The organism is Frigoribacterium sp. Leaf8 (assembly GCF_001421165.1).
Taxonomy (GTDB): Bacteria; Actinomycetota; Actinomycetes; order Actinomycetales; family Microbacteriaceae; genus Frigoribacterium.
On record NZ_LMKB01000006.1, the window covers coordinates 385256 to 442926 of the forward strand.

A 57671-nucleotide genomic window follows, 5' to 3' on the forward strand; every position below is an offset into this window, starting at 1 on the left:
GACGACGTCGTCGCGCACCAGCACGGTGTCCGCCATGTCGACGCCGTACATCGGGTGGGTCGTGACGTACTGGCAGAGCGAGCCGCCGTACGCCTCGGAGCAGTCGTAGACCACGCCGTCGAGCCAGAAGACCGAGGTGGGTTCGCGTCCCTCGGCGAGCCAGGCGGGATACGCCGCGGCCGTCGCGGCGTCCACCGTGCTGACGTCGGCGAAGAGGCCCGTGACGTCGGCCCGCATGTCGGCCCAGCCACAGCGGAGCACCTGGGCGGACGCCACGACGTCCCTCAGGTCGGCGTCGGCGCCGGGTGCCGTGGGAGCGACCTGTCCCATCGGCTGACCGAAGTAGGCGGGGTCGTTGAGGGGGGCGTCGCCCATCGTGGCGGCGTAGGTCGCGGCGTCCACCAGGTCGGTGCAGTCCGTCGGGATCGACACGGGCCGCGTCGTCGGGGTCTGCGACGGAGTCCCCGTCGGGGTCTCCGACGGGGTCGCGGTGGCCTCGGGCGAGGCGGCGACGTCGGTCGCCGGGGCGGTCGGACCGGACGTCGACGCGCCCGCTCCACCCGTCGCCGGCGCGCAACCGGCCAGCAGTCCGGCCAGTGCAAGACCGACGAGGGCGGTGTTCACGGAACGCTTCATGGTCGTCTCCCCCTCGCCAGGCCGATGCCGGACCGGTCTGTCGGCTGATCTCTCCAGCCTAACGACAACGACACGAGGAAGCCTCGGCTCCGAGGACGACATCGGATCATCCTCCGGGATGGCCTCGCCCCGAGGACGCCGGTCGAGGGCAGGTCTAGGCTCGCGGCGTGGACGCGGGTGGCAGGGCATGACCGGGGACGCCGGGTTCGACGCCGTCCTGCTCGCCGGGGGTCGCGCCTCCCGGGTGCACGGTGCCGACAAGACCGGCTTCACGAGTGGCGACGCGACGCTCCTCGACCGGGCCGTCCAGGCGGCGGCCGGAGCCCGGACCCTCGTCGTGGTCGGCCTGCGCGACGGTCGGGTGCCGCCCGCCGGAGCCCTGCTCACCCGTGAGGAGCCTGCCTGGTCCGGGCCGGTGGCCGCCCTCGCGGCCGGTCTCGCCGTCGTCGGCGACCCGGCACCGTGGGCACTCGTGCTGGCCTGCGACCTGCCGCGGGCGCCTGAGGCCGTGGCGGCCCTTGTCGCCGGCGGCGCCGAGGACGACGAACACCGGGACGGTCGGCTCGCCGTCGACTCGGGCGGGCGACGTCAGCCACTGCTCGCTCTCTACCGGACCGACGCCCTGCGGACGCGACTCGGAGGACTGCGGGCCGACGGCCCCCTCGAGGGCCTGTCGCTCCGCCGTCTGCTCGACGGGCTCGACCTGCTCGAGGTCCCCGTGCCCGACGCGCTCTGCGCCGACGTCGACACCGTCGCCGACGCCGACCGCCTGGGTGTCGTCCGGCGCGAGGCCGACGCGACTGGTTGAGTGTCGACCATGACCGACACACCTGCCGAACTCGACGCCTGGGCCGCACGACTCGTCCGGGCCCTGGGCCTGCCCGACGACTTCGTGGTCGACGTCCCCGTGGTTCTCGACCTCGCCCGCGACGCGGCGCACGGCGTCGCCCGCCCGGCCGCCCCGCTGACGACGTTCCTCGTCGGCTACGCCGCGGGGCTCGCCGGCGGCTCGCAGGCCGAGCTGGACCGGGCGACCGCGACCGCCACCGCGCTGGCCACGGCCACGGCCGACCCGGCGTGACGGTCCGGCGGGCCGACTGGCGGGTGGCCCGCGCCGAGGCGTCCGACGCCGCCCGGGCACTGCCCCGCGACCTCGAGACCGTCGTGCTCGCCGACGCGGTCGGTCGCACGCTGGCCCGGGACGCCACGAGCCTCGCGCGCGTGCCCGGCTCCGACGTCTCGGCGATGGACGGCTGGGCGGTCGCCGGCGAGGGCCCCTGGCGACTCGGCCCGTCGATCGTCGCGGGCCGGGTCGCCGACGACGACGGCTCGCTGCCGACCGGGGTCGCGCGACCGGTCACCACGGGCGCCGTCGTCCCGGACGGGACGGACCGGGTGCTGCGCTCGGAGTCCGGGCACGTGGCCGACGGCGTCCTGACGGCCGACGACGACCCCCGCCGTCCGCCGCACGTCCGGCGAGCCGGAGAAGAGATCGACCGCGGCGACGCCCTGATCACCGCGGGCACGCTCCTCACCCCGCCCCGCGTCGCCGTGCTGGCCCTCGGCGGGCACGACGCCGTGCCCGTGGTGACCCGCCCGACGGTGGCCCTGGCCGTGCTCGGCGACGAGGTCGTGGCCGAGGGCGTGCCCGAGCGCGGCACGGTCCGCGACGTGTTCTCGGTGCCGGTGCCGCGCCTCCTCGGCTCCCTCGGCACGGCGTCCGCGACCACGACGCGGGTGGCCGACGACCTCGACACGACGATCGCCGCCCTCGACCGCCCGGACCGTCGCCTCGTGGTGACGACCGGCGGCACCGCGCACGGCCCGACCGACCACGTCCGCGCCGCCCTCGACCGGCTGGGCGCCGAGCTGGTGGTCGACGGTCTCGCGATGCGTCCGGGGCAGCCCCTGGTCGTCGCGCGCCGCGGCGACACGGTCTACCTGTGCCTGCCGGGCAACCCGATGGCCGCCTACGTGGGGCTCGTGGTCGTGGGGACCGCGGTGGTGGACGGCCTCCTCGGGAGGCGACCCGCGCCTCCCGGGTCCGTCACGCTCGCCGTCGACGTGGCCCACCCCCGACCCGGCGCGCTCGTGCAGGCGTACCGGGCGACCCCGGACGGAGCCGTGCCGACCGAGCGACAGTCGTCGGCGATGCTGCGCGGCCTGGCCGACGCCGACGGGCTGCTCGTCGTGCCCGAGGGCGGGGCGCGGGCGGGCGACGTCGTCCCCTCGCTCGGCCTCCCGTGGTGAGTCACGGGCCCCGCCGGCTTTCGATTCCGGGGTTCGAGGGGTAGACCTGACCCATGGCACGCATCACGTCCCGCAAACCGGTGACCCGCATCACGGTCGGCGACGACGGCAGCGCCGGCGTCCGCAAGACCATGGACACCCTCGCGGTCGAGGAACCCCTCGAGATCCGCGTCGGCGGCACGTCGCTCGCCATCACCATGCGCACGCCCGGTCACGACTTCGACCTGGCCGCGGGGTTCCTCGTGTCCGAGGCCGTCATCTCGACCGGTGACGAGTTCTTCGCCGCCCGCTACTGCGCCGGGGCCACCGCCGAGGGGCTCAACACGTACAACGTGCTCGACGTCACGCTCGCGCCCGGGGTGCCGGCGCCCGACCCGAGCCTCGAGCGGGCGTTCTACACGACCAGCTCGTGCGGGCTGTGCGGCAAGGCCTCGATCGACGCCGTCCGCACGACGTCGCAACACGACGTGCGGCACGACCCCCTCGTCGTCGACCCCGCCCTGCTCGCGACCTTCCCCGACCGCCTGCGCGAGGGCCAGGACGTGTTCGAGAAGACCGGCGGGCTCCACGCCGCGGCGCTCTTCGACGGCCGCACGGGCGAGCTGCTCGTCCTGCGCGAGGACGTCGGTCGGCACAACGCCGTCGACAAGGTCGTCGGCTGGGCCGTCAAGGAGGCGCGGCTGCCGTTGGGCGGGACCGTCCTGATGGTCTCGGGTCGCGCCTCGTTCGAGCTCACGCAGAAGGCGTCGATGGCCGGCATCCCGGTGCTCGCCGCCGTGTCGGCACCGTCGTCGCTCGCCGTCGACCTCGCGACCGAGCTGGGCGTCACGATCGTGGGGTTCCTCCGCGGTCGGTCGATGGTCGTCTACTCGCGACCGGACCGGCTCGGCGAGCCCGACGGGATCGAGCCGTCGGCCCGCTCGCGCGACGCCGGCGACGCGACCCGCGCCTCCTCATCCCGCGAATCCGCCGACGCCGATGACGCCGACGCCCTCGACTCCCCCGGCGGCGCGACGCGCGCCTCCTCGCCCGTCCCCCTGACGATCGGAACCAGACCGTGACCGAGAAACCCCCCGTCTCCGACGTGACCGACGCCGACATCGAGGTCGGCCCCCCGCGCGAGTGGGCCGCCGGCGTGCCCGGCGTGCTGCACTCGATGGACCCGGCCATCAAGCAGCTCGGGCTTGCCCGCACCGTCAAGCTCATGACGTCGCTGAACCAGAAGGACGGCTTCGACTGCATGAGCTGCGCCTGGCCCGACCCGAACCACCGCAAGGTCGCCGAGTTCTGCGAGAACGGCGCCAAGGCGGTCACCTGGGAGGCCAACCCGGTGCTCGTGCCCGACACGTTCTGGGCCGAGCACTCGGTGACCGACCTGCTCGACAAGACCGAGTACTGGCTCGGCATGCAGGGCCGCCTCACCAAGCCCGTGCACAAGCCCGCCGGCAGCGACCACTACCGCGAGGTGTCGTGGGACGAGGCGTTCCGCATCGTCGGCGACAAGCTGAGGTCTCTCGACAGCCCGGACGAGGCGTCGTTCTACACGTCCGGCCGCACCTCGAACGAGGCGGCCTTCGCGTACCAGCTGTTCGTGCGCGCCTTCGGCACGAACAACCTGCCCGACTGCTCGAACATGTGCCACGAGTCGACGAGCCTCGCCATGGCCGAGGTGGTCGGCATCGGCAAGTCGACCATCGCCTACGACGACTTCGAGCAGGCCGACCTGATCGTCATCCTCGGGCAGAACCCGGGCACCAACCACCCGCGCATGCTGACGGCCCTCGAGGACGCCAAGCTCAAGGGCGCGAAGATCGTGGCGGTCAACCCGCTGCCCGAGGCCGGCCTGCGTCGCTACAAGAACCCGCAGCTGCCGCGCGGCGTCGCGGGTCGCGGCACGGAGATCGCCGACCAGTTCCTGCAGATCCGGCTCGGTGGCGACATGGCGTTGCTGCAGGCCGTCGCCAAGCGCGTCCTCGAGGCCGAGGACGCCGCCCCCGGCACGGTGCTCGACCACGAGTTCCTGGCCGAGCACACCGTCGGGCTCGAGGCCTTCCGTGAGCACATCGCGCAGGTCGACGACGACGAGGTGCTGCTCGCGACCGGGCTCGACCGGGCCGAGATCGACGAGCTGGCCGACCGCTACCTGGCCTCGGACCGCGTGATCATCACCTGGGCGATGGGCATCACGCAGCACCGCAAGGCCGTCGACACCATCAAGGAGATCATCAACCTGCTGCTCCTGCGGGGCAACATCGGCAAGCCGGGTGCCGGCGCCTCGCCGATCCGCGGGCACAGCAACGTGCAGGGCGACCGCACGATGGGCATCTGGGAGCAGGTCTCGGACGAGTTCCTCGACGCCCTGCAGAAGGAGTTCCGCTTCGACCCGCCGCGCGAGCACGGCGTCGACGCCCTCAAGGGCATCAAGGCCATGCAGGAGGGGCGCATCAAGTTCTGGATGGGCATGGGCGGCAACCTCGTGGCCGCGATCTCGGACACCCAGCTCGCCGAAGCCGCGATGCGCGGGACCGACATGACCGTCCAGGTGTCGACGAAGCTGAACCGCTCGCACGCCGTGGTCGGCGCCGAGGCGCTCATCCTGCCGACGCTCGGCCGCACCGAGATCGACGTGCAGGAGGCCGGGCCGCAGTTCGTCTCGGTCGAGGACACCGTGTGCTCGGTGCACGGCAGCCACGGCCAGGTGCCGCCGGTCGCGCCCGACCTGCTCAGCGAGGTCGCCATCGTCAGTCGCCTGGCGCGGGCGACGCTCGGCGACCGGGCCGACCTCGAGATCGACTGGAAGGGCTTCGAGGACGACTACGACACGCTGCGCGACCACATCAGCCGGGTCGTGCCGGGCTTCGAGCGCTACAGCGAGCGGGTGCGCAGCCGTGACGGCTTCGTGCTGCCGAACGGGCCGCGCGACTCGCGGACCTTCGCGACGAAGGTCGGCAAGGCGATGATCACGGTCAACGACCTCGAGCACGTCGAACGACCCGAGGGGACGCTGCTGCTGCAGACCCTGCGCTCGCACGACCAGTACAACACCACGATCTACAGCCTCAACGACCGCTACCGCGGCATCAAGAAGGGTCGGCACGTGGTCTTCGTCAACCCGCTCGACCTCGACGACCTCGGGCTGACCGACGGCCAGAAGGTCGACGTGTCGACGGTCTGGACCGACGACGTCGAGCGGGTGCTCCGCGACTACCGCATCGTCGCCTACCCCACGGCCCGCGGGTGCGCCGCCGCGTACTTCCCCGAGGCGAACCTGCTCGTGCCGCTCGACAGCGCGTCGATCGGCAGCAACACCCCGGTGTCGAAGGCCGTGCTGGTGCGGGTGACGCCGGCGGCGGTGCCGGTCGGGGTCTGACCCCGGGTCGGCCCGTCGCCGGGCGGCGCCGTCCGAGCCGGCTCGGTCGGGTCAGCGGGCGGCGGCGCGGACGGCGGTGACGGCCGCGGCCACGCCACCGTCCCAGGGAGCGCCGTGGCCCGGCAGCACCCAGGTCGCACCGGTCCCGAGCAGGGCGTCGAGCGAGGCGAGGGCCTGCTCGGGCTCGTCGGTGAACGGAGCCGGGGCGGGCCCGACGTGCCCGGTCGTCACGTGGCGCGTGGTCAGGGCGTCGCCCACGAAGACGGCGTCGACGCTCGGGACGAAGACGGCGATGCTGCCCTCGGAGTGCCCGGGCATCGGGATGATCCGAGGCGCACCCGGCAGGTCGAGCGTCTCGCCCCCGTGCACCTCGACGACCTCGGTGAGCCACGCGGTCCTCGCCCCGCCCTTGCGCAGGCTGTAGCCGGCGAACCCCAGCAGGGGGCCGAGCTTCATGGGCGGCATGCCGTTCCCCGGCTTCGGGCCGCCCTTCGCCCGCGAGGCGTCGGCGGCGTGGACGTACACGGGCACCCCGTGTTCGCGACGCAGCCGCTCGGCGAAGCCGACGTGGTCGGAGTCACCGTGGGTGAGGACGACGCCCTTCACGTTGTCGGGGGTGCGTCCGACGGCGGCCAGCTCGGAGACGAGTTCGGACCAGAGGCCGGGCAGACCGGCGTCGATCACGGTCACGCCCTCGGGCGTGACGACGAGGTACGCGGCGACGATGTCGTTGCCGATGCGGTGGAGGGAGGGGGCGAGTTCCATGATGGCTACGGTAGTTAGCCATCATGGCTATTGTCAATAGCTATACTCGACGGATGCCCACACCCGACCGCACCTCACCCGACGCCATCCTGTTCGCCGCGCGCGAGTTGCTCGAGGCCGACGGCCCGTCCGGCCTCACGATGGCCGCGGTCGCGGCACGGGTCGGCGTGCGTGCGCCCTCGCTCTACAAGAGGGTCGAGAACCGGGAGGCGCTGCTGCGGTCGGTCGCGGAGGCCACCCTCACCGACCTGGCCGCGCGGCTCGACGGGGCGGGGTCCGCTCGCGAGGTGCTCGACGCCTTCCGCACGTTCGGGCACGAGCGCCCGGCCGCGTTCCAGCTGGTCATGACGCCCGGGCCCGGCGTCCCCACCGCGCGACGCGAGTTCGGCGCCGCGGCGAGCGCCGCCGCCCTCCGGGTCGGCGAGCAGCTCGTCGGGCCGGAGCGGGCCCTCGACGCCGCCCGCACGCTCACGGCGTGGGTGGCGGGCTTCGTCATCATGGAGCTCAACGGCGGCTTCCAGCTGGGCGGCGACGTCGACGGGGCGTGGGACTTCGGGGCCGAGCGCGTCCTCGCGGCCCTCGCCGCGCCTCCTGCGGTCTGATCCGTCCCCCGCGACCGCCCGGCCTGGCGCTCTGCTCAGTCGAGCGGTGCGTGCGGGTACGAGGAGGCGCGGTGCTGGAACTCGAGGATCGCCTCGTTCTCGACCCGCCCCTCCGCGATCTCGACGGCGCGGCGGATCGTGTCGGACGCCGCCCACGAGGTCGGCCCCTCCATGACGGTGCGGAGGAAGGGGAGGAGGGCTTCGCTGATCTCCCACGTCGTGGAATTCCAGAGGAGCGACGGGCTGTGGTCGACGGCGTAGTAGTTCGTGGTGGCGCCCACCGTGACGAGCGGTTCGGCGAACGTCGTGGCGCGGGCCCAGTCGAAGCCCATGCCTTCGTCCACCGAGACGTCGACGATGAGGCTGCCGGGGCGGAAGGCGTCGAGGTCGGTCTCGCGCAGGTAGGTGAGCGGGGCGTTCGGGTCCTGGAGGGTGCAGTTGACGACGATGTCGGCTGCGGCGAGGAACGGAGCGAGGGCGACCGGCCCGTCGGGGGTGTTCACGGTGCTGGCGCCGGGCGTCTCGGGGTCGTGTTCGAACTGGAAGATGTCGACCGACGGGATCGGCGACCCGACGGCGGCGATGTTGCGGTTCGTCAGGACGCGCACGTCGTGGATGCCGTGGGCGTTGAGGGCCGTGACGGCGCCGCGGGCGGTGGCGCCGAAGCCGATGACGACGGCGCTGAGGCGACGGCCGTAGTCGCCGGTCGAGCCGCAGAGCTGGAGGGCGTGCAGCACCGAGCAGTAGCCGGCGAGCTCGTTGTTCTTGTGGAAGACGTGCAGGCCGTAGCCGCCGTCGGACTGCCAGTGGTTCATGGCCTCCCACGCGATGAGGGTGAGCCGTTTGTCGATGGCGAGCTGGGTGATCTCGCGGTCCTGGACGCAGTGCGGCCAGCCCCAGAGGGTCTGACCGTCGCGCAGGCCCTCGAGGTCGGCGGCCTGGGGCTTGGGCAGCAGGACGACGTCGCTGTCCGCGACGATCTGCTCGCGGTCGGCCATCGCCACGAGGGGCTCGAGGTCGGCGTCGGGGATGCCGAAGCGCAGGCCGTAGCCGCGCTCAAGGGTCATGTTCGCCCGCAGGTCGGCGTCGATGCGGTCGAGGTGGGCGGGGTGGATCGGCAGGCGCCGCTCGTCGGGCTTGCGCGAGGTGGCCAGGACGCCGAGGCGCAGCAGTGCGGGGGCGCCGGAGGTGGTGCCGGTGGGCGGGGAATCCGTTTGGCTCATGCTTGAGAGTAGATGAGTGGCGCTCGCCCCCGAGCCGGAGGGTCAGTTGTTGAAGCGGAACTCCACCACGTCGCCGTCCTGCATGACGTATTCCTTGCCCTCGATGCGGGCCTTGCCGGCCGAGCGGGCCTCGGCGATGGAGCCGGTCTCGACCAGGTCGTCGAACGAGATGACCTCGGCCTTGATGAAGCCCTTCTCGAAGTCGGTGTGGATGACCCCGGCGGCCTGCGGGGCCTTCCAGCCCTTGCCGATCGTCCAGGCGCGGGTCTCTTTCGGGCCGGCCGTCAGGTAGGTCTGCAGCCCGAGCGTCTCGAAGCCGATGCGGGCGAGCTGGTCGAGACCGGACTCGTCCTGCCCGAGCGACGCGAGCAGCTCGGCGGCGTCCTCGTCGTCGAGGCCGATCAGCTCGGACTCGACCTGCGCGTCGAGGAAGATCGCCTCGGCCGGCGAGACCAGGGCCTGCAGTTCGGCCTTGCGCGCCTCGTCGGTGAGGACGGCCTCGTCGACGTTGAAGACGTAGATGAAGGGCTTCGCGGTGAGCAACCCGAGTTCGCGGATCGGCTCGAGGTCGATGCTCGTGGCCGAGAGCGCCTCGCCTCGCTCGAGCGCCTCCTTGGCGGCGACGGCCGTCTCGTGCACGATCGGCTCGACGCGCTTCAGCCGCAGCTCTTTCTCGTACCGGACGAGCGCCTTCTCGACCGTCTCGAGGTCTGCGAGGATCAGCTCGGTGTTGATCGTGCCCATGTCGCTCTCGGGGTCGACCTTGCCGTCGACGTGCACGACGTCGGGGTCGTCGAAGCCGCGCACGACCTCGGCGATGGCGTCGGCCTCGCGGATGTTCGCCAGGAACTTGTTGCCGAGCCCCTCGCCCTCGCTCGCCCCCTTGACGATGCCGGCGATGTCGACGAACGACACCGGCGCGGGCAGGATCTTCTCGCTGCCGAAGAGACCGGCCAACACCTGGAGGCGCGGGTCGGGCAGGTTGACGATGCCCACGTTGGGCTCGATGGTCGCGAACGGATAGTTCGCCGCCAGCACCTGGTTCTTGGTCAGGGCGTTGAACAGGGTGGACTTGCCGACGTTGGGCAGTCCGACGATCGCGATAGTGAGAGCCACGAGGGTCAAGCGTACCGGGCCTGCCGAGCCGTGCCGTCGGAACCGCGTCCGCTGTGGACGGAACGGTCCCCCACCGCGCCTGGGGAGGCGGTGTCGGAGGCGCGTGAGAGCATGAGTCAATGCCCATCGACTTCACCGCGATCGACTTCGAGACCGCTAACTCGAGCAGCGCCAGTGCCTGCTCCGTCGGCCTCGTCAAGGTCCGCGACGGCGTCGTCGTCGACAAGGTCGGCTGGTTGATCCAGCCACCCACCGGGCACGACGAGTTCTCCGAGTGGAACACCCGCATCCACGGCATCGTCGCGAACGACGTCGTCGGCGCCTTCGGCTGGGCCGAACAGTTCGAGCTGCTCGCCGACTTCGCCGGCGACGACGTCTTCGTCGCCCACAACGCCGGCTTCGACATGGGCGTCATCAAGGCCGCCTGCGCAGCGACCGGGCTCACCCCTCCCCCGTGGTCGTACCTCTGCAGCCTGCAGGTCGCCCGCAAGACCTACTCGCTCGACTCGTACCGACTGCCGGTCGCCGCGACGGCCGCCGGATTCGACGCCTTCTCCCACCACGACGCCCTCGCCGACGCCGAGGCCTGTGCGGCCATCGTCGCCCACGCCGCACTGTTCCACGGCGCCTCCGACCTGTCCGAACTCGCGACGATCGCGTCGGTCAAGGTGAAGGTGCTGCAGCCGGCCGGGGCGCCGACGGCGCCCGCCGTGCCCCGGGCCGACCGACGCCCGATGGCCTTCGGCTAGGCGCCTCCCTCACGCCAGTCCGACGCCCCCGGGGCGCGTCGGTCTCTCCCGACCCCACCGCGTCGACTCCCGACCGGTGTCGGTGGCCGCTGCCACACTTCCGCCATGCCCCTTCCGCTCGCGCTGTTCCTCGCCCTGCTGCTCGGTCTCGTCCTCGGCGTCGCCGTCGGAGCACTCGTCGCTCGTACCCGCGCCGCGGAGGCGACGGCACGCCTGTCGTCCGACCTCGCCGCAGCCCGCGCCGTGGCCGATGCCACTCGTGAGCGCCTCGACGGTCAGGACGACCAGTACCGTCGACAGATCGCGCAGCAAGAAGACCGCCTCCGCGAGTTCCAGGACCGCCTCCGCGACGTCCGCATCGCCGAGGCCGAGAGGGCACGCACCGACGGTCAGGTGCTCGTCGCGCTCAGCCCTGTGGCCGAGAGCCTGCAGGCCGTCCAGCAGAAGGTGGCCGAGCTCGAAGCCGAACGCACCCTCCAGTACGGCGCCCTCAGCGAGCAGCTCCGCACCGCCGCCGAATCGGGTGAACGGCTCCGCGGGACGGCCGAGTCGCTCGCCTCCGCGCTGAAGTCGAACAGCACCCGCGGCGTGTGGGGCGAGACCCAGTTGCGCAACGTCGTGCAGGCCGCGGGTCTCGTCGAGCGCGTCGACTTCGACGTGCAGACGTCGATCTCGTCGGACGCCGGCTCCGGTCGCCCCGACATGGTGGTGCACCTCCCCGGCGGCAAGAACATCGCGGTCGACGCCAAGGTGCCGTTCTCCGCCTACCTCGAGGCCAGCGCCATCCCCGCATCCGCCACGGGCGACGAGGGCGCACGACGCGACCAGCTGGTCCGGCAGCACGTCAAGGCGCTGCGGGCCCACGTCGACGCCCTGGCGGGCAAGACGTACTGGGCCGGACTCGAGTCCTCGCCCGAGCTGGTCATCGCGTTCATCCCGAGCGAGTCGCTCGTGTCGTCCGCCCTCGAGGCCGACCCGGCCCTGATGGACTACGCCTTCCAGAAGCGCGTCGCCCTCGCCTCGCCCGTGACCCTCTGGTCGGTGCTCAAGACCGTCGCCTTCAGCTGGCAACAGGACGTCGTCACCGCCGAGGCGAAAGAGCTCTTCGACCTCAGCCGCGAACTCTACGGTCGGCTGTCGACCATGGCCGGCCACGTCGACAAGCTCGGCCGGTCGCTACGCGCCGGCGTCACGGACTACAACCGGTTCGTCGGGTCGCTCGAGCGGACGGTCCTCCCGTCGGCCCGCCGGCTCAGCATGCTCGACGAGTCCAAGGTCCTCGCGACCCCGACGATCGTCGAGGAGTCTCCCCGAGAACTCACCGCCCCCGAGCTCGCGTCGGCCCTCGTCGAGGGCAGCACCGACCACGAGTGACCCCCCGACACGACGAACGCCCGGCCGAGGCCGGGCGTTCGTCGTGTCAGGTGGGTGTCGCGCCGATCAGGCCTTCTCGCCGTACCACTTCGAGACGAGGTGGTCGGCCTCGACCCGGCGGATGGTGCCCGAGTGCGAGCGCAGCACGATGCTCGACGTGCGGATCATGCCCTGCTTGCGCGTGACGCCCGCGACGAGTGCACCGTCGGTGACACCCGTGGCGACGAAGTACGCGTTGTCGCCCGTGACGAGGTCGTCCTGGTCGAGGACGCGGTCGAGGTCGTGACCGGCGTCGATCGCCTTCTGGCGCTCGGCGTCGTCCTTCGGGGCGAGGCGGGCGAGGATCAGGCCGTCGAGGGCCTTGACCGCGCAGGCCGTGATGATGCCCTCGGGCGTGCCACCGACACCGACGCACATGTCGATGCGGGAGTCGGGACGGGCGGCGTTGATGCCACCGGCGACGTCACCGTCGAGGAGCAGGCGGGTCGACGCGCCCACGGCCCGGATCTCGGCGATGAGGTCGGCGTGACGGGGACGGTCGAGGACGGCGATCTGCATGTCCTCGACGGCGATGCCCTTGGCGGCGGCCAGGGCGGTGATGTTCTCGCCGATGGGACGGTCGAGGTCGATGATGCCGCGGCCCTCGGGGCCCGTGACGATCTTGTCCATGTAGAAGACGGCGCTGGGGTCGTACATGCTGCCGCGGTCGCTGACGGCGATCACCGAGAGGGCGTTCATGCGTCCCGCCGCGGTGAGGCTCGTGCCGTCGATGGGGTCGACGGCGATGTCGCAGGCCGGGCCGAAGCCGTTGCCCACGTGCTCGCCGTTGAAGAGCATCGGGGCTTCGTCCTTCTCGCCCTCGCCGATCACGACCACGCCGTCGAACGCCACCGTGCCCAAGAACTTGCGCATGGCGTCGACCGCGGCCTTGTCGGCGGCGTTCTTGTCGCCCTTGCCGATGAACGGCGCCGAACGGATCGCGGCCGCCTCGGTGGCCCGGACCAGTTCCATGCCGAGGTTGCGGTCGGGGTGCGAGTAGAGGGTTCCGGAATCCGTGTCAGCCATGCTCCGGATCTTACCCGCGCCGCGCCTCCCGACCGGGCTCCGACGACCAGGACGAACAGACGTGCGCTGACTAGGGTGGATGAGCCACCAGCCGTGATCGAAGGAGATTCAATGCCCGTCGCAACCCCCGAGCAGTACGCCGAGATGCTCGACAAGGCGAAGAACAAGGGCTTCGCCTACCCCGCCGTCAACGTCTCGTCGTCGCAGACGATCAACTCCGTGCTGCAGGGCCTGACCGAGGCGGGCAGCGACGGCATCATCCAGGTCACCACCGGCGGCGCCGACTACTTCGCCGGCCACACCGTCAAGAACCGCGCCGCGGGCGCCATCGCCTTCGCCAAGTTCGCGACCGAGGTCGCGAAGAACTACCCGGTGACCGTCGCCCTCCACACCGACCACTGCCCGAAGGACGCCCTCGACGGCTTCGTGCTCCCGCTCATCGCCGCCTCCGAAGAAGAGGTCCGGGCCGGTCGCAACCCGCTGTTCCAGTCGCACATGTGGGACGGCTCGGCCGTCCCGCTCGACGAGAACATCTCGATCGCGCAGGACGTGCTGAAGCGCACCAAGGCCATCAACGCCATCCTCGAGGTCGAGATCGGCGTCGTCGGCGGCGAAGAAGACGGCGTGCAGCACGAAGGCACCAACGACGCGCTCTACACCACGGTGGGCGACGTCACCCGCGTGGTCGAGGCGCTCGGCCTCGGCGAACACGGCCGCTACATCGCCGCCCTCACCTTCGGCAACGTGCACGGCGTGTACAAGCCGGGCAACGTCAAGCTGCGTCCCGAACTGCTCGGCGAGATCCAGCAGGGCATCCAGGAGAAGTTCGGCACCGCCGCGAAGCCCCTCGAACTCGTCTTCCACGGTGGTTCGGGGTCGTCCGACGCCGAGATCGCCGAGGCCGTCTCGAACGGCGTCGTCAAGATGAACCTCGACACCGACACGCAGTACGCCTTCAGCCGGTCCATCGCCGACACCGTGTTGAAGAACTACGACGGGTTCCTCAAGGTCGACGGCGAGGTCGGCAACAAGAAGCAGTACGACCCCCGCGCCTGGGGCAAGGTCGCCGAGAGCGCCATGGCCGCCCGCGTCGTCGAGGCGACGAAGCAGCTCGGGTCGTACGGTCAGTCGGCGAGCTGACCCGCGCCTCCTGGTCGCACGACGAAGCCCCCGAGCGAGTGCTCGGGGGCTTCGTCGTGGGAGCGAGGGGTGGACGTCAGTTCGACCCCGAGAAGTAGTCGTTCGTGAAGCTCTGCATCGCCTCGGCGAAAGCCGGGTCACCCATCAGGATGGCTGCCGCCCCGAAGCCCTGCACGAGGCCGAAGACCACACCGGCGACGAGGGGCACCACGAAGCCGAGACGCCCGGCACGCAGCCGCCGGAGGGTCCACCAGGTCGAGACGGCGAACAGCGTCACGGCCAGCACGGCCATGACGACCCCGAAGGTCTGCAGCGCAGCGGACGAGCCGAACCCCGAGAGGTCGAGCCCGAACGTCTCGAACTGGGCGAGCTGCGTCGTCGCGTAACCGGGCACGCGGGCGACGGCCTGGATCGCCCCGAAGGCACCCAGCCCGATCAGGGCGAACGTCGCCACCCGGTCGATGCGCCGCCCGGTCGAGAGCGCAGGAGGCGCGGTGCGGGTCTCGTCACCGGGGCGGACGTCGGTCGAGACCGCGGGCCGGGCGCCCTGACCGGCGACCCGCGCCTCCTCGGCGGCGTCGGCCTCGGCCGCGGCGGGATTGACCCAGCCCTCGGGCGCGTACTCGCCGTAGCGCGGCTTCGGTCGGTCGTCGGTCATCGGGTGCGACCGCCGAGGCCGCGGGCGTCGACCTGGCCCGTCGCGTCTTTCCGCAGCTCTTTCGGCAGTGAGAACATCAGGTCTTCCTCAGCCGTGACGACCTCGTGGACGTCGACGTAGCCGGCGTCCGACAGGTCGGCCAGCACCTCGTCGACGAGCACCTCGGGAACCGACGCGCCGGAGGTGACCCCCACCGTCTCGACGCCGTCGAGCCACTCCTGCTTGATCTCGTTCGTGTAGTCGACGCGGTAGGCGGCCTTGGCGCCGTGCTCGAGAGCGACCTCGACGAGACGCACGCTGTTGGAGCTGTTCGCCGATCCGACGACGATGACGAGGTCGGCGCCCTGGGCGACCTTCTTGATGGCGACCTGGCGGTTCTGCGTGGCGTAGCAGATGTCGTCGCTCGGGGGGTTCTGGATGTTCGGGAACCGCTCACGCAGTCGACGCACGGTCTCCATCGTCTCGTCGACGCTGAGGGTGGTCTGCGACAGCCAGACGAGGTTGTCGGGGTCGGCGACGACGAGGTCGTCGACCTCGCCCGGGTTCTGCACCAGGGTGGTGCGATCCGCCGCGTGGCCCATCGTGCCCTCGACCTCTTCGTGCCCGGCGTGGCCGATCAGGATGATGTGCCGGCCCTGGTTGCCGAAGCGCACGGCCTCGCGGTGGACCTTCGTGACGAGGGGGCAGGTCGCGTCGATGGCCTGCAGCTCGCGATCCGCCGCACCCTTCACGACGGCCGGCGAGACGCCGTGCGCGCTGAACACGATGTGCGACCCCGGGGGCACCTCGTCGACCTCGTCGACGAAGATGGCCCCCTGGCTCTCGAGGGTCGCGACCACGTGCACGTTGTGGACGATCTGCTTGCGGACGTAGACGGGCGCGCCGTAGTGCTCGAGGGCTTTCTCGACCGCGATGACGGCGCGGTCGACGCCGGCGCAGTACCCGCGGGGTGCCGCGAGCAGCACCTGCTTGCGTCCGTTGACGGGGGTATCCTTTAGCCTGTTCCGCACCGCAGGAACACGCGGTGTCGGCAGGTCGATGGCGAGGGCGCCGTTGGAGATGTGGCTCACCCGACGAGTCTAGGTGTGCCGGACTGGTCGCGTACTGGGAGAGACCGCGCGACCGGTCGATCACCGGGGTCGCCGCTCGTCCTGCCGGTGTCGACCACCCCTCGAACGGAGCTCCATGACGATCGTTCCCCCTCCCCCCACCGCCGAGTCCCCGTGGCCCGTCGGCCTCCTCGCGAGCAAGGTGCGCGACTGGATCGACCGCCTGGGGACGGCCTGGGTCGAGGGCGAGATCACCCAGTGGAACGTCTCGGGCGGCAACGTCTACGGCAAGCTCCGCGACCTCGAACACGACGCGACCGTCTCGTTCTCGATCTGGTCCAGCGTGAAGTCACGCGTACCCGCCGACCTCAAGCAGGGCGACCGGGTCATCGCCGCCGTCAAGCCGAACTACTGGGTCAAGGGCGGCAGCCTCACGATGCAGGTCTTCGACATGCGCCACGTCGGGCTCGGCGACCTCCTCGAACGACTCGAGCGCCTCCGTCGCCAGCTCACGGCCGAGGGGCTCTTCTCCCCCGAGCGCAAGCGGGCCCTGCCGTTCCTGCCCGGCTGCATCGGCCTCGTCACCGGCAAGGACAGCGACGCCGAGAAAGACGTCCTGCGCAACGCCCAGCTGAGATGGCCCTCGGTCTCGTTCCGCGTCGTGCACTCGGCGGTGCAGGGCGACCGCATGGTCGGCGAGGTCACGGCGGCGATCCAGCGCCTCGACGCCGACGACGAGGTCGACGTCATCATCGTCGCGCGAGGCGGCGGCGATTTCCAGAACCTCCTCGGCTTCAGCGACGAAGGCCTCGTCCGCGCCGTCTCGGCGTGCACCACGCCGGTCGTCAGCGCCATCGGGCACGAGGCGGATCGGCCGCTCCTCGACGACGTCGCCGACCTGCGCGCGTCCACGCCCACCGACGCCGCGAAACGGGTCGTCCCCGACGTGACCGAAGAACTGTCGCGCGTGCAACAGGCGCGCACCCGCATCGGCGTGCGCCTGACCTCGCTGGTCGCCACCGAGATCGACCGGCTCGAACAGATCCGCAGCCGGCCGGTGCTGGCGTCGCCCCAGACCCTCGTCGACGTGCGGGCCGACGAGGTCGTCCGGGCGGTGGCCCGCGGCGAAGAACTCGTCGGCCGGGCCGTCGAGAGGGCGCACACCCGCGTCTCGGAGCTCACGGCCCAGCTGCGCGCCTTGTCGCCGCAGGGCACGCTGCGCCGCGGTTACGCGATCGTGCAGCTGCCGTCGGGCAGGGTGTTGCGGTCCCCCGCCGAGGCCCCCGCCGAGACGCGCCTGCTCGTGACGACCGACGGAGGCGCGGTGGGCGCCGTCAGCACCGGCGCCTCCTCCCCAGGCTCCGACGCTCCCGACGAGTCGTCACCCGTGGCGTCCGCCACGACCTCCGTCAGCACCCCTCGTTAGGATCGTCGCGTGGACACCACCCCGACCAGCACCCCGCCCGACGTCTCGTCGCTCAGCTACGAGCAGGCCCGCGACGAGCTCGTGTCCGTCGTGTCCGAACTCGAGCAGGGCGCCTCGACCCTCGAGCGCTCGCTGGCCCTCTGGGAACGCGGCGAGGCGCTCGCCCGGCGCTGCGAAGAATGGTTGATGGGGGCGCGGGAGCGCCTCGAGGCGGCCCGCCGTCAGGGGTCGGCAGAATGACCTCCCCCTCCGACGGCGGTCCCCGGGGCTCGCGACGTCCCCGAGAGCCCCGCATCGTCGCCGAACTCGGCCGACCCGAGACCCCGGACGAGACCGCCGCGCGCAAGGCCGAGAACACCCGCAAGCACTACGCGAACCAGACGGCGATCAACCTGACCCTGTCGATCGTCGCCTCGCTCGGCATCGTGCTCTTCCTCGTGCTCGTCGTGGTCCGCCCGAGTGGCACGGTGAACCGGCAAGAGATCGACTACGTCCAGGTCGCGTCGCAGGCCCAGGCGAGCGTCGACGCCCCCCTGGCCGCGCCTCCGCTGCCCGACGGCTGGAGCTCGAACGCCGCCGAGGTCCGGTCCACGACCCGCGACGACGTGCCGACCTGGTACGTGGGGCTGATCACGCCGGCCCAGCAGTTCATCGGGCTCGAACAGGGCATCGACGCCAATCCGACCTGGGTCAGCCTGCAGGTGCAGAACGCGGCGGCGACGTCGACCCGGTCGATCGGCGGTCTGACCTGGGACGTCTACGACCGGCGCGACGCCGACGACCCGGGCAACTACGCCTATGCCCTGACCACCACGGTCGACCGCAGCTCGTACGTGCTCTACGGCACGGCCGACGATGCCGAGTTCGACGTGCTGGCCACCTCCCTTGCCGAGCAGATCTCCAGCCAAGAAAGCGAATGACGTGACCCGACACGACCCCGCCGCCGGCGTGCCCGCCACCGCGGTCCCTTCCGCACCCGAGAACACCGCGACGTCCCGGCCCACGGACGTCTCGGCCATCGCGCCGGTGAGCGCGTCCGAGCCGGGGACGGCATGGAGCCGGATGGTGGACGGCAACCACCGTTTCGTCGAGGGGGCACCTCGCCACCCCCACCAGGACAGCGACCGGCGGTCGTCCCTCGCCGCCGGCCAAGAGCCCGTGGCGGCCCTCTTCGGATGCGCCGACTCGCGACTGGCCGCCGAGATCATCTTCGACGTCGGCCTCGGTGACCTCTTCGTCGTGCGCAACGCCGGCCAGGTGGTCGGCGACACCGTCATCGCCTCGCTCGAGTTCGCGGTCTCGGTGCTCCACGTCCCCCTCATCGTGGTGCTCGGCCACGACAGCTGCGGCGCCGTCGCCTCGGCCATCGACTCCATCGGTTCCGACGCCGCCCCCGGGTCGGCCTTCCTGGGTGGGCTGATCGACATGATCATGCCGTCGGTCGAGCGTGCCCAGCTCGACCTCGAGACGGGTGCCGACCTCGACCCCCGCACGGTCGGCCAATTGCACATCGAGGCGTCGGTCCGCACGCTCGTCGACCGGTCCGCCCTCATCGCGTCCGCCGTCGCGGACGGTAAGTTGGCCGTGGTCGGCGCGAACTACGACCTCGCCAACGGGCGGGTCGACCCTTCGGTCGTCGTCGGCCGACTCTGAACCGAGTCGGTGCGAACGCTCCGACGCCCCGCGCCCTCGACGGGCGCAGCAGCCCGGCAGGGCCCGAGGAAAGGACCACGACGTCGTGACCACATCCGAGACCGAGTACCGCATCGAGCACGACACGATGGGCGAGGTGCGGGTGCCCGCATCGGCCCTCTACCGCGCCCAGACGCAGCGTGCCGTCGAGAACTTCCCCATCAGCGGGGCCGGTCTCGAGCCGGCGCAGATCGTCGCGCTCGCTCGCATCAAGCGCGCGGCCGCCCTGGTGAACGGCGAGATGGGCATCATCGACCGTCCCGTCGCCGATGCGATCGTCTCGGCCGCGGACCAGATCATCGGTGGCAGCCATCACGACCAGTTCCCGGTCGACGTCTACCAGACCGGCAGCGGCACGTCTTCGAACATGAACATGAACGAGGTGCTCGCCACCCTCGCCGGAACGGTCGACGGCGTCGCCGTCCACCCCAACGACCACGTCAACGCGTCGCAGTCGTCGAACGACGTGTTCCCGACCTCGGTGCACGTCGCCGTCACGGGCGCGCTGCTGCACGACCTGGTGCCCGCCCTCGACCACCTGGCGGTCGCCCTCGAGAAGAAGGCCACGGCCTGGTCCGACGTGGTGAAGGCGGGCCGCACCCACCTCATGGACGCCACGCCGGTCACGCTCGGGCAGGAGTTCGGCGGCTACGCCCGGCAGATCCGTCTCGCGATCGAACGGGTGCAGAGCGCCCTGCCGCGCGTGGCAGAGGTCCCCCTGGGCGGAACGGCCACCGGCACCGGCATCAACACGCCTCAGGGCTTCCCGCAGCGGGTCATCGCCGCCCTCGCGGACGACAGCGGGCTGCCCGTCACCGAGGCGCTCGACCACTTCGAGGCGCAGGGGGCCCGCGACGCGCTCGTCGAGGCCTCCGGTGCCTTGCGCGTGCTCGCCGTGAGCCTCACCAAGATCAACAACGACATCCGCTGGATGGGCTCTGGGCCCAACGCGGGTCTCGGCGAGCTGCACATCCCCGACCTGCAGCCCGGCTCGTCGATCATGCCGGGCAAGGTCAACCCGGTCATCCCCGAGGCCGTGCTCATGGTCTCGGCACGGGTGATCGGCAACGACGCGACGATCGCCTGGGCGGGCGCGTCCGGAGCCTTCGAACTCAACGTGGCGATCCCCGTGATGGGGACGGCGTTGCTCGAGTCGATCCGCCTGCTCTCGAACGCCACCCGCGCCCTGGCGGACAAGACCGTCGACGGGCTCGAGGCCAACGTCGAGCACGCCCGGGCCCTCGCCGAGTCGTCCCCGTCGATCGTGACGCCGCTCAACCGCGTCATCGGCTACGAGGCCGCGGCGAAGGTGGCCAAGCACGCGGTGGCCCAGAAGCTCACCGTTCGCGAGGCCGTCGTCGATCTCGGGTTCGTCGAGCGGGGCGAGGTCACCGAGCAGCAGCTCGACACCGCACTCGACGTGCTCAGCATGACCCACCCGGGCTGAGCCCACCCGCCTGAGTCCAGCCCCGAGCGGCCCGGGTCGAGCCCTCCGTCCTGAGCCCATCCCCGGCCGGCCGGGACCACAGCACGTCGAGGAGGCGCGCGCCCGTCGTCGACGGACACGCGCCTCCTCGACCTTTAGGCTTCTCTACCCTCTCGCCTGCCTGTTCGCGTTCCTGTTCCCGTTCCCGTTCCCGTCGACGGGGGCACGCCGCGACGCGGACCTCACGGACCCGTCACGACGGCATCGACGGCGACGGCCACCGACGGGCTGGCCACGACACACCAGAAGGCCGCGAGCAGGCACGGCCCGAAAGGGATGCCCCGGCTGACCGATGCCAGCTCTGGCCACGGAGGCGTGCCGGCCCGTCGCGACCTCGAGCCCAACGCCCGAACGCCGGCCACCCCGACCGCGAACGTTCCGGCAAGAGCCCAGAGACCCAGGAGGGCCGCCGGGCTACCCGTCGCGACGAGTCCGCTCAACACGGCGCCGAGCTTGACGTCCCCCATGCCCAGGCCGCCGGCGATGGCGGCCACCAGACCGAGCACGGCGGCGACCAGGGCGAAGGCCAGGCTCGTGGCCGCCGTGGCGATACCGCCCCCCGCGACGAGCAGGACGGTCGACACCCCCCACGCACCCGCGGCCACTCCGACGAGGACGTTCGGCAGTCGACGCTCGGCGATGTCGATCCAGACCAGGGCCGGAGTCACGGCCGCGACTCCGAGACATCCGACGAGCGTCACCGCCCCGGCGCTCGCGCCCGTGAGGGGGCCGGCATCCAGTGTGGCGGCAGCGACCGTGACCGCCGACAGTGCAGCCGCGGCGACTGCTTCGAGGGCCTGCGTGCGCTCCTGTCGCGGTCCATCACCACCTCGAACCGCTTCCCCGTCCGACGAGCGCGTCCCGTCCGGCGAGCGCGTCCCGTCCGGCGAGCCCGTCCCGTCCGACGAACCCGTCCCGTCCGGGGACGCCGTCTCGTCCACGAGACCTTCCGACGAGCTCACGATGCTCCTGATGACGAGGCCGTCTCCGATCCCGACCGACCCGAATGCGGAGTACGTCCCCGAGCTGGTCGGACCAGATGCCACGGGCGTCGACCTCGCGTGCGCCGAGTTCGCGGACGGTGGGCACGGCCCGTCGTCACGACGAGTCGCCGTCGAGGTCGCCGGGCGTCGTCGAGCACCGCGTGCACGGCCTCGACGATGAGCGATCGATGGTCGCGCACCATCTCGTAGCTGGCTCGAAGGGCGGTTCGTCCCTGGACCGTGATCGCGAGGTCCTTCAGACGGTCCGCGTCGAACGTGTCGCCGTGCCACCTGCGCCCGTCGAGTTCGAGGGCGACGACACCGTCGACGACGACGTCGATGCGGCGGCGATCCTCCGGGCCGACCCGGGTCTGGGACTCGACGCGGTGCCCCAGGTCGGCGAACGTCACCCGCATGACGCTCTCGATGAAGCTCTCGCTCCGCGGATCGGCCCAGTCGACGATGCCCCTCACATCGGCGGGAGCCTCGGCGAACGCCGCGTGCAGTCCGGCGACTGAGAAGTGACCGCTCGACAGCGCCCAGTCCAGGAGGGCGACGGCCTCGTCGAGAGGAGCCGCCGTCACGGCGTCCACCAGAGCGGTGCCGACGGGAACGGCCCAGGCCGCCCGCCGTGCGTCCTCCGATCCGTGTTCGTCGTCATCCGGCGGACGGGGCACCGGCCCGGGTGACGGACGACAGGGCACGCCCCCGTCGGAGCGCCACAGCACCCTCGCACCGTGCCTGGCCCGAAGTCGTGAGGCTCCAGGGGGCACCACGACGCTGACGATCGGAACGGTGGTCCACATCCACGCCCCGAGGAGGGCCAAGAGCGACGCCCCGGTCAACCGGCCCCCGATGCGCACGGCCTCGTACCGTGCGTCCCCCGGCGCGAAGGTCGTGTACCACCCGCGTCGGGCTCGGTGAACGTGCCCGGATCGCACTGCTGCGGTGAGCATCCGGTCGGTGGCTCCGAGGGCGACGAGATCCCGCTTGTGGAGGACGCCGCCTGCCCTCCTGACGTGGGTCGCGATCTGCTGCATGCCGACAGGCTGACGCGACCCGCGCCTCCTCCGCGGCGCACGAGAGCCCGCCGGTGGAGAACGTCCGCGTCGCGCGAGGTGGGGCCGAGGCGTCCCTCACCGCGGCTCGTCGACCCCGCGGCTCGTCGACCCCGCGGCGCGCCCGTGCCCGCGCCCCGCGCCCGTCCGGGCGTTCCCGACCATGCTGGCAAGTCCGGAGAATACCGCCCACCGACCTCGACACGGCCTCGAACCGTGTCGGATTGCTGAGTTGCCGACCGGCAGGTGGACCCTGGTGCCGGTCGAGCACGGCACGGGTCGCACCGAGACGCCGACTCGTCACGGACCACCGAGCACCACGCGACCCCGAGCACAGTCCGGTGGGCAACTCAGGAGAACGGCGACCAGGTGCGGCCCTGACTCCCCGCAGCCTGCCGATCGCCGGAGTTGCCGACACGACGCGCGGTGGCGGACACGCAGGAGGCGCGACGCCAGAACGCAGGACGCGCAGCGCCAGACACGCAAGACGCGCGGCGCCAGACCGCGGGAGGCGCAGCGCCAGACACGCAGGAGGCGCGGCGCCGGACACGCCGGAGGCGCGGCGCCAGAACGCAGGAGCCGCGGCGCCAGACACGCGGGAGGCGCGGGTCAGGTGACCCGCGCCTCCTGCGTCCCTGCTACACCAGGTCGTTCGACTCGAGCATCTCGGTGACGAGGGCGGCGATCGCGGACCTCTCGGAGCGGGTCAGCGTCACGTGACCGAACAGCGGGTGACCCTTGAGCGTCTCGATGACCGAGGCGACCCCGTCGTGCCGGCCGACGCGCAGGTTGTCGCGCTGCGCCACGTCGTGGGTCAGCACCACCCGCGAGTTCTGGCCGATGCGGCTCAGGACGGTCAGCAGGACGTTGCGCTCGAGGGACTGCGCCTCGTCGACGATCACGAAGGCGTCGTGCAACGACCGGCCCCGGATGTGCGTCAGGGGCAGGACCTCGAGGATGCCCCGCTCGACCACCTCGTCGAGGACGTTCTGGGACACGATCGCGCCCAGCGTGTCGAAGACGGCCTGCGCCCACGGGTTCATCTTCTCGCCGGCGTCGCCCGGGAGGAACCCCAGGTCTTGGCCGCCCACCGCGTAGAGCGGGCGGAACACCATGATCTTCTTGTGCTGCTGCTTCTCGAGGACGGCCTCGAGGCCGGCGCAGAGCGCGAGGGCCGATTTGCCCGTGCCGGCGCTGCCCCCCAGCGACACGATGCCCACCTCGGGGTCGAGCAGCAGGTCGATCGCGAGGCGCTGCTCGGCCGATCGACCGTGCAGCCCGAAGACGTCGCGATCGCCGCGGACGAGACGAGCCTCGCCGCGGGCGACCACGCGCCCCAGTGCCGAGCCCCGCTCCGAGTGCACGACCACCCCGGTGTTCACGGGGACGTCCGCGAGCGCACGGGCGGAGATCTTCTCGGACTCGTAGAACGAGGCCATCTGCTCGCTCGAGACGTCGATCGAGGTCTGCCCGGTGTACCCGCTGTCGACGACCTGTTCGGCCCGGTATTCTTCGGCGGCCAGTCCGATCGACGCGGCCTTCACCCGCAGGGGCAGGTCTTTCGAGACGACCGTGACGGCCAGCCCGTCGGCGGCGAGGTTCGACGCGACGGCGAGGATGCGCGAGTCGGCGTCGTTCAGTTGCAGGCCCGAGGGCAGGACCGACATGTTCGAGTGGTTCAGCTCGACCCGCAGGGAGCCCCCGTCACCCACGGCCACCGGGAAGTCGAGACGGTCGTGCTTCACGCGGAGGTCGTCGAGGAGGCGCAGGGCCTGGCGCGCGAAGTAGCCCAGCTCGGGGTCGTGACGTTTGCCCTCGAGTTCGCTGACGACGACGACGGGAAGCACCACGTCGTGCTCGGCGAAGCGGAAGAGCGCCTGTGGATCGGACAGCAACACCGAGGTGTCGAGCACGTACGTGCGTTGGGCGACCGACTGGTCACCCCCCGTCGTTGCTGCGGTGTTGCGTTCGGTTGAGGTGATGTTCGACGCGGTCACGACCACTCCGTCCTCGGGCGGCTGGGCACCCGGGTACCTTCGGCAGAGACGGCCGCGGAGCAGTTGCGAGGCGAACTTTCGTGGCCGTCTCGATCGGGCTCCTTGCCCGATGTGTCGAACCTACGACGCGCCTCCGACATCCGCATCATCGACACCACCGTGTCGTGTGACGATCAGGTGAACGACCCTCATGTAACGGTCGAGGGTGCGGCGCGCGAGCCCCACCCCGCAGGGCGGTCCCGCCTAGTAGAAGACGGTCGTGCCGAACGAGGTGAACGCACCCCGCAGCATCTCGAACGAATCGTCGCCCGTGGACACGTGCACGCTCAGCCGCACGGTCGTGTCCCGCACGGTGGCCGTGACCCCGTGGTTGATCAGTGCGGCCGTCAGCGTCGTCATCTGGTCGAGGGCGGGTTCGAGCACGACGATGCCGGCGCGCTCCGCCTCGTCGCGCGGCGAGACCACCGGCACCGCGAACTCGTCGGCGAGGTCGATCACCCGCGTGGCCCGCTCGGCCACGGCCCGCGAGACGGCGGCGACGCCCACGTCGGCGAGGTCCTCGAGGGCCGTGGCGAGGCGCGCCTGGGCGATGGGGTCGGGATTCGTCAACTGGAACGCCGCAGCACCCGGGCGGGTCGGCTGCCGTCCGTGGTACGAGCCGCCGAGGGTCAGGTCGCTCCCGGCGACACCGCTGAACACCGGTGTCAGGGCCGAGAGCGCCCGGTCGCTCAGGGCAAGGAAGCCCGTCCCCCACCCGGCGCGGACCCACTTCTGACCGCCCGACGCCACGACGTCGGCCACGGCGTAGGGCGCGTCGACCACACCGAACCCCTGGATCGCGTCGACGATCAGCAACCGGTCGCCGATCACCTGGCGGATGCCCTCGAGGTCCACCAGGTACCCCGTGCGGTAGTCCACCAGGCTGACGGCCACGGCGGTGACCGAGTCGGTGAGGTGACGCTGCACCACGGCCGGCGTGACCACGTCGTGGTCGAGGTCCATCCAGACCGGCTCGAGCACGCGCAGGGCCTCGGAGGAGCGGGTCGCCGCGACGGGCATGCTCGGGTAGTCGCGCGGCGACATGAGCACCTGCCCGGTGAGACCGAACAGCGTGTGCGTGAGCCCTTCGCTCGTGTTCGGCTGGAAGACGACGTGGTCGGGTGCGAAGCCGACGAGGGACGAGATCGCCCGTCCGACGCGACCCGCCTGCTCGGTCAGGGCGATCTCGGACCCGAAACGGGCCCTCGCCTGCACCTCGACCAACGAGCGCTGCTCGTCGGCGACGGAGCTCGAGATGGGACCCCACTTCGCGAAGTCGAAGTATCCGGGCTCGTCGGTGAACCCCGAGGCGAGGTCGTCGATGGTCTTCACGGTGTTCTCCTAGGCGGCGGTGACTGGTCCACCGTAGTGCCGTCCGCGGTCCGCCGACCCGCGCCTCCTCGTCCGGTCGTCCGCGCGGGGCCGTGCGCGGGGGGCCAGCACGCGGCCGGCAAATCAGGAGAACGACGCACCAGAACCCCAGCAGGAGGCGCGGCGCAGCCGGATTCCGGAGTCGCCCACACCAGCCCGGCCACCGCGCGCACAGCCGGCAACTCAGGAGAACGACGCACCAGAACCCCTTGAGGAGGCGCGGCGCAGCCGGATTCCGGAGTTGCCGACACCAGCCCGGTCACCGCGTCGGCGGCCGCTCGGGCGTCAGCTGCCGTAGCGCCGGTGCCGAAGGGCGAAGTCGCGCACGGCCCGGAGGAAGTCGACCTCGCGCAGGTCGGGGTAGAAGGCCTCGACGAAGTAGAACTCGCTGTGGGCGCTCTGCCACAGCATGAAGTCGCTCAAGCGTTGCTCGCCCGACGTGCGGATCACGAGGTCGGGGTCGGGTTGGCCGCCGGTGTAGAGGTGGTCGGCGATGAGCTCGGGGGTGAGCACCTCGGCCAGGGCGTCGAGAGTGCCCCCCGCGGCGTCGTGCGCCCGCACGATGCTGCGCATGGCGTCGGCGATCTCACGGCGCCCGCCGTAGCCGACGGCGAGGTTCACGTGCAGCCCCGTCTTGTCGGCGGTCCGGGCCTGGGCCTCGCGCAGGGCCGAGCAGAGCGCCGGCGGCAGGTCGTCGGTCGCGCCGACGTGCTGCACGCGCCAGTCCCGCTGACGCGAGAGCTCGTCCGCGACGTCGCCGATGATGCCGAAGAGCTCGGTCAACTCGTCGGACTGTCGGTTGCCGAGGTTGTCGGCGGAGAGGAGGTACAGCGTGACCACCTTGATGCCGAGGTCGTCGCACCAGGTGAGGAACTCGCTGATCTTCGCGGCACCCGCGCGGTGCCCGTGGGCGGCGGTCTCGAGCATGCGCTGCTTGGCCCAGCGCCGGTTGCCGTCGACGATCATGGCGACGTGGTGCGGCAGCTCTTGACCGTCGAGGCTCCGGCGGATGCGGTTCTGGTAGAGGCCGTACAGGACTCCCCTGGCGAGGGGAGAGGGACGGCGCTTTTTCACAGGGCTACGGTAGCCCACGGCGGGCCGTCCACAGAGCCGAGGATTCTCAGCCCGCCTCCTCGGACGCTCCCCTAGGCTCGGCCCCATGAGCAGCCACACCGACGGAGATCGCGCGAGCCTCCGGGCAGACGAGGTCGACGGGGCCGACGGAGCCGACCGGGCAGACGGGGACGACATCCCGAACCTGCCGTTGCTCGACGACGCCCTCGCCTACCCCGGCATCGAGCGCAAACCGAGTTGGCGCGGCTGGATCCATGCGGCCACCTTCCCGGTCGCGATCGCGACCGGCGTGGTGCTCGTCGTCCTCGCGCAGGGCGTGGCGGCGACCTGGGCCTGCGCGGTCTTCATGACGACGTCGCTCCTGCTCTTCGGCATCTCGGCGACCTACCACCGCTTCCCGTGGAGCCCGAACGCGAAACGCTTCCTGAAGCGGCTCGACCACGCCAACATCTTCCTGCTGATCGCCGGCACCTACACGCCGATCGCGGTCATCGCCCTGCCGCCGTCGAAGGGCGTCACGCTGCTCGTGCTCGTCTGGACGGGCGCCGTGTTGGGCATCCTCTTCCGGGTGTTCTTCCTGAACGCGCCGCGGTGGTTGTACGTGCCGCTCTACGTCCTGCTGGGCGTCGGCGCCCTGGGGTTCATCGTCGACCTGCTCGACGCGAACGTCGCGATGATGGTGCTCGTGCTGGTCGGCGGCGCGCTCTACATCGCGGGTGCCGTGTTCTACGGCATCAAGAGGCCGAACCCCGTACCGGGGCACTTCGGATTCCACGAGCTGTTCCACACCATGACGGTGCTGGCGTACCTCTGCCACTGGACGGGCATCCTGCTCGTGGCCCTGGACCCGCCGACCTTCTAGCGCGAGGTCGTCCGAGCCGAGGAGGCGCGGGTCGCCACCCCGGCACCGGTCGCGTCGGTCACGAGTCGCGCTCGCGCCTCCTGCGGTCGCCGTCGTCGTCGAGGTCGCCCTCGACGGGGCGAGCCCGCCGATCGGCGTCTCCGGGGAGTTCTTCGTCGTCGAGAGCCGCGGCCGCCAGGGTCGCCTCGTCGCGCTCGGCCTGGATGCGCTCGCGCACCTCGCCTCGGTACCGGGTGCGTCGGACCCGACGGGTCATGTCGACGACGATCAGCACCGTCGCGACGGCGACGAACGCGATGGCGACGAAACCCCAGACGCCGGGCGTGACGGCCTCGTCGGGGATGGTCGACGGCGGCAGCGTCGGGTCGGGGGTCTGCGGCTGCGCCAGCAGACGGGTCGTGACCGCGACCACCGATTCGGAGAGCACGCTCATCGCTGCACCCCCACGAGGCCGGTGTCGGGGTCGACGACCCCGGCGAAGAGGTCGACCTCGGGCAGGTCGGACCCGACGTTCGACTCGACGAGCTGGAAGTCCTCGGTGGGCCAGGCGGCGACCTGGAGGTCGTGGGGCCAGAAGAAGAACGCGCTGTCGAGCGGCACCTGGCTGGCGTGCGACCGAAGGGCGGCGTCGCGCACGGGGAAGAAGTCGGAGACCGGCACGCGGGTCGTGGCCAGGTCGGGCCGGTCGCTGAAACGGGCCAGCATCTCGGTCAACGACTCGATGAGGGGCGACTCGGGGTCGCTCTCGCGCAGGTGCGTGATCATCGCGCCGATGCGTCCGGCACTGAACATGCGGTCGTAGTAGACCTTGTCGATCTGCCACGCGTCGCCGGTCGCCGGGTAGCGCTCGGGGTCGGAGGCGTCGCGGTAGGCCGCCATCGAGATCTCGTGCGTGCGGATGTGGTCGGGGTGGGGGTACCCGCCGTTCTCGTCGTAAGTCACCAGCACCTGCGGCTTGAACCGACGGATGATCGCGACGAGCGGCTCGGCGCTGATCTCGAGCGGGATGGTGGAGAACGAGTTGACCGCGACCGACTCGCCCTCGGCCGGCAGGCCCGAATCGGCGTAGCCCAGCCACAGGTGGTCGATGCCCATCGCCGCCTGGGCGGCCGCCATCTCGTGCACGCGCAGGCCCGCGATGTCACGCTCGGCGTGAGCTCGGGCCTCGAGCTGCTCGTTGAGGATCGACCCCTGCTCGCCGCCGGTGCAGCTGACGACGAGGACGTCGACGCCGAGGCTGCGGTAGTAGGCGTAGGTCGCCGAGCCTTTGCTGGACTCGTCGTCGGGGTGGGCGTGGACCGCCAGCAGGCGCAGGGTCAATTCTTCCTCGCAATGTGTGCCGGGCAGACGTTGCTACCCTGGGGACAGCTTAATCGGACGGAGATCCGCGTGACGTCCACGCCCCGTGTCACCTCGCCCTCGTCGCGCCTCGACGCACGGTACGGGCGTTCGCCGCGGGGTCGGCGCAGGCGCCTCGTCGTGGGCCTGTCCGTCGCCGTCGCCTTCGTCGTCGTCTTCGCGGCGTGGGTCGTCTTCGCCGCCTTCGACGGGACCTCGTCCCAGCTCGAATCCGCCGACGTGGGCTACCAGGTCACCTCCGACCGAGCCGTCGAGGTCCAGTACACGGTCACCGCGGACACGGGCGAGGCGGTCGACTGTGCGGTCGAAGCCCAGAACAGCGGCTTCGCGGTCGTCGGCTGGAAGATCGTGCACCTGCCCGCCTCCGAGCGGCGTTCGGTGACCTACACGACCTCGCTCGCGACGTCGGAACGGGCGGTCACGGGCTTGATCTACCGGTGCTGGCTTCCCTAGACTGCTCGGAATCGCACGACGAGACCGGCCACTCGGCCGGTCTCCTTTTTTCGGTGGGCGACCTCGCCCCGGCTCCCGGCACCGCGCCTCCTCGGCTCGAGTCGCCCGACCGGGTTCGGCCGCCGCACGAAACGGAGACACCATGAGCACTGACAACGAGACCACCTGGCTCACGACGGACGCCCGCGACCGTCTGCAGGCCGAGCTCGACACCCTCAGCGGCGAGGGACGTCGCGAGATCGCGTCACGCATCGAAGCCGCCCGCGAAGAGGGCGACTTGAAGGAGAACGGCGGCTACCACGCCGCCAAGGACGAGCAGGGCAAGATGGAGGCGCGCATCCGTACGCTGATCAACCTGCTGAAGCACGCGACGGTCGGTGACTCGACGGCCGCCGACGGCATCGTCGGCCCCGGCACCGTCGTCACGGCGACCATCGCCGGCGACGAGAGCACCTTCCTGCTCGGCAACCGCGAGATCATCGCCGCCGGCAGCGACCTCTCGGTCTACAGCGAGACCAGCCCGCTCGGCCAGGCCATCAACGGGCTGAAGGTCGGCACGACGACCAGCTACACCGCCCCGAACGGCAAGGACATCTCGGTGTCGATCACGAACGTCGAGACCTACCAGCCGTAGGTCCGACGCCGAAGGCCCCCGCTCGAACGGAGCGGGGGCCTTCGTCGTCCCGGCCGCGGGGGCCCGGACCCTCGACGGGGGTGTCGGCAACTCCGGAATGCGGCGTCGTCCGCGGCAGTCCTGCGCCCGCGGGCGGCCGTTCTCCTGAGTTGCCGACGGGGACGCGGTGCCGTCAGGAGGCGCGGGCGCGGTCGGGACGCGCAGACCCGGTCAGGAGGCGCGGGCCACCGTCAGGAGGCGCGGACACGGTCAGGACGCGCAGACCTGGTCAGGAGGCACGGCCACGGTCAGGAGGCGCGGGGCACGTCTCGCGGAGTCGGCTCAGAAGTCGACGTTGGGCTCGTACCCGGCGTCGCGGAGCCGTTGCAGGACCTCTTCGACGTGGTCCGGCCCGCGCGTCTCGACGCTGAGCTCGAGTTCGACCTCGCTGATCTGGAGCCCGCGACCGTGGCGGGTGTGCAGCACCTCGACCACGTTCGCGTTGGCGTCGGACAGCACCTCGCTGACGCGGGTCAGCTGGCCGGGGCGGTCGGGCATGCCGATGCGCAGCTTGACGTAGCGGGCGGCGGCCGCGAGGCCGCGACCGATCACGCGCTCCATCATCAGCGGGTCGATGTTGCCGCCGCTGAGGATCACCACGGTCGTGCCGAGGTCACGCACCTGCTCGGTGAGGATCGCGGCGATGCCCACGGCACCCGCGGCCTCGACGACGAGCTTCGCGCGCTCGAGCAGCACGAGCATCGCCCGGGCCGTGTCGTCGTCGCTGACCGTGACGATCTCGTCGACCGTGTCGCGGATGATCTCGAAGTTGAGCACGCCGGGTTTCGCCACGGCGATGCCGTCGGCGATCGTGGGCTGGGCGTCGATGTCGGTCCGCACGCCGAGTTTCATCGAGACGGCGTACGGGGCGGCGTTGGCCGCCTGCACGCCGATGATGCGGACGTCGCGCCCGGTGCGTGCCGCGCTCTGCTTCAGGGCGCTGGCGACGCCGGCCGCCAGCCCACCTCCGCCAACGGGCACGATCACGGTGTCGACGTCGGGCACCTGTTCGAGGATCTCGAGCCCCAGCGTGCCCTGGCCCGCCACGACGTCGGCGTGGTCGAACGGGGGAATGAAGACGGCGCCGGTCGTGTCGGCGAACTCTTGTGCGGCTCGCAGCGACTGCTCGACCGTGTGCCCCCGGAGGACGACGTCGGCGCCGTAGTGCCGGGTCGCCTGCAACTTGGGCAGGGCCACGCCGACGGGCATGAAGATCGTGGCCACGATGCCGAGTTCACGGGCCGCCAGGGCGACACCCTGAGCGTGGTTGCCGGCCGACGCGGCGACGACCCCGCGCGCCTTCTCGTCGTCGCTCAGCTGGGTCAGGCGGTTGTAGGCGCCTCGGATCTTGTACGACCCGGTGCGCTGCAGGTTCTCGCACTTGAGGTGCACCCGCGAACCGAGCACCTCGGCGAGGTACTGCGAGGTCTCCATCGGGGTGACGCGGACGACCTGCGAGACGCGGTCGCGCGCCTCCTCGATCTCGACGAGGGTGGGACCGGCCAGGGTGCGTTCAGACATCGGTGAGGCCTCCGGGCTGCGTGACGTCGTGCTCGACGGGTCGCGGCTTCTCTCGCCACGTACCCCTCGCGACGTAGGTGATCATGACGTTCAGCACGGCCACGAACGGGACCGCGAAGAGGGCGCCGGGGATCCCGGCGACCAGGGTGCCGGCCGCGACGGCGAAGACGACGGCCAACGGGTGCACCTTGACGGCACTGCCCATGACGAACGGCTGCAACAGGTGCCCCTCGATCTGCTGCACGAGGATCACCACGGCGAGCATGAGCAGGGCCACGACCCAGCCGTTGTAGACGAGGGCGATGACGACGGCGACGGCTCCGGTCGCGACGGCGCCCACGACGGGCACGAACGACCCGAGGAAGACCGCGATGGCGATCGGTGCCACCAGGGGCAGGCCGAGGAAGAGCGCCCCCAACCCGATGCCCACGGCGTCGACGAACGCGACGAAGATCTGCACCTTGACGAAGTTGGTCAGGGTGAGCCAGCCCGCGCGGCCCGCCCCGTCGATCGCCGGGTGCGAGGCCCGGGGGAAGAGCCGGACGACCCACCGCCAGATCTCGGACCCGCCGACGAGCACGAAGATCGTCGCGAAGAGCCCGAGCACGAGCCCGGCCGCGACGTGACCCGCGGTCGACCCGACCGAGAGCGCACCGCGCACGAGCGGCTGACTGTCTTGCTGGACGGCCGCCACCGCGTCGGACACGTACCCGTTGATCTGCGCCTCGGTGAGGTGCAACGGCGAGGTGAGCAGGAAGTCCTTGAAGTCGCCGTAGGAGGCGATCGAGCGATCACGCAACGAGGGCCAGCCGTCGACGATCTGGAGGACGACCAGGACGACGAGGCCCGAGACCACGACGAGGAACCCCACCAGGACGGACACGACCGCCAACCACTTGGGCCAGCGGTGCCGCTGCAGCCACCCCGAGAGCGGGACGAGCAGCGCGGAGATCAACAGGGCCACCAAGAAAGGGATGACGATGACCCGCAGCTGGGTGATCGACCAGATGACGACGCCGGCCACGGCCACGATCACCAGGATGCGCCAGGACCAGGCCCCGGCGATGACCATGCCCCGCGGCACCGACGGATCGGCGACGACACCGGCCGCGCGACCGCTCGTGACGTCGCCCTGCACCTCGTCGCCGCGCGTGGGGCGGTTCCGCCAGATCATCGCGTCAGTTTATGGCCCTGCGGGGCCGGTCACCTACCCCTCCACATGCCGGTGCACGCATGTGTCGACGGGGACCAGGCGACACCAGGAGGCGCGGCGCGCGTCGGTGGCCGTCGCTACAGTCGTCCGCGTGCCCCGTCAGCAGCTCTCCCCCGCCCAGGCCCGTCGTGTCGCCTTGGCGGCCCAGGGCTTCGGGAGGCCCGTCGACGGCCCTGCCCGCCCGGGGACGCGGCAGCTGAACGGCCTCGTCGATCGCCTCGGCCTGCTGCAGATCGACTCGGTGAACGTGTTCGAGCGCAGCCACTACCTGCCCGCGTTCGCACGACTGGGCGCGTACGACCGCGCGACCCTCGACCGCCTCACCTTCGCTCCCCGCGGGCGGTACGTCGAGTACTGGGCCCACGAGGCCGCCATCGTCCCGGTGTCGACCTGGCCCCTGTTGCGGTGGCGCATGCGCGACTACGACGCGAAGTGGCGGGGGGACGCCTCCTCGTGGCTGTCCACGAGTCCGCGCATGGAACGCTGGCTGCTCGACGAGATCCGTGACAAGGGGCCGCTGCCGGCCAGCCTGGTCGAGGCCGACGCCGCCCTCTTCCCCCAGCCCGACCGGACGGGCCCGTGGTGGGGGTGGGGTGACGTGAAGCGCGGCCTCGAGTCGCTGTTCCGCACGGGCGCCCTGGTCAGTGCCGGTCGCCGTCGGTTCGAGCGCGTCTACGCGCTGCCCGAACAGGTGCTGTCGGCTGAGGTCCTGGCCGTCGACGTCGACCGCCACGAGGCCCACCGGCGCCTCGTCGCCCACGCGGCCCGCGCCTCCGGGGTCGCGACGGCCGCCGACCTCGCCGACTACTTCCGTCTCAAGGCCGCCGACGTCGTACCCGCCCTGCGCGAGCTCCACGACGACGGTGTCGTCGAACCCGTGGACGTGCCGGGTTGGGGTGCGACCGCGTGGCTGCACCGTGACGCCCGCGTACCCCGTCGGCTCGAGGCCGACGCCGTGCTGTCACCGTTCGACCCCGTCGTCTGGCACCGGCCCCGGGCGGAACGCCTCTTCGACTTCCGCTATCGCATCGAGATCTACACCCCGCGCGAGAAACGCGTGCACGGCTACTACGTCCTCCCCGTCCTGCAGGACGACCAGCTGGTGGCACGGGTCGACCTCAAGAGCGATCGTCAGGCGGGCGTCCTGCGGGTGCAGGCGGCATGGCATGAGCGCGACCTCCCCGTCGACGTCGAGCGGCTCGCGACGACGCTGCGCCGAGCGGCCGCCTGGCAGGGACTGCACGCCGTCGACGTGGCCGATCGGGGCGACCTGGCGGGGCGACTCCGCACGGTGCTGACCGGCCGGGACGACGCGGCCGGCCCGGCCGACCCCCTCGGTTAGAAGGTCCCGGCGTTCTGTCGCAGCCGCTGGATGCGATCGGCGAGCGGAGGGTGCGTGCTGAAGAGTCGGTCCATCACGCCGGGCTTCATCGGATCGCTGATCCAGAGATGCGACATCGAGGTGTTCTGCTGCCGCATGGGCCGCCCCTGGGCACCGAGCTTCTCGAGGGCTCGGGCGAGACCCTCGGGGTACCGCGTCGTCAACGCCCCGGTGGCATCGGCGAGGTACTCGCGCTGACGCGAGACGGCCGCCTGGACACCTGCCGCGGCGAGAGGGGCGATGATCATGGCCACCAGACCGAGCACCAGGAAGACGGGGTTCCCGCCGCCCCCACCGTTGTTGTTCGAGTTGCGGTTCCCCCCTGACAACGCGCTGAAGAACGACATGCGCAACAGGATGTCGGCCAGGAAGCCCACGGCCACGACGAGGCCGAACACCATGGTCGACACACGGATGTCGTAGTTCTTCACGTGACCGAGCTCGTGAGCCATGACGCCCTGGAGCTCGCTGTCGTCCATGATCTCGAGCAGGCCGGTCGTGGCGGCGACCACGGCGTGTTCCGGGTCGCGGCCCGTGGCGAAGGCGTTGGGGGCCGGATCGACCACGACGTAGACCTTGGGCATCGGCATGCCCATCGTGATGCTGAGGTTCTCGACCGTGCGGTACAACCGCGGAGCCGTCACACCGTCGACCTGCTGGGCGTTGCTCATCGAGAGCGCCTGCCCGCTTGCCGCGAAGTACTGGATCACGGCGTACACCGCGGCACCGCCGAGAACCAGGAAACCGATCGACCCGTTGTTCCAGATGGCGCTCGCGGCGAACCCGAGGGCCCCGACGATCACCAGGAAGATCAGGACGATGAAGACGGTGTTGCGCTTGTTGCGCGAGATCGCGGAGTACACGGTGTCGAGGACGACTCGGACTGGATCAGAACTGGACGCGCGGCGGTTCGGCGATCGCCGACGGCTCGGAGACCTCGAAGAAGTCCCGCTCGCTGAAGCCGAGCCGCTTCGCGAAGAGGGAGTTGGGGAAGACGCGGTTCTTGGTGTTGAACTCGCGGACGCCGCCGTTGTAGAAGCGGCGCGCGGCTTGGATCTTGTCCTCGGTGTCGACCAGCTCGGACTGCAACTGCAGGAAGTTCTGGCTCGCCTGGAGCTGCGGGTAGGCCTCGGCCACGGCGAAGATGCTCTTCAGGGCGGTCTGCATGTGCCCTTCGGCAGCCGACGCCTCGGCCGGTGTGCCCGCCCCGATGGTCTCGGCACGGGCCGCCGTCACGTTCTGGAAGACGGACGATTCGTGCGAGGCGTATCCCTTGACCGCCTCGATGATGTTGGGGATCAGGTCGGCCCGGCGTTTGAGCTGGATCGTGATGTCGCTCCACGCCTCGTCGACGCGCACCTTCAGGGTCACCAACGAGTTGTAGGTGGCCCAGAGGTAGATGCCGATGATGACCGCGAGCAGGACGATGATCCCTGCTGCTACCAAGATGCCGATCGTGGCCGGTTGCATGACGTGTCACTCCTAGGTGGTGGACCGATGACGGCGGGCGCCGGATGGTCGCCCGCGACCGGGGTCGGGTCGTCGGGAGTCCGTTGGACACTATAAATGCGCTGCATGTGGGGTCCCTGCCCGCCGGGTGATCTCGAAGCAGACTCCCGAGGAGGGCCCGACCGGGCATCTCCCCCGCACAACGGATTGACTTGTACCCCGCGAACGTGCTGAATGGGTGACAGTGTTCGAGCCGCCGACCCTGCGTCCCCCGCGTCCGTCGACCCCCGTCGACGGACGGCTCGTGGTCGAGCCGCGACACGGACGACGTGTCGCCTCGACCCTCGCGACGGTCGTGCTGGGTCTCTCGCTCGCCCTGTCGGGCGGAGTCGGCGCGCTCGCCGCGGGCAGCCCGTCGGGCACCCCCGCACCCGGCCCGTCGCTCGGCCAGTCCCCTCCCGGTCCGGTCGCACCCACGATCGGCGACGTCGGAGACCGGGACGTGAACGCCGTCGTGGTCGGCGGGACCGGCACGCCCGGAGCCACCGTGAGGGTGCTCGACCCCCGCGTCCCCAGTCGAGCCCTCTGCGAGGTCACCCTGCCCACCGGTGACCCGGCCGGCGTCCCCTGGTCGTGCCCGGTGACGCTGGAGGACGGTGCCGACCAGACCCTCACGGTCCGAGACGTGACGAATGCCGCCGTGGTCGACGACGCCGTCAGCGCTCCGTTCTCGGTGCTCGGCCCGCCCACGGTCCAGGGCGGACCCGCCGTCGGTGGCAAGGTCGCGGGCACCGCGTTCCCCGGTGCCCGCATCACCGTCGGCGGGGGCGCGGCACCGGTCTCGGCGACGGCCGACGACGCCGGGGCCTGGTCGGCCGTGCTCCCGTCGGCGACCTGGCCGACCGGCCGGTACACGGTCACGGCGTCCCAGTCCTCGGACTCCGTTCCCGCCGTGCCCCGGTCCTCGACCTCCACCGGCGTCACCGTCACGATCGACCGCGACCCACCCGCCCCGCCGGCCGTGCTCTCGCCCCGGGCCGGCGAACGGGTCGCCTCGCAACCGCTCACCTTCTCGGGGACGGGAGAAGACGGCGCGACCGTCACCGCCTACGTCGACAGCACACCCGTCTGCCAGGCCACGGTCTCCGGCGGCGCATGGGCCTGCACGTCGTCCGATGCCGCCCTCGCCGATGGCGAGCACGTGGTCCAGGCCGCCCAGATCGACCCGTCGGTGAACGTCGGGCCGCCCAGCGCGGGCATCTCGATCACGGTGACGTCGTCGGCCGCGCAGCCCGCGCCTCCTTCGTCCTCGGCCGCTCCGGCACCGACGGCGGCGCCCGGCGCGTCCGGGGGCGCCGTCCCCTCCGAGCCGTCTCCCGGGACGCCCGGAGCCCCGGGGACCGGTGACGGGCCGGGAGGCGCTCCCGGTGGCGACGGCGAGGTACCACCCGAAGCCTCCACACCGACGGCGGACTCCTGGGCGGCCGCGACGACGTTCGGTCGCGACCTGCCGTCCCTCGGCCGGACGATGACCGGGACGGGATGGTTGATCGCTCTCGGCCTCGCAGCCGCGTTCGTGCTGCTCGTCGTCGCCCCGGCACGTCTGCTGGCCACGGCGATGCGAGGTCGCCTCGCGCCGCGCGCCCCGCGGCTCACCGGCCGGAACCGTCGTCGGGAACTCCCGACCTCGTTCTCGACCGCCACACTCGACCCGCGCCTCGCCGCCGGGTTGACCATCGCGGCCGGAGCCGCCGTGGTCGGGCTGGCGGCCGGCCTCGACGACGAGGTCCGCTACGCACGCCTGTTCGCCGGGATCGTCGTCGGAGTCGCCCTGGTCAACGTGCTCGCGGTCGTCGTCCCCACCCTGGTGATGGGGCGTTCCCCGGACCGCGAGGCGCGCATCCACATGTCACCGCGCCTCCTCCTCGTCGCCGTCGTCGCCTGCGCGGTGACGCGGTCGCTCGGCCTGGACCCGCCCCTCGTGCTCGGGGTGGTGCTCGTCGGAAGCCTCGCCGCAGCGCCCCGGTCGGCGCACCACGGCCGGACCGGTGAGGTGGGCGATCGCGAGGCAGGACTGCTCGCGCTCGTCCAGGTCGCCGCTCTGGTGGTCGTGGCGGCCGGAGCCTGGGCCGTCCACGGCGCCCTCCCCGCCACCGGTGGGTTCTTCACCGAGTTGGCCCTCGAGACGAGCGCGACGGTCTGCCTGACCGGGCTCGGATCGCTCGTGCTCGCGCTCGTGCCGGTGGGCTCCCTGCCTGGTCGACGCCTCTGGGCCTGGTCGCGCCCGCTCCACGTGGCTCTCACGGTCGTCGGCGTCACGGCGGCCGCCGCCGTGCTCACGGGCGGCTCGTCGTCCTTCCCGATCGGAGGCGCGGTCGTGGCCGCCGCCGTGACCGCGGGCCTCTGCGTCGCGGCCTGGCTCTGGACGTCGTTCGTCGAGATCGACACCGACGACGCCTGACCTGACGCGCCTCCGTCGCCGGCCGTCTCGACTGCGGTCCACGCGACGGCGGTCGGGGCGGCGGCGGGCGGGGCGGCGGCGGTCGCGCGGACGGCTGCCAGGCCGTCGGGCTGCCGGTGGTCCCGGTCTCGCCGCATTGCCTGCCGCAGTCGGCGTCGTCGGCGTCGTCGCCGTCGGCAACTCAGGAAATCAACGCACGAACGGACGGAAACGGCCTGCCGATCCTCTGATCTCCTGAGTTGTCGACGTAGAGCAGGGCGGGGCTAGGCAGGGCGGGCGGGGCAGGGCAGGGCAGACGGAGCGGGGCAGGGCAGGGCAGACGGAGCAGGGCAGGGTAGGGCAGGGCGGAGCGGGGCCAGGCAGGGCAGGGCGGAGCGGGGCAGGGCGGAACGGGGCGGGGCAGGGACAGGGACAGGGCGGAGCGGGGCAGAGCGCGGCAGAGCAGGGCTGAGCGCGGCCGGCAGGGTGCGGCGAGGTAGCTCGGGGCGCGGCAGGGGGCGGCGGAGCGGAACACGCGGGCGGACAGCGCGCGACAGGGGCCGAGGCGATGCGGCCACACGGCGGACGCGACCGCCGGCCGGACGCCTGAAGTCGGCAACTCAGGAGAACGACGCCGGAACGCGCGCGACGTGCCCCGGAGCACGCCGATCTCCTGAGTTGCCGACGATGCTCGCGCCGCGCGGGCGGGCGGTCGGGCGGGCGGTCTGGCTGGCAGAGCTGGCGGGGCTACGGGGTGGGAACGGACGAGCGGGCGAGGGGGCGGGGGCCTACGCGAGAGCAGGAGGCGCGGGCGAGGGCGCGGGCTCGGGCTCGGGCTCGGGGCCTAGGCGAGAGCAGGAGGCGGGGGCGAGAGAAGGAGGCGCGGGCGGGGGCCTACGCGAGAGCAGGAGGCGCGGGCGGGTTCGTCCGCGAGGCGCCTGCGTCCCGCAGGGGCCCGGCCGCGATCGACACCGCGTGCCGGGGCAGATGCGACCTCGCCACCGCGGGGCGACACGGGCCCCGCGAGGGGCGGCGCGTGCCCCCGCAGGGACTCGAACCCTGACTGAAGCGATTTTAAGTCGCCTGCCTCTGCCGATTGGGCTACGGGGGCCCGAGCGACCAGCCTACGAGACGCGGACGCCCGCCACGCTGCAGGCAGCGGGCGGGCGTCTCGGACGTGCTCGAGGGTCACTCGGAGGCGGGCACCCCGTCGGTCACCGAGGTCTCGCCGGTGATCTCCTACTTGGCGGCGGGCTTGCGCGCGGGCGCCTTGCGAGGAGCACCGGTCGCTGCCTCGCCGACCTCGGCCGTGCCCTTCTTGGCCGTTCCGTCGTCCTCGACCGGGTTCGCGTACGCGGGCCCCGCCTCGCCGGCAGGCTGGCCGGCACCGACGGATGCGGGCGCGGGAACCTCGGCGGGCGTCTCGACGGCCGCCTTGGGACGCGAGGCGAACTCTTCGAAGGCCGCCCGGGGACGCTCACGGTTGTCGAGCGAGACGATGTCGCGTCCCAACCAGAAGTTGTTCCACCAACCGCCGACGACGCGGAACTTGCGCTCGAAGGAGGGCATCGCCATGCCGTGGTACCCGCGGTGGGCGGCCCAGGCCGGGAAGCCCTTCATGGCGAACTTGCCGCTCTGGAAGACGCCGACGTTCAGCCCCAGGCCGGCGACGGCTCCGAGGTTCTCGTGCTTGTAGTCGACGAGTCCTTCTCCGCGGAGCGAGGCGACGATGTTCTTCGCGAGACGCTTGCCCATGCGGACGGCGTGCTGGGCGTTCGGCACGCAGAAGCCGCCCACGCCCTTCCCGGTGAGGTCGGGGGTGGCGGCGACGTCACCACAGGCCCAGGCGTCGGGGACGACGGTCTCGCCGTCGACGATGCGCAGGTCGGCCTTGACGGTGATGCGTCCGCGCTGTTCGAGCGGGAAGTCGGTGCCGCGGACCATCGGGTTGGCCATGACGCCGGCCGTCCAGACGATGAGGTCGGACTCGAACGACTCGCCCGTGGACAGTTCGATCTTCCCGCCGACCGCCGACTGCAGCTGCGTGTCGAGGTGGACCGTCGCGGCGCGTTCGGCGAGGTTCTTGAGCACCCAGTGGCTCGTCTCGAGCGAGACCTCGGGCATGATGCGGCCCATCGCCTCGACGAGGTGGAAGTGCGTGTCGTCGATGGTGAGGTCGGGGTAGTTCTTGAGCAGGTCGCTGGCGAAGCTGCGCAGCTCGGCGAAGACCTCGATGCCGGCGAAGCCACCGCCGACCACGACGACCGTGAGCAGGCGGTCGCGCTCGGGACCGGCCGGCAGGTTGGCGGCCTTCTGGAAGTTCGTGAGCACCTTGTCGCGGATCGCGGCGGCCTCTTCGATGGTCTTGAGGCCGATGGCCTCGTCGGCGACGCCCGGGATCGGGAAGGTGCGGGACACGGCGCCGGCCGTCATGACGATCTGGTCGTACTGCATCGTCCACGCGTCGCCCACCTCGGGCGTGATCGTGGCGGTCTTCGAGGCGTGGTCCACGCCGGTGACCTTGGCCGTGACGACGTTCGTCTTCTTGAGGTGGCGGCGGAGGGCGACGACCGCGTGGCGCGGCTCGATCGACCCGGCGGCGACCTCGGGCAGGAACGGCTGGTACGTCATGTAGGGCAGCGGGTCGACGATCGTGACCTCGGCCTCACCCGCGCGCAACCACTTCTCGAGCTTCCAGGCAGTGTAGAAACCGGCGTAGCCGCCGCCGACGATCAGGATTTTGGGCACGGCGAATGTCTCCTTGAGGTGGGGGTGTCGCAGACGACCTTACCCCGAGCGCCGCGCACGCCTGAACTGGCGGACCGCCCCGACGGCGACGAGGACGGCCGCTCCCCCGAAGACCGTGAGGACGATCAACGGGATGCCCGTCGACCTCATGGTCTCGACCGTGGGCAGCAGGACCGCCAACGGCTGACCCGGATCGGTCACCGGTGTCGGCACGGGGGCCTCGACGGTCGGGTTCGTCGCCTGCGCCGACGGCGCCGGCACGTCCGCCCGCCGGTGCACCCGGATCCACTCGGCCAGGTCGCCCATGGGGTTCTCGGCGACCGTCGGCACCGAGGCCGTGACGGCCGCGGCCGCGTCGACGAGGCCGTGCCCGTACAGCGGGTCGGGTGTCGTGGCGCCCTTCGGCGTGGCCGTCGCGACGACGCGGTTGATGACGTCGTCGGCGTCGAGCTCGGGATGGGCACTGCGCACGAGGGCGACGATGCCCGCCACGAGGGGCGTGGCACCGCTCGTGCCGCTCCAGCTGTAGTGGACGTCACCGGGACCGACACCCACGAGGTCCTCGCTCGGGGCGGCCACACCGATCGTGATGCCCTGGCTCGACGCGTCGAAGCTCGCCGTGCCCTGGCGATCCACACCGGCGACGGTGAGGACGCCCGGCATGGTCGCGGGCGCGCCGACCTCGGTCGTGCCGCTGCCGCGGTTGCCGGCCGCCGCGACGACGACGACGTCGTGCTGCATGGCGTAGAGGAAGGCGTCGTCCCAGCTGGTCGGCCAGTCGAGCGTGTTGCGGGTCAGGGACATGTTGATGACGTCCGCCCCGGCGTCGACCGCCCAGCGCACCGCCCGGGCGATCTGGTCGTCGGAGTCCACCGCCGACGAGCCGAAGCCCACCGACACCGAGAGCAGGTCGGCCTCGGGCGCGACGCCGATCACGCCGTCGCCGGACCCGGTGCCACGGCCGGCGACCATCGATCCGACCAGCGTGCCGTGGTTCGGGTCGTCGCCGACGGGCGTCTGACCGTCGGCCGAGCCGAGCCCCGACACGTCGGTGCCGCCGACGACGACGCCCTGGAGTTCACGCACCGACGAATCGACGCCGGTGTCGATCACGGCCACGGTCGTCCCCGCCCCCCGTGTGGTCTGCCACGCCCGCTGGATGCCGTAGTCGGCGAGCCAGTACTCGGCATCGCGGACCTGGTCGGCCGATGCGGCCGACGCCGGCACGACGGCAGCGACGAGGGCCCCCAGCACGATCGCCACCACGAACCCCCCGGAACGGCGCACGCGCGTCAGGCTCCCCCGCCGATCTCGGGCGAGGCGGCGGCCTGCTGGTCGTCGGCCAGGAAGTCGGGGCACCGGCACACGTCGGGACTCCACGACGCCCGCTCGAGGGCGAGGTCGCCGAAGGGGTTGACCCCCGGCCCGGCCGCCAGCGAGTGACCGACGAGGGCGTGCAGGCACTTGACCCGCTCGGGCATGCCACCCGCCGTGACGTGGTCGATCTCGTCCACGTGCTCGATGCCCTCGCGGTCGGCCAGGTACGCCTCGTGCGCGGCGTGGTATCGGCTTCGCAACTCGGGGTCGGACTCGAGGAGCTCGGTGAACTCGGCCATCACCCCGGTGGCCTCGAGGGTCGACACGGCAGCCGTGGCACCGGGGTGGCACAAGTAGTAGAGCGTGGGGAAGGGCGTGCCGTCGGTCAGCCGCGGTTTCGTCGCCACGACGGTGGGTGCGCCGCAGACGCAGCGCGCGGCGATGCCGATGACGTCGCGCGCGGGCCGCCCGAGCTGGGCGGTCACGACACGGACGTCGTGGTCGGTCACGGGGTCGAAGGGGGGCGTGGTCACGGCGTGCCACCTGTCTGCTCGGAGGTCGGGGCGGGCACCTGGCTGCCGCTGATGTCGGGGGCGACGAGTTCGGTCGCGGGCTCGTCGCTCAGCCCGGCGTCGAGCACCGAGGCCGTCATCGCCGCCACCCAGTCGACCTGGGGCGTCTGGAGCGAGTCGCTGATCGTCGTGCCGGTGCCCGGAGCCGTGCCGGGCGCCTGGGCCGCGTCGTCGCCCATCACGAGGTAGCTGTACTCACCCGGGTAGACGTAGAGCAGGCGGTCGCGTGCCTGGGCCTCGATGTACGCCGGATCGCTCCATCGCGCGACGTCTTCTTTCAACTCGTCGACGGACTGCTCTTGCTGCCGGACGTCGTCCTGGAGGGCCGCGATCTGTTGCTGCTGCTGCACCAGGGTGCGCAGCGAGGGCGCGAGGATGACGACGAACATGACCAGGATGACCAGCATGAGCACGCTGAACCCCGAGAACCGGATCGACCGCAGCCAGTGGCCCGTCGGCGTCTCGCCGGTCGGCAGGGTCACCGGCACACGGCGGTTCGCGGTCTCACGGGGCATGGGACGAGCCTAAAGGACGTCTCTGGGGAACGACGGAGGCCCGCCCCGCACGAGCAGGACGGGCCCCGAGGAGGCGCGGGTCGCGTCAGGCGGAGAAGCGCGGGAAAGCGCTGTACCCGGCGTAGACCGCGGCGTCGCCGAGCTCTTCCTCGATGCGGAGGAGCTGGTTGTACTTCGCCACGCGCTCGCTGCGGGCGGGGGCACCGGTCTTGATCTGGCCGGCGTCGGTCGCGACGGCGAGGTCGGCGATCGTGGTGTCCTCGGTCTCACCCGAACGGTGCGAGAGGACCGTCGTGTAGCCGCTGCGCTGGGCGAGCGCGACGGCGTCGAGCGATTCGGTCAGCGTGCCGATCTGGTTGACCTTCACGAGGATCGAGTTGGCAGCGCCGGCCTTGATGCCCTTGGCGAGTCGCTCGGGGTTCGTGACGAACAGGTCGTCGCCGACGATCTGCGTCTTCGAGCCGATCTCGCTCGTCAGGTGGGCCCAGCCCTCCCAGTCGTCCTCGTCGAGCGGGTCCTCGATGGTGACGAGGGGGTACGACGCGACGAGGTCGGCGTAGTAGTTCGCGAGGAAGGCCGAGTCGCGCTTCTCGCCCTCGAAGGTGTAGCTGCCGTCCGCGTAGAACTCGCTCGAGGCCACGTCGAGACCCAGGGCGAGGTCCTTGCCCGGGGTGAAGCCGGCCTTGGTGATGGCCTCGACGAGCAGGTCGAGCGCGGCGCGGTTGCTGTCGAGGTTCGGCGCGAAGCCACCCTCGTCGCCCAGACCGGTCGAGAGGCCCTTGGCCTTGAGCTCGCTCTTCAGGGCGTGGTACGTCTCGGCACCCCACTGCAGCGCCTCGGCGAACGAGGACGCGCCGACCGGCAGGATCATGAACTCCTGGATGTCGACGTTGCTGTCGGCGTGCGAACCGCCGTTGATGACGTTGAGCATGGGGACGGGCAGCGTGTGCGCGTTCGGCCCGCCGAGGTAGCGGAAGAGGGGCAGGTCGGCCGAGTCGGCCGCCGCCCGGGCCACGGCCAGCGAGACGCCGAGGATGGCGTTCGCGCCGAGACGCTTCTTGTTGTCGGTGCCGTCGAGTTCGATCATGGCCTGGTCGATCAGGCGCTGGTCGGTGGCGTCGAGGCCCTCGACCTCGGGGCCGATCTCGTCGATCACGGCGGCGACGGCCTTGAGCACGCCCTTGCCGAGGTAACGGCTCTTGTCGCCGTCACGGAGCTCGTAGGCCTCGAAGGCCCCGGTCGATGCACCCGAGGGGACGGCCGCACGCGACACCGTGCCGTCCTCGAGCAAGACCTCGACCTCGACGGTGGGGTTGCCCCGCGAGTCGAGGATTTCGCGGGCGCCTACGGCGTCGATTGCTGCCACTGGAGAGCTCCTTAGTAGTCGTTCGTCTGGGGACGCGAGGTCCGCGGCCCAGCTTAGCCGCGCCTCCTGCCCTGGTTCGTGGCGAGGAGCCGTCGGCGACGGTCAGCCGATCGTGCGGACCTCGAGGTCGGCGGCCGACTCGCCCCCGCGCACGGTGACGAAGCGGCCGAACCCCGCCGCCGCCAGTCCGTCGAGCTGGTTGGTGAAGTTCTTGGCCTTCTTCTCGAGGCGCACGCGCCGTTCGCCGCCCGCCAGCAACGCGCGCTGCAGGGCGAGCAGCTCGACCGGTTCGACCTTCTTGTCGTAGACCACCGCGAGCCCTTCGTCGCCGTCGGCCTCGAGGGTCACGAGGTCGACGAGGCGTTCGAAGCCGAGGGAGAAACCGGCCGCGGGCACGTCGCTGCCGAGGAAGCGGCCGATCATGCCGTCGTAGCGACCGCCGCCGCCGAGGGAATAGGGCACGTCCGGGTGGGCGATCTCGAAGATCGTGCCCGTGTAGTACCCCATGCCGCGGACCAGGGTCGGATCGAACTCGAGGGTGGACCCCGGCAGCGCCTCGCGCAGCGCGACGAGGTCGGCGAACGCCGCACGGTCGAGCCAGGGGACGTCCGTGGCCTCACCGGTGGCCCAGGAGGCGCCGGCCAGCTGGGTGAGCGCGTCGCCGAGACCCGGCGTGGTGACGCCGAGGTCGGCGAGTTCGGCGACGACGCCGTCGACGCCGATCTTGTCGAGTTTGTCGACGACGATCAGCGCCTGGTCGGTCAGCGCCTCGGGTACCGCCCAGTGGGCGAGCATCGCCAGCAGGATGCGGCGGTCGTTCACGCGGATCGTCGTGCCGGTGAGGCCGAGGGCGTCGAGCACGGCGGTCGTGGCCTGGATCAGTTCGATCTCGGCCAGCGGCCCGGCCTCGCCCAGGACGTCGATGTCGCACTGGACGAACTGGCGGTAGCGGCCCTTCTGCGGACGCTCGGCCCGCCACACCGGGGCGATCTGCACGGAGCGGAAGACCGTCGGCAGCTCGGCTCGGTGCGACGCGTAGAAGCGCGCGAGCGGCACCGTCAGGTCGAAGCGGAGTCCGAGGTCGGCGAGTCCGAGCACGCTCTCGGCCGATCGCAGGTCGTCGAGGTCGAGGCCCCGCCGGAGGACGGCGAAGACCTGCTTCTCGTTGTCGCCCCCGAGCCCGGAATGGAGGCGCGAGCTCTCTTCGACCACGGGCGTCTCGATCTCGTCGAAGCCGTAGGAGCGGTAGACGCCTCGGATGACCGAGAGCACGCCCTCGCGGCGCCTCTTGTCGGCGGGCAGGTGGTCGCGCATGCCGCGCGGCGGGTTGACGGGGGTCGGCATGAGGACATCATCCCAGAGACGCCGCACCCCTGACGTCGGCACCGACTTGCAGGCATGTCACATTCTACGTTATGGTCTTCTCGGGTGGTCGGCGCGAATCGGGTTGCGTGTCGGTCACACCACTCGGCCCTCCCTTCCCTGCGGTGAGGGCCCTGGCCGGGCCGGGCGCTGAGCGCTCGGCCCGGTTCAGCCCGACCCGACGCCCGCCGACACCATCAGGTTCCACCCACCCCGAGGCCGACGGCGAGCAGGGTCAGTGCTGAGGAACGCGCGAGACGAGGGTCTCGACGGCATGCTTGTACGCTGCGGACGCACGACGCCCGTCCCCCGAGACGATGGCGTCGTACTGCAGGCCGAACAACGCATCGACGAAGACCCGTGCCGCGACCTTGGCCTCGGCCGGCGCGACCCCGTTCGCCGAGACCCAGCCCGCCACGTGGTCGACCCACCGTCCGACCGCCCCGCGAGCAGTGCCGCCGACCTCACCCGCCACGGTCTCGAGCAGGGCCGCCTCGAGCTCGAGGCGGTGCAGGTCTCGGCCCCGCTCGGTGGTGACCTCGTGCCAGACCTTCGCGAGGTGCTTGCCGAAGGCCTCGCGGTCGAGCTCGGAGACCGCGACCGACAGCAAGGCGTCGTTGCGGGCGACGACCGCGCGGACGATCTCGGCGATGAGCTCTGCCCGGTTGCCGAAGTGGTAGACGAAGACGTACGTGCTGACCCCCAGGGCCTCGGCCAGGGTGCGGAACGACACGGTGGCGAGGGAGCGACCCCGGAGGTGCTCGAGGATCTGGCCGAGGAGCTCGGGCTTGCGGGTGGGATCAGGCTTGCGAGGCATGGTGCCGCTCCTTCGTGCCGACGAGTCGTACTCGCCCTGCGCGGTCGCCGTCGTCGTAGTGGACCATAACAGACGTCTGTCGTGGCCGACCGGTCGGTCGACCGGCATCCGCGAGGCCCCCCGAGCACCCCGGGCGGGACGCCGAGTGCACCGACATGTCGGCTTTTGACATGTCAACACACATCCTCTACATTGAGGACACCACTCGGACCCCACCGGGTCGCTGCCCCTCGGGCCGACCCTCTGGTGGACGAGCGCCGGCCTAGCCGCTCATTCGGGTTGAGCGGGCGAGGCCGAGGTGCCCCCTCATTCGGGTTGAGGGGGCACCTGCTCGACGGGACGGCCCTCGATCGTCCCGCCTCCGGCCTGGGCGCCCCCGGGTTGCCCGCCTTCGGGCTGCTCGTCTTCCGCCTGGCCGCCCTCGAGCTGCCCGCCTTCGGCCGGTTCGGCCTCGTCTCGCCGCAGGAGAATCTCGCGCTCGCGCACGGCGGCCCGGAGCGCGCGCTCGGCATCGATGCCCCGGTCGGTGGCCTCGTCGACCTGCGCGAGCAGCCCTCGGCCCCACGCGAGTTCGCGCGACTCGGCCAGGGCGTCCGTCGCCGCCGTGTCCACCGCCGCCGTGCCCGTCACCTCCGTGCCCGTCACCTCCGTGCCCGACGTCGTGGTCGGTGCCCGATCGGGCTCGGGGCGGACGCCACCTGCGGCAGCCCGTCGCGCATCGAGCTTCTGGGCGCGCGCGAGAGCGGGCTGCCCGACGGGGACGCCGTCGTAGGCACTCGTCCGCTGCGACTTCTCGTCGGCCTTCGCCGCCGACCAGAGTCGGACGATCTCGTCGACGTCGTCGGCCCGGTCGGCCCCGAAGACGTGGGGGTGACGCCGCACGGTCTTCTCGACGACGTCACGCACGACGTCGGCGAGGTCGAACGACCCCGAGGAGGCGCGGGCGGCGAGGGCGCCGTGCAGGACCACCTGGTAGAGCACGTCCCCGAGCTCCTCCCGGACGTCGTCCGAGGTGCCGTCCTCGATCGCGTCGACGAGCTCGTAGGTCTCTTCGACGAGGTAGGTCACCAGGGACCGTGGGGTCTGCGCACGGTTCCAGGCGCACCCGCCCTCGTCGGCGAGGAGGGCGTCGACCACGCGGACGAGCTCGTCGAGCCGAGCGCCCGCCCCGGGTTCGGAGGCGCCCCGCGCCTCCTCGTCGTGGGCTCCGTCCGGGCGACGCGACACGGTCAGCTCGCCGCGGCCGTGTCGGTCGCCGGACGCGCGACCGGGGCCGCGTAGATCGCCGACAGCAGCTGCTCGACCCAGACGATCAACTCGTCGTCGCTCGGTGCCTGCCCATGGGCTCGTGGCAGGGGCACGCTGACGGCGTTCGTCTGCGCGAACCACCGCGCACCCGGGTACATCCGTTGCAGGCGGACCTGCATGCTGTCGGGCAGGTCGACGCCCGAGACCCGCAGGTTGCTGCCCATGACCACGACCTCGCTGAGACCGGCCTTCTGGGCCGCCCGACGCAGGCGGGAGACCTCGATCAGCGCCAGCACAGGTGCCGGGGGCTCACCGTAACGGTCGGTGAGTTCGTCGAGCACCGAGTCGATCTGGTCGTCGGTGGACGTGGGCGAGCTGGCCGTCGAGAGCTTCTGGTAGGCCTCGAGGCGCAGCCGCTCGCTCTCGACGTACTCTTCGGGGACGTGGGCGTCGACCGGGAGTTCGAGCCGGAGTTCGGTCTGCCCCTCGGCGACGTCCCCGCGGAAGGAGCTGACGGCCTCACCGATCATGCGGAGGTAGAGGTCGAAACCGACCCCGGCGATGTGCCCCGACTGTTCACCGCCGAGCAGGTTGCCGGCCCCACGGATTTCGAGGTCTTTCAAGGCGACCTGCATGCCCGCACCGAGCTCGTTGTTGGCGGCGATCGTCTCGAGGCGGTCCTGTGCGGTCTCGCTGAGCGGCTTGTCGGCGTCGTAGAGGAAGTACGCGTAGCCGCGCTCCCGGCCTCGACCCACCCGCCCACGCAGCTGGTGCAGCTGGCTCAGACCGTACTTGTCGGCCCGGTCGATGATCAACGTGTTGGCGTTGGCGATGTCGAGACCCGTCTCGATGATGGTGGTCGACACGAGGACGTCGAACTTGCGCTCCCAGAAATCGACCATCACCTGCTCGAGCGTCGACTCGGCCATCTGGCCGTGGGCGACGGCGACGCGGGCCTCGGGCACGAGCTCGGCGATCTGCGCCGCGATGCGGTTGATGCTCGACACGCGGTTGTGCACGTAGAACACCTGGCCCTCGCGCAGCAGTTCGCGCCGGATCGCGGCGGCTTTCTGCCGGTCGCTCTCGGGGCCCACGAAGGTGAGGATCGGGTGGCGGTCCTCGGGCGGGGTGGCCAGGGTCGACATCTCGCGGATGCCCGTGACGGCCATCTCGAGCGACCGCGGGATCGGGGTCGCCGACATGGCCAGGATGTCGACGTTGGTCTTGAGCTTCTTCAGGGCGTCCTTGTGTTCGACGCCGAAACGCTGCTCTTCGTCGATGATGACGAGGCCGACGTCCTTGTACGAGATGCCCTCGCTCAACAGTCGATGGGTGCCGATGACCATGTCGACGGTGCCGTCGCCGAGCCCGGCGATCGTCTCCTTGGACTCTTTCGCCGACTGGAACCGGCTGAGGCTGCGGAGGTGCACGGGGAACCCGGCGAAGCGATCGCTGAAGGTGTCGAAGTGCTGTTTCACGAGCAGGGTCGTCGGGACGAGCATGACGACCTGCTTGCCGTCCTGGATGGCCTTGAACGCCGCTCGGACGGCGACCTCGGTCTTGCCGTAGCCGACGTCGCCCGAGAGCAGGCGGTCCATCGGGATCGGGCGCTCCATGTCGGCCTTGATCTCGTCGATGGTCGTGAGCTGGTCGGGGGTCTCGGCGAACGGGAACGCCTCTTCGAGCTCGCGCTGCCACGGGGTGTCGGGCGGGAACGCGTGGCCCTTGCTCGCCATGCGGGCCGAGTAGAGCTTGACCAACTCGACCGCGATGTCGCGGACGGCCTTGCGTGCCTTGCCCTTGGCGGCCGCCCAGTCCCCGCCGCCCATCTTGCTGAGCGTCGGGGTTTCGCCACCCACGTAGCGGCTGAGCAGGTCGAGCTGGTCGGTCGGGACGTAGAGCTTGTCGCCGGGGTAACCGCGCTTCGAGGGCGCGTACTCGAGCACGAGGTACTCGCGAGAGTGCTTGACCGCGTTCTTGCCACCGCTCGACACCTCGCGGCTGGTGAGCTCGAGGAACTTGCCGATGCCGTGGGTCGAGTGCACGACGACGTCGCCCGGCTTGAGCTGGAGGGGATCGACGACGTTCTTGCGTCGGGTCGCGAGCTTCTTGACCTGACGCGAGTCGTAGTTGGCCGAACGGCCGTAGAAGTCGGACTCGCCGAGGACGGCGATCTTGGACTCCATCAGTTCGAAGCCGGCCTCGACACCACCGGCCACGAGGTGGACGACGCCGGGTTCGAGGGTCTCGGGCAGGCTCTCCTCGAGGCGGGCGGCGACCTCGCGCTCGGCGAGGACGTCTCGGGCCCGCTCGACGAGCCCCGTGCCACGGGCCGTGACGACGACGGACCAGCCGTCGCGTACGCGCTCGACGACGTGCTCGAGCGCCCCCTCGGCGTGTCCGCTGAAACTCGGGACGACGGCCGCGTCCACGCGGACGTAGTCGCCGGCCGCCGCGACCGCCTCGTCGTCGGACAGCACCTCGCCCGAGTCGAAGCCGCTCATCGTGAACCAGGACCGGTCGCCCGCCGCGTCACGCAGGTCGCGGAGGCTGAGGAAGTCGCCGGAGTCGAGGTCGATGGGCGCCTCGGCACCGGCCGTCGCGGCGTTCCAGGCGGCCGACAGGAACTCGCGGTTCGTCTCGGCCAGGCTCTGGGCGCGCGACACGACCCGCTCGGGCGAGAGGACGACGATGGAGGCGCCGGCCGGCAGGTAGTGGGTCACCGGCACCAGCCGGTGCACCAGCGCGGGTGCCAGGCTCTCCATGCCCTCCACCGGGATGCCCTCGGCGATCTTCGCGAGCATCTGCGACAGGCTGGGGAACTCGTGCTGCATCTCGCGAGCCCGTTGACGGACCGCCTCGGTGAGCAGCATCTCGCGGCTCGGCGGCAGCTCGACCGACATGACCTCGCCGTCCAGGCTTCGCTGGTCGGCCACGGAGAACCGACGGATCTGGTCGACCTCGTCGCCGAAGAAGTCGACGCGCACCGGGTGTTCGGCCGTGGGCGGGAACACGTCGAGGATGCCGCCGCGGACGGCGAACTCGCCACGGCGGGTGACCATGTCGACCCGGGCGTACGCCAGGTCGACGAGATGGACGGCGATGCCCGAGAGGTCGTGGCCGCGCTCGCCCACGGTGAGCCGCACGGGGTCGAGCTCGACGAGGTTGTCGCTGAGCGGCTGGAGGGCGGCGCGCACACCGGCGACGACGACGATGGGGCGGACGGAACCCGGCGCCTCGGCAGCTTCCTGCCGCCAGGTGGCGAGACGCCGCAGGGCGTGGATCCGCTTGCCGACCGTCTCGGCGCTGGGGCTGAGACGTTCGTGGGGCAGGGTCTCCCACGCGGGGAACTCGATGACCTCGGCCTCGGGCAGGTAGCTGGTGAGCGACCCCCGCACCGCCTCGGACTCCCGGCCCGTGGCCGTGACGACCAGCATCGCCTGCGGACCCTCGCGACGGTCGAGCAGACCGGCCAGCAGGGGAACGCGGAGGCCGTCGACGACGGAGAAATCGGTGCTGCGTGCGGCCCGGTCGAGGGCGGCAGAGAACGTGGAGGCGCGCGAGAGCGCCTGGATCAAGCCCGCGAGTATCACCCGCACGATGTTACGCGGCACCACCGACACCGCGGTCGGGGTTCGCTGTCGGCGACACCGGGAGGCGCCCGGAGGTCGGTCACCGGCGGGACGGACCCGCTCGTCGCGGTCCGCGACTCGACCACGTCCGTGGTCGGCCGGGCTCCGGACGCGTCAGCTCTTCGCGGTGTGGAACTTCAGCTGCGCCGCGGTCAGTCCGTCGGTGGCGATCATCTCGACCGCGTCGGCCGCGTCGGCGACCAGGAACCGAAGTTCTTTGCGTTCGGTGGAGGAGAAGTCCTTGAGGACGAAGTCGGCGGCTGGCTGCCTGCCGGGCGGACGGCCGATGCCGACACGAACCCGGGTGAACTCGTTCGACCCCGTGGCGGCGATGATGTCGCGGATGCCGTTGTGGCCGCCGTGGCCGCCACCGTGCTTCAGCCGGACGACGTCGAAGTCGATGTCGAGCTCGTCGTGGACGACGATGAGCCGCGACACGTCGAGGTCGTAGTACTTCAACAGCGCCTGCGTCGGCCCGCCCGAGACGTTCATGAAGGTCGCGGGCCTGGCCAGCACGAAGCGAGGGCCGCCGGGAGCGGTGCGCCCCTCGGCGACCGTCGCGTTCGTGCGGTGGTTCTTGAACCCGGTGGAGAGTCGGTCGGCCAGTTCGGCCAGGACCATCTGCCCCACGTTGTGCCTGTTGCCGGCGTAGCCGGGCCCGGGGTTGCCGAGCCCGACCACGAGCCACTGGTCGTCGAGTGCCATCGTCGTGGTCGTCGTTCTCTCAGTGGGTCTGCGCCGGCAGGGTGTTCGAGCTGCGTCGTGTTACTCGGAGCGCTCTTCGTCCTCGATGGACTCGACGTCGCCCTCGGCCTCGGCGGCCTCGCCGTCCTCGTCGGAGACCGCGTCGGTCGTCAGGTCGAGCTGGGGCACCGAGACGGCGAGCACGAGGGTCTCGGGCTCGCTGACCAGGGTCGCGCCCTTGGGCAGCACGAGGTCGGCCGCCGAGATCTGGGCGCCCTCTTCGAGGCCCTCGATCGAGACGACGACGTTCTGCGGGATGTGCGTGGCCTCGACCTCGAGCTCGACGGCGTTGAGCTCGACGACGTGGATCGTGCCGGGAGCCGACTCACCCTCGACGTGCACGGGCACCTCGACGGTGACCTTCTCGCCCTGGCGGACGACGATGAGGTCGATGTGCTCGATGGTCTGCTTGACCGGGTCGCGCTGGATGTCCTTGACGAGGGCGAGCTGGTTCGTGCCCTCGATGTCGAGCGTGATGACGGCGTTGGCACGACGCGTGATCAGCATGGTCTCGTGACCGGGCAGCGTGACGTGCTGGGGGTCGGTGCCGTGGCCGTAGATGACCGCGGGGATCTGGTCCTTGGCACGGATCTTGCGGGCCGCGCCCTTGCCGAAGCTGGTGCGCACGAGGGCGCTGAGGTTGTTCTGGTCGGACATGTCGTCTCCTTGCAGGGGCCGTGACGGCCCGGGGGTGTGTGGTCGGTGTCAACTCGAACGCGAATCGCGTGAGGAAGGACCCGCAACCCGAGGGGTGCCGCCCGAGGGACGATCACCGCTGCACGAGTGGTGCGTGAGCACCGAGCGCCTGCCTACCGCGTCGATCACGGGTGCCGGAGCACCCCTCGCCGAGGTTCAGCTACCAAGGTTACACGTCGGCCGGGCGTGTCGCCAACCCGCGCCTCCTCGGCTCGTCCGTCCGCGAGGGCGCCCCCTCAGCGCCCGAGTCGGGCTCGTCAGTGCCCGAGTTCGCCTCGTCGCACGGCCCCGAGGTGGGCCGTCACGGCCGCCACGACGTCGTCGGGACCGGGCTCCACGTCGACCTCGAAACCGGCCTCGTCGTCGGTCAGCGGCTCGAGGGTGGCGAACTGCGACTCCATCAGGCCGGCCGGCATGAAGTGCCCCTTGCGCTCGCGCTGACGTCGGGCGACGAGGTCGCGCACGCCGGTCAGGTGCACGAACCGGAGGCGCGGGTCGCCCTCCCGCAGGACGTCGCGGTACGCCTTCTTCAGCGACGAGCAGGCGACGACCACCGAGTCGTCGCCCGCCGCGGCGATGCGGTCGGCGACGAGGCGGAGCCACGGCCACCGGTCGTCGTCGTCGAGCGGCTGCCCGGCGGCCATCTTGAGCCGGTTGGCCTCGGGGTGCAGGTCGTCGGCGTCGACGAACGGGACGCCGAGGGTCTCGGCCAACAGCTCGCCCACGGTCGACTTGCCCGATCCGGAGACCCCCATCACGACGACGGGCGGGAAGGGAGCGGGGTGGGGCTGGTCGGTCACGGACGGCCTTCGATCGGGGAAACGGTTGCGTCAACCCTAGGCGAGCCGCCGTGGAGGGGTACGGACGGAGCCTGTCGGACGCTCGGCACCGAGGCATAGTCTGCGAACACCACCGACCGAGAAGGAGGCACCGTGACCGAACACGGAGCAGCATCGCAGTCCACCGCCCACGCGAACATCGGAGTCGTCGGCCTGGCCGTCATGGGCTCGAACCTGGCGCGCAACCTGGCCAGTCGCGAGGGCAACACGGTCGCCGTCTACAACCGCTCCCCCGAGCGCACCGACACCCTCATGGACGAGCACGGTGACGCCGGGTTCATCGCCTCGAAGTCGATCGAGGACTTCGCCGCATCCCTGCAGAAGCCGCGCACCGCGATCGTCATGGTGCAGGCCGGTCGCGGCACCGACGCCGTCATCAGCCAGCTCGCCGACGTGTTCGACGAGGGCGACATCATCGTCGACGGCGGCAACGCGAACTTCCAGGACACCCGCCGACGAGAGGCCGCCCTCAAGGAGCGCGGACTGAACTTCGTGGGCGCCGGCATCTCGGGCGGCGAGGAAGGCGCCCTGAAGGGGCCGTCGATCATGCCCGGCGGCTCGAAGGAGGCCTACGAGACGCTCGGCCCGATCCTGGCGTCGATCGCGGCGGTGGCCGAGGGCGAGCCCTGCGTCACGCACGTCGGGGCCGACGGCGCGGGCCACTTCGTCAAGATGATCCACAACGGCATCGAATACGCCGACATGCAGCTCATCGCCGAGTCGTACGACCTGCTGCGCCGGGTGGGCGGCCACGAGCCCGCCGCCATCGCCTCGGTCTTCGAGGAGTGGAACAAGGGCGAGCTCGAGTCGTACCTGATCGAGATCACGGCCGAGGTGCTCCGCCAGACGGATGCCAAGACGGGCGGCCCGCTCGTCGACTCGATCGTCGACCAGGCCGGCTCCAAGGGCACGGGCGTCTGGACCGTGCAGAACAGCGTCGGGTTGGGCGTGCCGGTCGGTGGGATCGCCGAGGCCGTCTTCGCCCGCGCCGTGTCGTCGAAGCCCGCCCAGCGCTCGGCCGTGCAGAAGACCCTGCAGGGACGGCCCGAGATCCAGGAGGCCGGCGACGGCTTCGAGGACGACGTGCAGAAGGCGCTCTACGCCTCGAAGATCGTCGCCTACGCCCAGGGCTTCGACGCCATCATCGCCGGTGCCGACGAGTACGACTGGGACATCGACAAGGGCGCCATCGCCAAGATCTGGCGCGGCGGCTGCATCATCCGGGCACAGTTCCTCAACCGCATCGTCGACGCCTACGAGAAGGACGCGTCGATCGCGACCCTGCTCGAGGACGACTACTTCGCCGCGGCCGTCCGAGACGGCGAAGAGGCCTGGCGCCGCATCGTGGCCAAGGCCGCCCTCTCGGGCATCCCCGTGCCCGGCTTCGCCTCGGCTCTGTCGTACTACGACTCGCTCGCGTCCGAACGCCTGCCCGCCTCCCTCATCCAGGGGCAGCGGGACTTCTTCGGGGCACACACCTATCAGCGCGTCGACGAGGAGGGCACGTTCCACACCCTCTGGTCGGGCGACAGGGCCGAGATCGAGACGGAGCCGTCGACCCACTGACGGGTGCAGGGGCGCTCACCGCGCCTCCTGCGTCCTGACGGGCGTGCCCCTCGATGCGGTGCCGCTGCGGCGGCCGGCGTCGGGCACGCCCGTTCGTCGTTCCGCCGCAGCGGACCTCGGAGCTTCCGACGTCGATGTAGACAACTCAGGAGAACGGCCGCCGAATCGGCCCTTTGGAGGCGCGGCGCAGCCGAACTCCGGAGTTGCCGACTTCGCACGGGCAGGTCGCGGGCCAGGCGGGCCGCTCGGGCCGGGCCGTGGCCTGCCGGTCGCGTGACCCAGGCGGCACGGGCCGGGCGGGCGGGCGGGTCGAGCAAATCCATGTCGGCAAGTCAGGAGAACGACCGCCGAAACGGCGGGCAGGAGGCGCAGCACAGCCGAACTCCGGAGTTGCCGACATCGGACGAGCAAGCCGGGCCGGTCGGGGCCGAGCGGCCCGGTGGGGGCGAGCAGGTCCACGTCGGCAAGTCAGGAGAACGACCGCCGAAACGGCCCGCAGGAGGCGCGGCGCAGCCGGACTCCGGAGTTGCCGACATCGGACGAGCAAGCCGGGCCGGTCGGGGCCAGGCGAGCCGAGCGGTCGGAGCCAGGCGAGCCGAGCGGTCGGAGCCAGGCGAGCCGGGCGGTCGGAGAGCCAGGCGAGCCGGGCGGTCGGGGCCAGGCGGGTCGGGCCGGTCGACTCCGTGCGCCGAGGCGACGGGAGGTGTCGGGCGGGGGCTACGCGGCGCCGTCGAACATCGAGGTGACCGAGCCGTTGTCGAAGACCTCGTGGATGGCCCGGGCGATCAGCGGGGCGATGGGCAGGATCTCGAGCTTGTCGAACTTCTGGTGCTCGGTGAGCGGCAGGGTGTCGGTGACGACGACCGAGTCGATGAACTCGCTGTTGAGGATCTCAGGGGCGGGGTCGCTGAAGACCGCGTGGGTCGCGGCGACCACGACGCCGATCGCGCCGTTGGCCTTGAGCGCCTCGGCGGCCTTGACGATGGTGCGACCGGTGTCGATCAGGTCGTCGACCAGCAGGCACACGCGACCCGAGACGTCGCCGACGATCTCGTGGACGGTGACCTGGTTCGGCACCAACGGGTCACGGCGCTTGTGGATGATCGCGAGGGGGGCGTCGAGCTTCTCGCTCCAGATGTCGGCGACGCGAACGCGGCCCATGTCGGGCGAGACCACCGTCAGGGTGGTGTTGTCGAGCTTGGCGCGGAAGTGCTCGAGCAGCACGGGCATGGCGAAGAGGTGGTCGACCGGGCCGTCGAAGAAGCCCTGGATCTGCGGGGCGTGCAGGTCGACGCTCATGATGCGGTGCGCTCCGGCCGCCTTGAAGAGGTCGGCGACGAGCCGGGCGGAGATCGGCTCGCGACCCCGGCCCTTCTTGTCTTGCCGGGCGTACGGGTAGAACGGCGCCACGACGGTGATGCGCTTCGCCGAGGCCCGCTTCAGGGCGTCGACCATGATCAGCTGTTCCATCAGCCACTCGTTGATCGGCGCCGAGTGGGACTGGATGACGAAGGCGTCCGAGCCACGGACGCTCTCGTCGAAGCGGGCGTAGAGCTCGCCGTTGGCGAAGGTGCGGGCGTCGGTCGGGATCAGCTCGCTGCCGAGCTCGGCGGCGATCTGGTTGGCCAGTTCGGGGTGCGCACGCCCCGAGATCAGAACGAGTCGGTTCTCGCCGGTGATCTTGATTCCGGACACGTCACTCGCTCTCCGGCCCCGAGGGGCCAACCCGACCGGGTTCAGTCGGTCGTTCGTTCGGCGCGAGCGGCGGCCTCGGC

General features: G+C 71.3%; 52 protein-coding genes and 1 tRNA gene (1 of these 53 cut by a window edge). 21 read left to right on the top strand and 32 right to left on the bottom strand.

Translation table 11 applies throughout. The features are described from left to right. Window positions 1-636, bottom strand: a 636-nt coding sequence (locus tag ASL10_RS13315; RefSeq protein ID WP_162234618.1) for a hypothetical protein, incomplete at its 3' end; no start/stop codon positions are given. A 187-nt stretch (window positions 637-823) separates the two neighbouring features. On the opposite strand from ASL10_RS13315, the gene ASL10_RS13320 reads away from it, so the two are divergent. The 5 genes from ASL10_RS13320 to ASL10_RS13340 are packed head-to-tail and all read left to right on the top strand — an operon-like array spanning window position 824 to window position 6256. Continuing rightward, window positions 824-1444, top strand: a complete 621-nt coding sequence (locus tag ASL10_RS13320; protein WP_056048759.1) for a molybdenum cofactor guanylyltransferase — start codon at window positions 824-826, stop codon at window positions 1442-1444. Between the two features lie 9 nt (window positions 1445-1453). Next, window positions 1454-1717: a DUF6457 domain-containing protein gene (locus ASL10_RS16085; protein ID WP_056049238.1), complete on the top strand. Its 264-nt coding sequence runs from the start codon at window positions 1454-1456 to the stop codon at window positions 1715-1717. Next, window positions 1714-2886, top strand: coding sequence for a molybdopterin molybdotransferase MoeA (locus ASL10_RS13330; RefSeq protein ID WP_056048763.1), 1173 nt, complete (start codon window positions 1714-1716; stop codon window positions 2884-2886). Before ASL10_RS16085 ends, ASL10_RS13330 begins: the two co-directional genes overlap by 4 nt. A gap of 53 nt (window positions 2887-2939) precedes the next feature. After that, complete coding sequence (fdhD, locus tag ASL10_RS13335) at window positions 2940-3947, top strand: formate dehydrogenase accessory sulfurtransferase FdhD (RefSeq protein WP_082460583.1); 1008 nt, start codon at window positions 2940-2942, stop codon at window positions 3945-3947. After that, entirely contained in the window at window positions 3944-6256 is a 2313-nt protein-coding gene (locus ASL10_RS13340) for an FdhF/YdeP family oxidoreductase (RefSeq protein ID WP_056048765.1), read from the top strand. The genes fdhD and ASL10_RS13340 overlap by 4 nt, the downstream gene beginning before the upstream one ends. Window positions 6257-6307: 51 nt before the next feature. Here the strand turns inward: ASL10_RS13340 and ASL10_RS13345 are convergent, their stop codons facing one another. Next, window positions 6308-7021, bottom strand: a complete 714-nt coding sequence (locus tag ASL10_RS13345) for an MBL fold metallo-hydrolase (RefSeq protein ID WP_056048769.1) — start codon at window positions 7019-7021, stop codon at window positions 6308-6310. Between the two features lie 53 nt (window positions 7022-7074). Here ASL10_RS13345 and ASL10_RS13350 point away from each other — a divergent pair, with 53 nt between their 5' ends. Beyond that, complete coding sequence (locus ASL10_RS13350) at window positions 7075-7623, top strand: TetR/AcrR family transcriptional regulator (protein ID WP_056048770.1); 549 nt, start codon at window positions 7075-7077, stop codon at window positions 7621-7623. A gap of 35 nt (window positions 7624-7658) precedes the next feature. Here ASL10_RS13350 and ASL10_RS13355 read toward each other — a convergent pair whose 3' ends face one another. Further along, window positions 7659-8846 carry a N(5)-(carboxyethyl)ornithine synthase gene (locus ASL10_RS13355; RefSeq protein ID WP_056048773.1) on the bottom strand — a complete coding sequence of 396 codons (1188 nt, stop codon included), beginning with the start codon at window positions 8844-8846 and terminating at the stop codon, window positions 7659-7661. 42 nt (window positions 8847-8888) lie between these two features. Further along, the gene (gene ychF, locus ASL10_RS13360; protein ID WP_043597911.1) at window positions 8889-9962 is read right to left on the bottom strand and encodes a redox-regulated ATPase YchF; all 1074 of its coding nucleotides are present in this window, start codon (window positions 9960-9962) and stop codon (window positions 8889-8891) included. A 119-nt stretch (window positions 9963-10081) separates the two neighbouring features. Between ychF and ASL10_RS13365 the strand changes: the two genes are divergently transcribed. Both ASL10_RS13365 and ASL10_RS13370 read left to right on the top strand, forming a co-directional pair. Beyond that, window positions 10082-10711 carry an exonuclease domain-containing protein gene (locus ASL10_RS13365; protein WP_056048775.1) on the top strand — a complete coding sequence of 210 codons (630 nt, stop codon included), beginning with the start codon at window positions 10082-10084 and terminating at the stop codon, window positions 10709-10711. A 105-nt stretch (window positions 10712-10816) separates the two neighbouring features. Beyond that, window positions 10817-12085, top strand: a complete 1269-nt coding sequence (locus tag ASL10_RS13370) for a DNA recombination protein RmuC (protein ID WP_056048778.1) — start codon at window positions 10817-10819, stop codon at window positions 12083-12085. A 66-nt stretch (window positions 12086-12151) separates the two neighbouring features. Here the strand turns inward: ASL10_RS13370 and glpX are convergent, their stop codons facing one another. Beyond that, window positions 12152-13150 (bottom strand): class II fructose-bisphosphatase, encoded by a 999-nt coding sequence (gene glpX / locus ASL10_RS13375; protein ID WP_043597850.1) that lies wholly within the window; start codon window positions 13148-13150, stop codon window positions 12152-12154. A 111-nt stretch (window positions 13151-13261) separates the two neighbouring features. Between glpX and fbaA the strand changes: the two genes are divergently transcribed. Then, window positions 13262-14290 (top strand): class II fructose-bisphosphate aldolase, encoded by a 1029-nt coding sequence (fbaA, locus tag ASL10_RS13380; protein WP_043597847.1) that lies wholly within the window; start codon window positions 13262-13264, stop codon window positions 14288-14290. A 76-nt stretch (window positions 14291-14366) separates the two neighbouring features. Here the strand turns inward: fbaA and ASL10_RS13385 are convergent, their stop codons facing one another. Next, on the bottom strand, window positions 14367-14948 hold the full coding sequence (locus ASL10_RS13385) for a DUF6264 family protein (RefSeq protein ID WP_056048781.1): 582 nt from the start codon (window positions 14946-14948) through the stop codon (window positions 14367-14369). Beyond that, window positions 14945-16009, bottom strand: a complete 1065-nt coding sequence (locus tag ASL10_RS13390) for a 4-hydroxy-3-methylbut-2-enyl diphosphate reductase (RefSeq protein WP_233568507.1) — start codon at window positions 16007-16009, stop codon at window positions 14945-14947. The genes ASL10_RS13385 and ASL10_RS13390 overlap by 4 nt, the downstream gene beginning before the upstream one ends. Before the next feature lie 124 nt (window positions 16010-16133). On the opposite strand from ASL10_RS13390, the gene xseA reads away from it, so the two are divergent. The 5 genes from xseA (at window position 16134) to ASL10_RS13415 (ending at window position 20562) form a co-directional block, all read left to right on the top strand. After that, entirely contained in the window at window positions 16134-17423 is a 1290-nt protein-coding gene (gene xseA, locus ASL10_RS13395) for an exodeoxyribonuclease VII large subunit (protein ID WP_056048784.1), read from the top strand. A 9-nt stretch (window positions 17424-17432) separates the two neighbouring features. Beyond that, window positions 17433-17663, top strand: coding sequence for an exodeoxyribonuclease VII small subunit (locus ASL10_RS13400; RefSeq protein WP_056048788.1), 231 nt, complete (start codon window positions 17433-17435; stop codon window positions 17661-17663). Beyond that, window positions 17660-18343, top strand: a complete 684-nt coding sequence (locus ASL10_RS13405) for a DUF4245 domain-containing protein (protein WP_056048791.1) — start codon at window positions 17660-17662, stop codon at window positions 18341-18343. Before ASL10_RS13400 ends, ASL10_RS13405 begins: the two co-directional genes overlap by 4 nt. 142 nt (window positions 18344-18485) lie before the next feature. Next, window positions 18486-19076, top strand: coding sequence for a carbonic anhydrase (locus ASL10_RS13410; protein WP_056049244.1), 591 nt, complete (start codon window positions 18486-18488; stop codon window positions 19074-19076). A gap of 85 nt (window positions 19077-19161) precedes the next feature. After that, on the top strand, window positions 19162-20562 hold the full coding sequence (locus ASL10_RS13415; protein WP_255350807.1) for a class II fumarate hydratase: 1401 nt from the start codon (window positions 19162-19164) through the stop codon (window positions 20560-20562). Window positions 20563-20783: 221 nt separating this feature from the next. Here the strand turns inward: ASL10_RS13415 and ASL10_RS13420 are convergent, their stop codons facing one another. Beyond that, window positions 20784-21269 (bottom strand): prepilin peptidase, encoded by a 486-nt coding sequence (locus ASL10_RS13420; RefSeq protein WP_056048795.1) that lies wholly within the window; start codon window positions 21267-21269, stop codon window positions 20784-20786. A 476-nt stretch (window positions 21270-21745) separates the two neighbouring features. On the opposite strand from ASL10_RS13420, the gene ASL10_RS16090 reads away from it, so the two are divergent. Next, window positions 21746-22102 (top strand): hypothetical protein, encoded by a 357-nt coding sequence (locus ASL10_RS16090; RefSeq protein ID WP_157485505.1) that lies wholly within the window; start codon window positions 21746-21748, stop codon window positions 22100-22102. 1178 nt (window positions 22103-23280) lie between these two features. On the opposite strand, the gene ASL10_RS13430 is transcribed toward ASL10_RS16090, so the two are convergent. The 3 genes from ASL10_RS13430 to ASL10_RS13440 all read right to left on the bottom strand — a co-directional run bounded on the left by ASL10_RS13430 (window position 23281) and on the right by ASL10_RS13440 (window position 27123). Further along, entirely contained in the window at window positions 23281-24624 is a 1344-nt protein-coding gene (locus ASL10_RS13430) for a PhoH family protein (RefSeq protein ID WP_056049250.1), read from the bottom strand. 258 nt (window positions 24625-24882) lie between these two features. Continuing rightward, window positions 24883-26010 (bottom strand): aminotransferase class V-fold PLP-dependent enzyme, encoded by a 1128-nt coding sequence (locus tag ASL10_RS13435; RefSeq protein ID WP_056048799.1) that lies wholly within the window; start codon window positions 26008-26010, stop codon window positions 24883-24885. Window positions 26011-26334: 324 nt separating this feature from the next. Continuing rightward, the gene (locus ASL10_RS13440; RefSeq protein WP_043597826.1) at window positions 26335-27123 is read right to left on the bottom strand and encodes an isoprenyl transferase; all 789 of its coding nucleotides are present in this window, start codon (window positions 27121-27123) and stop codon (window positions 26335-26337) included. An 85-nt stretch (window positions 27124-27208) separates the two neighbouring features. On the opposite strand from ASL10_RS13440, the gene ASL10_RS13445 reads away from it, so the two are divergent. Further along, entirely contained in the window at window positions 27209-27985 is a 777-nt protein-coding gene (locus ASL10_RS13445) for a hemolysin III family protein (protein WP_082460586.1), read from the top strand. Window positions 27986-28043: 58 nt separating this feature from the next. On the opposite strand, the gene ASL10_RS13450 is transcribed toward ASL10_RS13445, so the two are convergent. Then, entirely contained in the window at window positions 28044-28418 is a 375-nt protein-coding gene (locus tag ASL10_RS13450) for a hypothetical protein (protein WP_056048802.1), read from the bottom strand. After that, a complete protein-coding gene (mca, locus tag ASL10_RS13455) occupies window positions 28415-29305 on the bottom strand; it encodes a mycothiol conjugate amidase Mca (protein WP_192122780.1) in 891 nt (296 codons plus the stop codon). The genes ASL10_RS13450 and mca overlap by 4 nt, the downstream gene beginning before the upstream one ends. 69 nt (window positions 29306-29374) lie before the next feature. Between mca and ASL10_RS13460 the strand changes: the two genes are divergently transcribed. Both ASL10_RS13460 and greA read left to right on the top strand, forming a co-directional pair. Next, a complete protein-coding gene (locus tag ASL10_RS13460) occupies window positions 29375-29797 on the top strand; it encodes a DUF4307 domain-containing protein (RefSeq protein WP_043597824.1) in 423 nt (140 codons plus the stop codon). 142 nt (window positions 29798-29939) lie between these two features. Next, entirely contained in the window at window positions 29940-30431 is a 492-nt protein-coding gene (gene greA / locus ASL10_RS13465) for a transcription elongation factor GreA (protein WP_056048805.1), read from the top strand. A 321-nt stretch (window positions 30432-30752) separates the two neighbouring features. On the opposite strand, the gene ilvA is transcribed toward greA, so the two are convergent. Next, the gene (gene ilvA, locus ASL10_RS13470; RefSeq protein ID WP_056048808.1) at window positions 30753-31991 is read right to left on the bottom strand and encodes a threonine ammonia-lyase; all 1239 of its coding nucleotides are present in this window, start codon (window positions 31989-31991) and stop codon (window positions 30753-30755) included. Continuing rightward, the gene (locus ASL10_RS13475; RefSeq protein WP_082460588.1) at window positions 31984-33165 is read right to left on the bottom strand and encodes an AI-2E family transporter; all 1182 of its coding nucleotides are present in this window, start codon (window positions 33163-33165) and stop codon (window positions 31984-31986) included. The genes ilvA and ASL10_RS13475 overlap by 8 nt, the downstream gene beginning before the upstream one ends. Before the next feature lie 130 nt (window positions 33166-33295). On the opposite strand from ASL10_RS13475, the gene ASL10_RS13480 reads away from it, so the two are divergent. Then, window positions 33296-34546 carry a winged helix-turn-helix domain-containing protein gene (locus ASL10_RS13480; protein WP_056048811.1) on the top strand — a complete coding sequence of 417 codons (1251 nt, stop codon included), beginning with the start codon at window positions 33296-33298 and terminating at the stop codon, window positions 34544-34546. Here the strand turns inward: ASL10_RS13480 and ASL10_RS13485 are convergent. Further along, window positions 34543-35448 carry a M48 family metalloprotease gene (locus tag ASL10_RS13485; protein WP_056048814.1) on the bottom strand — a complete coding sequence of 302 codons (906 nt, stop codon included), beginning with the start codon at window positions 35446-35448 and terminating at the stop codon, window positions 34543-34545. The two genes, ASL10_RS13480 and ASL10_RS13485, sit on opposite strands and share 4 nt — an antisense overlap. A 25-nt stretch (window positions 35449-35473) precedes the next feature. Beyond that, window positions 35474-36055, bottom strand: a complete 582-nt coding sequence (locus ASL10_RS13490) for a LemA family protein (RefSeq protein ID WP_043597810.1) — start codon at window positions 36053-36055, stop codon at window positions 35474-35476. Between the two features lie 217 nt (window positions 36056-36272). Between ASL10_RS13490 and ASL10_RS13495 the strand changes: the two genes are divergently transcribed. Continuing rightward, window positions 36273-38495, top strand: coding sequence for an Ig-like domain-containing protein (locus tag ASL10_RS13495; protein WP_157485507.1), 2223 nt, complete (start codon window positions 36273-36275; stop codon window positions 38493-38495). A 1016-nt stretch (window positions 38496-39511) separates the two neighbouring features. Here the strand turns inward: ASL10_RS13495 and ASL10_RS13500 are convergent. The 13 genes from ASL10_RS13500 to ASL10_RS13560 form a co-directional block, all read right to left on the bottom strand. Beyond that, window positions 39512-39585: transfer RNA gene (locus ASL10_RS13500), tRNA-Leu, on the bottom strand. Window positions 39586-39713: 128 nt separating this feature from the next. Continuing rightward, window positions 39714-41222: an NAD(P)/FAD-dependent oxidoreductase gene (locus ASL10_RS13505; RefSeq protein ID WP_082460589.1), complete on the bottom strand. Its 1509-nt coding sequence runs from the start codon at window positions 41220-41222 to the stop codon at window positions 39714-39716. Between the two features lie 39 nt (window positions 41223-41261). Then, a complete protein-coding gene (locus ASL10_RS13510; protein ID WP_056048819.1) occupies window positions 41262-42509 on the bottom strand; it encodes a S8 family serine peptidase in 1248 nt (415 codons plus the stop codon). 5 nt (window positions 42510-42514) lie between these two features. Next, the gene (locus tag ASL10_RS13515; protein WP_056048820.1) at window positions 42515-43072 is read right to left on the bottom strand and encodes a DUF501 domain-containing protein; all 558 of its coding nucleotides are present in this window, start codon (window positions 43070-43072) and stop codon (window positions 42515-42517) included. Beyond that, window positions 43069-43626: a septum formation initiator family protein gene (locus ASL10_RS13520; RefSeq protein WP_056048823.1), complete on the bottom strand. Its 558-nt coding sequence runs from the start codon at window positions 43624-43626 to the stop codon at window positions 43069-43071. The genes ASL10_RS13515 and ASL10_RS13520 overlap by 4 nt, the downstream gene beginning before the upstream one ends. A gap of 85 nt (window positions 43627-43711) precedes the next feature. Then, on the bottom strand, window positions 43712-44992 hold the full coding sequence (gene eno, locus ASL10_RS13525; RefSeq protein ID WP_056048826.1) for a phosphopyruvate hydratase: 1281 nt from the start codon (window positions 44990-44992) through the stop codon (window positions 43712-43714). A gap of 102 nt (window positions 44993-45094) precedes the next feature. Next, window positions 45095-46336: a histidine--tRNA ligase gene (gene hisS, locus ASL10_RS13530; protein ID WP_056048829.1), complete on the bottom strand. Its 1242-nt coding sequence runs from the start codon at window positions 46334-46336 to the stop codon at window positions 45095-45097. A gap of 253 nt (window positions 46337-46589) precedes the next feature. Beyond that, on the bottom strand, window positions 46590-47171 hold the full coding sequence (locus ASL10_RS13535) for a TetR/AcrR family transcriptional regulator (protein WP_056048830.1): 582 nt from the start codon (window positions 47169-47171) through the stop codon (window positions 46590-46592). A gap of 306 nt (window positions 47172-47477) precedes the next feature. After that, window positions 47478-48398, bottom strand: coding sequence for a MazG nucleotide pyrophosphohydrolase domain-containing protein (locus tag ASL10_RS13540; protein WP_056048833.1), 921 nt, complete (start codon window positions 48396-48398; stop codon window positions 47478-47480). Between the two features lie 2 nt (window positions 48399-48400). After that, window positions 48401-52012: a transcription-repair coupling factor gene (gene mfd, locus ASL10_RS13545; protein ID WP_056049261.1), complete on the bottom strand. Its 3612-nt coding sequence runs from the start codon at window positions 52010-52012 to the stop codon at window positions 48401-48403. 153 nt (window positions 52013-52165) lie between these two features. Beyond that, on the bottom strand, window positions 52166-52756 hold the full coding sequence (gene pth / locus ASL10_RS13550; protein ID WP_056048838.1) for an aminoacyl-tRNA hydrolase: 591 nt from the start codon (window positions 52754-52756) through the stop codon (window positions 52166-52168). Window positions 52757-52816: 60 nt separating this feature from the next. Continuing rightward, a complete protein-coding gene (locus tag ASL10_RS13555; RefSeq protein ID WP_056048841.1) occupies window positions 52817-53452 on the bottom strand; it encodes a 50S ribosomal protein L25/general stress protein Ctc in 636 nt (211 codons plus the stop codon). 296 nt (window positions 53453-53748) lie between these two features. Beyond that, window positions 53749-54291, bottom strand: a complete 543-nt coding sequence (locus ASL10_RS13560) for a gluconokinase (protein ID WP_235452828.1) — start codon at window positions 54289-54291, stop codon at window positions 53749-53751. 201 nt (window positions 54292-54492) lie between these two features. Here ASL10_RS13560 and gndA point away from each other — a divergent pair, with 201 nt between their 5' ends. Next, the gene (gene gndA, locus ASL10_RS13565) at window positions 54493-55896 is read left to right on the top strand and encodes an NADP-dependent phosphogluconate dehydrogenase (RefSeq protein WP_056049268.1); all 1404 of its coding nucleotides are present in this window, start codon (window positions 54493-54495) and stop codon (window positions 55894-55896) included. 717 nt (window positions 55897-56613) lie between these two features. Here the strand turns inward: gndA and ASL10_RS13570 are convergent. Both ASL10_RS13570 and glmU read right to left on the bottom strand, forming a co-directional pair. Beyond that, window positions 56614-57591: a ribose-phosphate diphosphokinase gene (locus tag ASL10_RS13570; RefSeq protein ID WP_056048844.1), complete on the bottom strand. Its 978-nt coding sequence runs from the start codon at window positions 57589-57591 to the stop codon at window positions 56614-56616. A gap of 41 nt (window positions 57592-57632) precedes the next feature. Further along, window positions 57633-57671: the final stretch of a bifunctional UDP-N-acetylglucosamine diphosphorylase/glucosamine-1-phosphate N-acetyltransferase GlmU gene (gene glmU / locus ASL10_RS13575; protein ID WP_056048847.1), read on the bottom strand. 1395 nt of this gene lie beyond the right edge of the window; 39 of the gene's 1434 nt are visible here — the last part of the coding sequence; its start codon lies beyond the right edge, outside the window; its stop codon occupies window positions 57633-57635.

Excerpts from the sequence above, each read along its gene's own strand:
- ASL10_RS13445 (WP_082460586.1), top strand. The coding sequence starts at position 27,209 with ATGAGCAGCCACACCGACGGAGATCGCGCGAGCCTCCGGGCAGACGAG.
- ASL10_RS13365 (WP_056048775.1), top strand. The coding sequence starts at position 10,082 with ATGCCCATCGACTTCACCGCGATCGACTTCGAGACCGCTAACTCGAGC.
- ASL10_RS13345 (WP_056048769.1), bottom strand. The coding sequence starts at position 7,021 with ATGGAACTCGCCCCCTCCCTCCACCGCATCGGCAACGACATCGTCGCC.
- fbaA (WP_043597847.1), top strand. The coding sequence starts at position 13,262 with ATGCCCGTCGCAACCCCCGAGCAGTACGCCGAGATGCTCGACAAGGCG.
- ASL10_RS13405 (WP_056048791.1), top strand. The coding sequence starts at position 17,660 with ATGACCTCCCCCTCCGACGGCGGTCCCCGGGGCTCGCGACGTCCCCGA.
- ilvA (WP_056048808.1), bottom strand. The coding sequence starts at position 31,991 with ATGTCTGAACGCACCCTGGCCGGTCCCACCCTCGTCGAGATCGAGGAG.
- ASL10_RS13410 (WP_056049244.1), top strand. The coding sequence starts at position 18,486 with ATGGTGGACGGCAACCACCGTTTCGTCGAGGGGGCACCTCGCCACCCC.
- hisS (WP_056048829.1), bottom strand. The coding sequence starts at position 46,336 with ATGCCGACCCCCGTCAACCCGCCGCGCGGCATGCGCGACCACCTGCCC.
- ASL10_RS16085 (WP_056049238.1), top strand. The coding sequence starts at position 1,454 with ATGACCGACACACCTGCCGAACTCGACGCCTGGGCCGCACGACTCGTC.
- fdhD (WP_082460583.1), top strand. The coding sequence starts at position 2,940 with ATGGCACGCATCACGTCCCGCAAACCGGTGACCCGCATCACGGTCGGC.
- glpX (WP_043597850.1), bottom strand. The coding sequence starts at position 13,150 with ATGGCTGACACGGATTCCGGAACCCTCTACTCGCACCCCGACCGCAAC.
- ASL10_RS13350 (WP_056048770.1), top strand. The coding sequence starts at position 7,075 with ATGCCCACACCCGACCGCACCTCACCCGACGCCATCCTGTTCGCCGCG.
- ASL10_RS13450 (WP_056048802.1), bottom strand. The coding sequence starts at position 28,418 with ATGAGCGTGCTCTCCGAATCGGTGGTCGCGGTCACGACCCGTCTGCTG.
- ASL10_RS13355 (WP_056048773.1), bottom strand. The coding sequence starts at position 8,846 with ATGAGCCAAACGGATTCCCCGCCCACCGGCACCACCTCCGGCGCCCCC.
- ASL10_RS13535 (WP_056048830.1), bottom strand. The coding sequence starts at position 47,171 with ATGCCTCGCAAGCCTGATCCCACCCGCAAGCCCGAGCTCCTCGGCCAG.
- gndA (WP_056049268.1), top strand. The coding sequence starts at position 54,493 with ATGGGCTCGAACCTGGCGCGCAACCTGGCCAGTCGCGAGGGCAACACG.
- xseA (WP_056048784.1), top strand. The coding sequence starts at position 16,134 with ATGACGATCGTTCCCCCTCCCCCCACCGCCGAGTCCCCGTGGCCCGTC.
- ASL10_RS13320 (WP_056048759.1), top strand. The coding sequence starts at position 824 with ATGACCGGGGACGCCGGGTTCGACGCCGTCCTGCTCGCCGGGGGTCGC.
- pth (WP_056048838.1), bottom strand. The coding sequence starts at position 52,756 with ATGGCACTCGACGACCAGTGGCTCGTGGTCGGGCTCGGCAACCCCGGG.
- ASL10_RS13555 (WP_056048841.1), bottom strand. The coding sequence starts at position 53,452 with ATGTCCGACCAGAACAACCTCAGCGCCCTCGTGCGCACCAGCTTCGGC.
- ASL10_RS13385 (WP_056048781.1), bottom strand. The coding sequence starts at position 14,948 with ATGACCGACGACCGACCGAAGCCGCGCTACGGCGAGTACGCGCCCGAG.
- greA (WP_056048805.1), top strand. The coding sequence starts at position 29,940 with ATGAGCACTGACAACGAGACCACCTGGCTCACGACGGACGCCCGCGAC.
- ASL10_RS13370 (WP_056048778.1), top strand. The coding sequence starts at position 10,817 with ATGCCCCTTCCGCTCGCGCTGTTCCTCGCCCTGCTGCTCGGTCTCGTC.
- ASL10_RS13520 (WP_056048823.1), bottom strand. The coding sequence starts at position 43,626 with ATGCCCCGTGAGACCGCGAACCGCCGTGTGCCGGTGACCCTGCCGACC.
- ASL10_RS13475 (WP_082460588.1), bottom strand. The coding sequence starts at position 33,165 with ATGATCTGGCGGAACCGCCCCACGCGCGGCGACGAGGTGCAGGGCGAC.
- ASL10_RS13490 (WP_043597810.1), bottom strand. The coding sequence starts at position 36,055 with ATGCAACCGGCCACGATCGGCATCTTGGTAGCAGCAGGGATCATCGTC.